The sequence below is a fragment of the Campylobacter concisus genome (assembly GCF_015230015.1).
Classification (GTDB): domain Bacteria; phylum Campylobacterota; class Campylobacteria; order Campylobacterales; family Campylobacteraceae; genus Campylobacter_A; species Campylobacter_A concisus_AF.
In genome coordinates this window covers 1-41,408 of the sequence record NZ_JAAKZC010000019.1, presented here as the reverse complement: position 1 = coordinate 41,408, position 41,408 = coordinate 1, and the positions used below count along the sequence as shown (strand labels likewise).

The following is a 41,408-nucleotide window of genomic DNA, read 5'->3' as shown; positions in this document are numbered from 1 at the left end:
GATTAAGTTTTGCGCTAGTAATATTACTCAAAATAAATATGCAGAAAATGCATAATTAGAAGGAGAAAGTGATGAAAGAAGGCAAAGTCATCTGTCCTTATTGCGGGACAGGCTGTCAAGTAACCTTGCACGTGGAAAACAACGTCGTTCGTGCCGCTACTGGCGTCGAAGACAATCCAGTCAATCAAGGAAATTTATGTTTAAAGGGCTTTTATGGCTGGGACTACGTTGCAAGTCCAGACAGACTTACAAAGCCACTTATCAGAAAGAAAAACGGGGTCTTTTCAAAGGATGGTGAATTTGAAGAGGCCAGCTGGGACGAGGCGCTTGATCTTGTCGTAGAAAAGATGAAAGAGGCAAAAGAGAAATACGGCCCTGACTCACTTGCTGGTAACTTCTCAGCACGCTGTACATTAGAGGACAACTACGTCGCTCAAAAGCTAATGCGCGCTGTAATTGGTACAAACAACGTCGATCACTGCGCTAGAATTTGACACGCTCCGACAGTAGCAGGACTTGCTAAAACAATCGGAAACGGAGCTGCCACAAATAGCTTTACAGAGATTGGCACTTATAGTAACTGTATATTAATGATAGGCTCAAACCCAGAAAATGGCCACCCAATCGCAGCTATGCACATCCAAAGAGCGCTAAACCGCGGTGCAAAACTGATCGTTATCGACCCTATCAAGACTGAGTTTGCAAGTAGAGCCGACATCCACTTACAACTAGAGCCTGAGCACAACATCCCAGTTATCAACGCACTTCTTTACACTATCATAGAAGAAGGCCTTGTAAATGAGGAATTTGTAAGAGATCACACAATAGGCATCGAGTATGTCAAAGAAGCTGTAAAAGACTATGCCCCAGAGGTTGTAGCAAAATACACAAGGCTAAATCCAGATGATATCAGAGCAGCTGCTAGAATGTACGCCACCACAAAACCAGCCGTCATCACTCACGGCATGGGTGTAACTCACTTCAACCACGGCGTTGGTGGAGTTTGCGACGTATCAAATTTATTTTTAATCACTGGTAATATCTGCGAGCTTGGCACAGGCGACTTGCCGCTTAGAGGTCAAGAGAACGTTCAAGGCTGCTGCGATATGGGCGTTTTGCCAAATATCTTCCCAAATCTTGGCTCAGTCACTGACCCAGAGCAAAGAGCTTGGTTTGAGAAAATGTGGCACCTAGAGCCTGGATTTTTAAACTCAAAGATAGGCGTCCATAAAACTGAAGTGCCTGATGCGATACTTGATGGCAGAGTGCATTTCTTCTGGACCATCGGCGAAAACCCAGTCATCTCTGAGCCAAATACAAACCACTTCTTAAAAGGCATTGCAAATGTCGATTTCTACGTGGTTCAAGACCTATTTTTAACTGAGACATCGCTAAAAGCCGACGTCGTTCTCCCTGGCGTTGCAAGTAGTGAAAAAGAGGGTCTTTATACAAACGCAGAGCGCCGTGTCCAACACAACGAAGCAGTCATCACACCTCCAGGAGATGCTAGACAAGACTGGTGGATCGTTTGCGAGATCGCACGTCGTTTGGGTGCGACAGAGGGCTTTAACTTTAACTCACCAGAAGAGATTTGGGAAGAAGTTAGAAAATGCGACCCTAGACGCTACGGCGGCATGAGCTACTATAGACTTAAAAAATATCACGGACTTCACTGGCCATGCCCAACTGAAGATGATATGGGCGGTCAAAGCCTCTATCTTGATAAGAAATTCTTTACACCTGATGGCAAAGGTCGCTTTGTGCCATGCTTATTTGTGGATAAGGCTGATGAGATCGAGAGCGCAAAACTTGAGTTTGCTAAGAAGATGAATATGTCGCCTGAGTATCCTATCATGGCTGGTTCAGTCGATGAGAAGACTGACGCCGAGTATCCGATACAGCTTTTAACTACTAGAAAAGTTTATCAATACACAGTTGGCACCATGACAAGACGCTCACGTGCTATCGAAGAGGGCGGAGATAGCATCGGGCCTATCGCTGAGATGAGCCCAGCGCTTGCAGAAAGATACGGGCTAAAACAAGGCGACTTTATCAAAGCTTGGAGTAGATACGGTTACATCGTCGTAAAAACTGAAGTGACTGACATCGTGCCTGATGGCATCATCCAGATGACTTTCCACTACTGGGAGAGCTCTTGCAACGAGCTAACAAGCAGCGGTTGGGACTACATCAGCAAGACTCCGACATTTAAAGCAGCTATCCAGATCAAAAAGATCGACGAAGAGGAATTTTTACGAGTTCGCGAGCTAAAACGTGAGAAATTCCAAACTTCAAAGATCATCTACGATGACTTCCACCACCACGGCAATGCAGCGATAAATGAGTAAATTTAGCGGGGTAACTCCCGCTAAATATCTAAAATTTGCATCTTAAATTTTTAGCTTTTTATTTAAGATATTTTAAAAACTGCCTACAAACTAAGGTTTTGCACGCAAATTTGACCCACTTTAAAATATCTACAAATTTTTCATTATAAGCTTAAAACCGCACTCACAGCCAGCTTTGTTTTAAATTTTATCTTTAGTATTTAGAAAACATCATTGCGTGATCTAGTAAATTTTTGTATATTCTTTTGATTTGGGGCTTTTTACTCTGGCTATTTACAAAATTTTTGCAAAAATTCTACCTATAAGCTTGAAATTTCAAAATTTCATCAATTGCAAATTTATGCATAAATTTCGCACTTAGCTAAGGCGTCAAATTTTACTTAAACGCCAAAAAGCTCATAAAATTTCCCCATTTAAATGTGCTCTCAACACGCTTAAATCCAGCATTTAGGGCTAAGTTTCTATTTTCTTCTTCAGTGTATGGCACCAGCACATTTTCAAGCGCCTCCCTTTTTTGGGCGATCTCGTAGCGTGAGTAGCCTTGCGCCTGTTTGTAGTCCTCGTAAATTTCTATGACGCTTTTGGTGAGCTTTTTATCATCAAAGATGATCTTTTCGCTAAATAAAAAAACTCCATTTTCATTTAGTCCGTTATAAATTTTTTGCACCAAATTTGCTCTTTTTGGCGGTCTGATAAACTGTAAAGTATAGTTTGCCAAAACCGCGTCAAAGCCCTCTAGCTCGCACTCTGTGATGTCACCCAAAATAAACTCAATATCAGCCCCATAAGCCTTTGCCTTATTTTTTGCATTTGCTAGCATCGCCTCAGAGTTATCCACGCCACTTAGCACAAGATCATTTCTAAGGTTATTTAGCAAAAGCAAGCTATTTGCCGTAGAGCAGCCAAGGTCGCACACGCTTGCCTCTTTTGGCAAAATTTTAGCAAGCAACTTTGCATTTAAATTTGAGCTCACATCGTAAAATGGCACCGAGCGCGATATCATATCGTCAAAAACGCTCGCCACAAAGTCATCAAATTCAAACTGCTTGCTTATAGGCTCTTTAAAAATTTCATCTCTCATATACCAGCTCCATATCCGTCAAAGTATCTCATCGTCTCTCCAAAAAAGAGATCGCACACGCCCACGCACTGTCTAGCCTCGTTTATATCGCGCTTTATCTGCTCTTTTAGCTCACTAAGAGAATTAAATTTTTTATTATCTCTTAGGCGTTTTATGAAGCAAACAGCAACGTGCGTCGTCACTTTTGGCGCGACCTCGTCCATGATGTGCGTCTCGACGCTAAAATTTCCATCCGTGCTAAGCCTATTGCCTATAAAAGTGACCGAGCCATAGGTGTATGAGCCCATCCTCGTTCTTGTCGCATAGACGCCCTCGCGCGGCAAAAGATAGCTTTTTATATCTAAATTTAGCGTAGCAACCAGCTCTTTTGCGCCGATGCCCTGCCCTTTTATCACGTTGCCCTCGATCGAGTACTCCCTGCCTATTAGCCTGTTTGCCTCATCGATGTTGCCTTGACGTATCAGCTCTCTGATGGATGAGCTATGCACGCCCATGCCGTCATAACAAACCTCATCAACGACGACCACCTCGCCATCAAAAATTCTTTTCAGATCGTGCTTGTCCCACGCTCTATTTCTGCCAAATCTAAAATCAAATCCAACTACAATCTTTTTTAAATTTTTAAAATCCCGCTTTAAAAGTGCGATAAATTCCTCACCGCTAAGCCCTTTTATACTCTCAAAATCATACAAAAAGCAAGGATAGTTTGAGTACTCGGCTCGCTTTAGCTTTGGCGTGATGTTGGCTTTATTTTTGTCGATGACGACAAGTCCGCCAAACTCGCCAAGCTGCTTTAAAAGCTGCTTGTGCCCCCTATGCACGCCGTCAAAGTGCCCGATCGCAACGGCAGTGATGTTATCTTTTGTTAAAAGCGTAGAAAAACTCGGCATTTCCTTCCTTTCCCTTGACTTCGCACTCTTTGCAAGCTATCAGTTCAAATTTCAAGCTACTTGCTAGCACTTCAAAGCGCTTCATAGCTAAATTTACAGCCTTAGCATCGGTGACAACGCCTTTTTTATTGCGTTTTACGCCAACGCCCACTTCAAACTGCGGCTTAAAAAGCGTGATGATGAGCGAATTTACGCTTGGTAGCTCGCAAATAGCTGGCAAAATTTCAGCCAATGAGATAAAGCTCACGTCACAGGTTATGAGTTCAAATTTGCTTTGATTTTGCTTTGCAAACTCCCTGACGTCAGTTTTCTCATAAATTTTCACTCGCTCATCGCTTCTTAGACTAGCATCTAGCTGATCAGTGCCCACATCAACGCCAGTCACACTCTTTACGCCACGCTCAAGCAAAATTTGCATAAAACCGCCCGTTGAGCTGCCGATATCAAGTGCGTTTTTGCCAGCTAGGTCAAATTTCATCGCCTCCAAAAAGCTCTTTAGTTTAAGCGCGCCTCGCCCAACGTAAATTTCATCAAGCAGCGAAATTTTAGCCTCGCTAACTTCGCTTGAAACCTTGGTACAAATTTCGCCATTTGCTAGCACCTTGCCGCCCTTTATCAGCTCGCTCGCCTTGTTTCTACTTATATTTAAAACGCTTGCGACGTAGTTATCAAACCTCAAGTTTTAGCCTCTCATATTCGCTCTCATCGATCACCAGCACGCCTAACTCATTTGCTTTATCAAGCTTGCTGCCAGCCTCCTCGCCAGCTAAGACGAAGTCCGTTTTTTTAGAAACTGAGCCAGAAACCTTTGCGCCAAAACTCTCAAGCTCCGCCTTTATCTCATCTCTTGGGCGACTTAGCGTGCCAGTTATAACGACCGTCTTGCCACTTAGTGCGTTTGAGATGCTTTGCACCTGCGTCACGCTTGGCTGCACGATCTGGCTTAGGGCTAAAATTTCGTCCCTATTTACCTCGGCAAAGTCGATTAAACTATTTGCCATCTCCGCGCCAAAGCCCTCAAGCGAGGTTAGCTCTTCAAAGCTAGCATCAAGCCAGCCCAGTCCAAAGCTACTAGCAAGCTTCTTTGCCGCCACTTCGCCGATGTGCTCGCAGCCAAGGCCCGTGATAAAGCGCGATAGCTCCGCACCTTTGCTAGCTTCGATCGCATTTAAAAGGTTATTTACCTTTTTCTCTTTAAAGCCCTCAAGCGCCATGAGATCATCAAATTTAAGGCTGTAGATGTCCTTAATGCAAGCAATCAGCCCCTTGTCAAATAGCAAATTTACGATCGCATCGCCAAGGCCGTCGATATTTAGGCACTTTTTCGATGCGTAGTGGATTATCGAGCCCACCACTCTTGCCTTGCAGCTTAAATTTTGGCACTTTACAAAGACCCCTTCATCAAGCAGGTGCGAGCCACAAACTGGGCAAAATTTAGGCCTCTCTATCGCTTGCTCGCTACCATCTCGTCTATCTTTAAAAACCTTTGTGATCTTTGGTATCACATCTCCTGAGCGGATGATGCCGATGTAGTCGTTTTTCATAACGCCAAGGCGCTCGATCTCATCAAAGTTATGAAGGGTGGCTGATTTTACATTGGCTCCGTCTATATTTACCTCATCAAGCACGCCAACAGGCGTCACCACGCCGCTTCTACCGACCTGAAGTGCCACGTCTTTTAGTCTTGTGACCTTCTCAATGGCTGGGAATTTAAACGCCACCATAAATTTTGGAAATTTGACCGTGTAGCCTAGCTGCTCACAGCGCGCAAGGTCATTTACACGTATCACCATGCCATCCATCATCACGCTCTTTGCCTCACGGCTAGCTAGTAGCTCGTTATATGCGGTCTCAAGCTCATCTTTTTTTAAAATTTTGAAAAAATCATCTCTTTCAAAGCCAAGATCTCGCACAAATTTCATCACCTCGCTGTGATCTTTCAGCCCAAGGCTCTGCTCACCCACGCCCCAAGGTATGAAAAGTAGCTTTCTTTTGGCCGTAACTGCGCTATCAAGCTGTCTAAGACTTCCTGCAGCTGCGTTTCTAGGGTTTGAAAGCGGCGCCTCGCCCTCTTTTGCGCGCTCTGCGTTTAATAGCTCAAAGTCATCTTTTCTTATGACGACCTCGCCCCTGATTTCAATGAGCCCTTTGTAGCTAATGCTCTTTGGCACCGAGCTAATGGTCCTTGCATTTTGCGTCACGTCCTCGCCTGTAACGCCGTCGCCTCTGGTTATCGCCCTAACTAAAACACCATTTTCATAGAGTAAATTTAGGCTTGCTCCGTCAAATTTTGGCTCAGCAACAAAGGTAAAATTCTCCTTCTCGCCACGCTTTAGCCACGCATCAAGCTCGCCAAGACTAAAGATATCCTCCATGCTCCACATGCGCTTTATGTGGCTTGCCTTGCTAAAGCCCTCTTTTACGCCTCCGCCCACTCGTTTTGTCGGCGAAAATAGCGAAATTTCACTGGGATTTGCCTGTTCATAATCAAGCACCGCGTGATATAGCGCGTCATACTCCTCGTCGCTTGCAAGTGGCTCGTCCTCGTCGTAGTAGGCCTTAGCCCACGCATTTAGCGTATCTACCGCTTTTTCATACTCTTGTTTTGTCATTTTTGCTCCAAATTTACACCGCATTTTATCTTAAACATACTTTATAAATGATCCAAATTTAGCTCTCTCGCGTCACATAAATGGACATTTTTATAGACCTTTACTATCTCGTCCCTCGCCCTCATCAGCGCAAAGCCAAGTAAATTTTGCCCTCGCCACTTCATGGGATTTTGCGCATTTTCATCGCTTGCACTCATGCCTATGCCCCAAATTTTATCTACTGGGCTTGCCTCGACTAAAATTTTGCTCCCAGTTTGTAGTAAAAATTCACGCAAATGGGCATTTTGGCTAAATTTTAGATAGCTAGCATTTAGCACGACGCCAAATTTGACCTCGTCCCAGACCTTAGCGTCAAAGCCTCGCACCTGCCTGCCAAGCGCCTTCATCTGCGCTGGATCTTTGGCGGATAAAATTTGCCCCAAAACATCTTTGTCGCCAAAACACTGAGCCTTTTTAGCCATCATATATTGCTCAGCGCAAATGTATTTAGTTTCATCTTCCCAAAAGTTAGAGCTATACCACTGACTAAGGCAGCTTGCACTTAAATTTGCGCTCTTTTGATGACCCCAAAATAAGAGAAATTTATCCGACTTGCCAGCGTTATAGCGCTTTTTAAGCCATTTTAGATCATATCTAGGCTCATGCTCCCAAAGGTTGATAACAAAGTCGTCATTTACAAAAAGCGTGTTTTCATCAGAGCCTAGCCTCTCGTCCCAGTATCCACGCCATGTCGCAGGCTCAGCAAAGAGCTTCTGATACTCGCTACGCTCATCTTGGCTTAGCGTTTTTAGCCACTCTTTAAATTTAAACTTATAATCTTCGCCAGCGCCCATCCTCCAGCTTATAAAAAAGGGGCTAATCTTGGGAAATTTGATCCAAGGTGGCGGAAGTAAATTTTTCATCTAGCCTCTTTTTAGCCAAGCGCCCTACCAAAGCGTGGCTTGGCTCATCGCCTCGTGCATATCAAAAAGCTGCTTGTGCTCTGCCATGTCGTGCGTTCTAATGATCTGTGCGCCGTTTTCGAAGGCTTTTAGATGCAGATAAAGCGAGCCTGGCAAGCGATCTTTGACCTCGCTTGGGTGGTAGTGGTTTATCACTGATTTGCGGCTAGCACCAACTAGCAGCGGGCAGTCAAATTTCAAAAAATGCTCCAAATGCTTAATAAGCAGCAAATTTTGCTCAGCCGTCTTGCCAAAGCCAATGCCCACATCAAGCACTATCTTTTTAGCGCCAAGCTCCCTTGCAAGGGCTATCTTTTGCTCGAAAAAGTCTGCAATTTCGCCGATAAGGTCGTTATACTTTGGCGCGATCTGCATGGTGGCTGGATCGCCTTGCATATGCATCATGCAAAACTGGACATCGTATCTTGCAGCAAGCGTGGCTAAATTTGCGTTTGCCGTGATGTCATTTATCATCTTAAAGCCGTGATTTAGAGCAAATTCTAAGCAATACTCATCAAAGCTATCAAGGCTAAATTTCGCCTTTTCGTGTAAATTTAGCCTATAAATTTCCTCCACGATATCTTTTATGCGCCTAAACTCCTCCTCACGTCCGCAATACTCGCTCCCTGGCCTTGAGCTAACGCCGCCAAGATCGATATAGTGGGCACCTGCTTCTATCATGGTTTCGATTTTAGCTATGCCATTTTGAGTATTTATGCGGCTTTGCTCGTTAAAGCTATCTGTGTTGATATTTGCAACGCCCATTATAAGGGGCTTTGCGGGTTTTATAAATTTAGTCTCTAAAAAAACTGCAAGCTTTTTAAGTCCAAAGTCTTGCAGCTTCTCTTTTTTAGCTAACTGCCTAAGCTGCGCGTCTGTCGCCATTAGCAAGGCTTTATTTAGGCTCTCGCGCCCTAAAATAGTATCTTTGTGCGTCACCAGCTCAGCGCCAACGCTTAGAGCGTCTTGTTTTAGGATATTTGCCGCTGGGGTTTTTATCTCATCGATAAAAATAAAATTTATCTCGCTCTTTTCTCGCATGAGCTTCGTGCCAGCCGGACTTGGCAAGACGGCCTTGCAAATTTGATCAAAGTCGCTTTTGTTATTTATCTTATAAAATTTCAACGTCGTCCTTTCTCAAAGATAGTAAGCAAAAGTGGCGTTAGAACGGCGTGAGACTTGGCGTTTAGATCAGCAAGCTTTATGAGCGAGAAAAAATATTCCATCTCCTCTCCGCTAAATTTATAACCACTATCAACCGCCTTTGTCACGATAGCGCCCACAAGCTCTTTTAGCTCGTTTTTGCCAAATTTTTGTGCCTGCTCCTCTGCTATCTTTTGATCGATAAAGCTTGTTAGCTCTTTTAGGCTAAGCGATTTTAAATTTAGATCTACGCTCATTTTTGGCTTTTTGGTGAGCTTATTTTCTATGAGCATGCGCGATCTGATCGTTGGTAGAAGTAAATTTTTACTCTGCGTTACTATTATAAATTTGATGTTTCTTGGAGGCTCTTCGATGATCTTTAAAAGTGCGTTTTGAGCCTCAGTTCGAAAAGACTTCGCACTGATAACCAAAATTTTCTCATCTTTTTCGGCGATGTAGGCCTCAGCGATGACCTCTTTTGCATTTTCTAGCAAAAAATCATCGCTTATAAAAAATCTTAGATTATTTACGCCAAACTCGGCTTCAAGCTTGGCTTTTAAATTTTCAAAATCGCTTGTTATGACGATTTTATTTAGCATTTAGAGTATCACCTTTGCAAATAGCACAGCGTCTATGCTCTTATCAAAAAGTTTGTATAAATTTAGAAGTTTGATGTCTAAGTTTTCATCGCTAGAGCTTAGCGTGAAGCTATTTTGCGCCTGCTCATCAAAGAGCCACATATAGCTGTTTTCGTCAGTTTTAGCTAAATTTGCACGCTTGTCTATGCTTTTGCCGATGTAAAAAAAGATGTAGCCATTTGGAAAGGCAAGGCTTAGCATATCTTTTAAAAGCTGTTTTTGCTCGTTTGTCTCGACGCTGTCAAAGGCTGGATAGAGCGATCTTAGGCTAAAAAATGGCAAAAATGGACGCTCGCTTTTTGTGCGGTTGATATTTCTTAAAAGATAGTTTTCAAACCACTCTCGCTCATCGTCGCAGATGACTATAAAAGCCTTGCTATCAAGCAAAAATTTAAGCCTAGATGCAAGCAAAGGCGTCCATTCGACGCGCTTCTCCTCCATCCAGCTCATATATCTTTCGCTTCTTATAGTCTCAAGCGTCCATTGGATAAAATCTTGCATTATTTATCTAACTTATACGCATCGTGAAGTACGCGAACTGCCAGCTCGCCATATTTTTGATCGACAATCATTGAAATTTTTATCTCGCTTGTTGAGATCATCTGGATATTTATCCCCTCTTTTGCAAGCGTCTCAAATGCTAGACATGCTACGCCGCTGTGACTCTTCATGCCTACGCCGATAACCGAGACTTTCACGATCGCATCGTCATACTCGACATGTTTTGCAGCTGAGAGCTTTTGCATAGTCTCTTTTGCTAGCTCAAGCTCGTTTTGTGGCACAGTAAAGCCTAAATTTGTCGTGCCGTCGTGTCCTACGTTTTGGATGATCATATCTACATTTATATTTTGATGAGCTAGAGCTGTGAAAATTTCAGCTGCGATGCCAGGCTTATCGACTACGCCTCTTAAAGTTACTCTTGCTTGATTTTTATCTAGTGCTATACCGCTTACTAAAACCGCTTCCATATTATCTTCCTTTGCTATTAATGTACCTTCGTTGTGGTTAAAACTGCTTCTTGTGATTAGTTTGACATTTAGTTTTTTTGCTAGCTCGACTGAGCGATTTTGAAGCACTTTCGCCCCAGCAGAGGCGAGCTCAAGCATCTCGTCATAGCTTATCTTTTCTAGCTTTTTTGCCTTTTTTTCTATCCTTGGATCAGTCGTATAAACGCCATCAACGTCGGTAAAAATTTCACACAGATCAGCTTCAAGCGCACCAGCTAATGCAACCGCGCTAAGGTCGCTTCCACCTCTGCCAAGAGTGGTGATATCGCCTTTGTCGTCTATGCCTTGAAAGCCTGCTACGACGACGATCCTGCCAGCTTTTAGCTCAGCTTTTAGCCTAGTGGTGTCTATCTTTTCTATCCTAGCTTTTGTATGCACATCATCAGTCATTATCCCAGCCATTGCGCCAGTTAGTCCTACGCACGCATAGCCTTTTGCATTAAGTGCAATCGTCAAAAGCGCGGTGGTTACTTGCTCCCCAGAGCTTAAAAGCATATCAGTAGCAACGCCGTCTGGGTGCTTTGAGAAATACTCACTATATTCAACCAATTGATTTGTAACTCCACTCATCGCAGAAACTACCACAACCACGTCAGCGCCGCTGTTTTTAGTCTCTATGACCCTATTTGCCACAGCTTCGATGCGCTCAAGCGTGCCTACGCTAGTTCCGCCAAATTTTTGAACGATTAACATCAAAAATATCCTTTCTCTTTAAAATAACTCAAAACTTTGTCATAAATAGGCTTTTTGAAGTGGTTTATCCCATCTAAAGCCTTGTTGATATCTACAAATTTATACTCGCTAAATTCTGGATGCTCGGTCTTTAAATTTATGCTAGCACCGTTTTTTAGCCTAACCAAAAAGTACTTTTGCGTCTGCCCATCAAATGGATAAAATCTCTTTGACGCATTTGCTGGAAAGTCGTAGCTAAGCCAATCAGGATACTCTTCTAAGAAGTCAAATTTATCAGTTCCGATCTCCTCTTTAAGCTCCCTTTTTAGTGCCTGCTTTGGGCTTTCGCCTTCGTCTATGCCACCTTGAGGAAACTGCCAGATATCGTCCATATCTACCCTTTTGGCGACTAAAATTTCGCATTTAAAAGGGTAAGAGCTAGACAAAATGACAGCTGCTACATTTGGTCTATATTTTTTTTGCATGTCTTTTCCAAAAAATTTATTTGAGATGATAACGAAAAAGAGTTAAGAGATAGATAAATGAAGTTAGTTTTTACGCCGTTTGTAATAAATCGCACCTCCACTAAAAAGCAGTAAAACCACACCGCATGATGCTAGACAAAATATAAATTTACCAAGCTCGCCAAAGATATATCCAGCGTGCAAATCAAGCATAAATTTATAAATTTCAAATGACTTTGGCATGGCATTTTTTGAAATTTGCTCGCTTTTTGTATCGACTAAAAGCCTAACGCCTTCTCCCTCGCTAGCACCTTTTGGCAGGTAAAAGAGCATAAATTTGACGCCGCCGCTATTTACTATAAAATTTAAAGCCTCAAACTCGTCTCCAAATTTAGAGATGAAAATTTCATAAGCTTTTTTAAGGTTTGCCACCTTTTGCTCGTCGCTTAAGCTAAAGCCATTTTTGTTTGTAAAATTTGGCTTTTTAAAGACCTTTTCTTCGCCACAAATTTGATTTATAACCTTAGCAAAGCTCTCATAAGAAAAGTAAAGCCCACTAATGCAAATCACGCTTAAAACAGCGCCAAGATAGATACCCAAAAAGCCGTGTAATGAATACAAAAACGCAAATTTTCTTGCCTTTAAATTTAGCTTAAAAGCATCCCTCACCCTGCTTCTAAACCTCCAAAAATATATCACCACCCCGCTTATCAAAATAAAAAGCAACGCAAGCGTAGAAAGCGCTACTAGCTCACTTGCAAATTTGGTCAAATTTTCATTTTTAAAAAGCGAAAGGGCTAAGTTTTTATGCAAATTTAAAACCAGCCCTATAAATTTCTCTGCCTTGTTTTTGCCAGAAATTTCTCCAGTATAAGGATCTATGAAAAACGACTCAAACTCGCCATTTTCACTGGTTCCGCTTATGACGTAAGCCTTGTTTGACACTCCCTTTATCTTTAGGTAGCTAAGATTAAAATTTGGCTCGCTCTTGCTAAAAATTTTTAAAATTTCATCTATCTCTAAAGGCTTTTTGCCAGCCACGACCTCATCTTTGCTAAAGATATCGATTATCTCATCGTGATACGAGATGATCGCTCCACTAATGCTAAGCACAAGAAGCGGCAAGGCAAAGATAAAAGCCAAGATAAGATGAAATTTTTTCAAAATTTTTATCATTTTAAAACTTTAAGTTAAAACCAAGTTCGATCTTTTGTCCGTCAGCTATCAAGATGTCATATCTGCCAGATCTTGTCGTAAAATACTCATTAAAGAGGTTATAAACGCTCAAATTTAGACTGAAATTCTTTGTTACGTTGTAGTTTATGCCAAGATCAGCGATCACATAAGGTCTCATATCATCAGCATAGCTAAATGAGTTTTTAGTCCTACCATAATAATTTATCTGAGACCAGAAATTTAGCCATCTGTTTAACTCGTAGTTCGCTCCAAATTTAAATGTATGAAGCGGATAGTTGTTTAAACTTTTGCCTATCTCCGCTCCATCTTTTTGCTTTGATCTTGTATAGACGTAGCTTTGATTTAGCCTAAGAGCGTTTGTGACTTGCCACTCATTTGTTAGCTCGACTCCGTAAATTTCAGCTTTGCCGATATTTACACTCTCCCAAATACCATTTGGATAAATTTTACCTTTATGTCTGCAAACACTGCCTCTTGAGCAGATAGGGCTATAGCTTAACATATCTTTAAAACTTGTGTAAAAGCCAGTTAGCGATGCTTCAAAGCCTTCATTGTCATTATAAACGCCGCCAAATTCATAGCTCACGCTTGTCTCTGGCTTAAGGCTGCTTCTACCAAGCTGTGCTCCACGTCCTCCAGCAAATGGCAATGCAAGATCTTGCGTGCGTTGCTTGATGTCAGGCGTCGCGTATCCTGTGCTAACTCCGCCTTTTAGGGCAAAAAAGTCATTAAAGTTATAGATGCCATAAATTCTTGGTGAAACGTGCGAGCCATAGTTCTCATCGTAGTTATAGCGAATACCAGTACTTAAGATAAAGTCTTTTGTAAGATGATAATCATCTTCGCCGTAAAGCGAAATGTCATATCTTTTTACATTTGCCGCGTCTGCGGTGGTTGCCTTTTCATCAAGCTTTTCTTTTTTGGCGTTTAGCCCTAATGTAAAGGCATTATTATCAGTAAAATATGAGCCTTTTGTATCAAAATTTAGTGTTTTTAACGTCAAATTTTGTTGTGCGATCTCTTTTAGCTTGCCATAAGATAAATAGCTTTGAAGCAAGATATTATCAAGCCTTGCTTCATGGCTTAAATTTATCATATCGCCCTTTATTCTCTCGCTAGCAACCGAGTTAGTACCAGTTGATAGTGTTTTGCCTTTAGTTCTTTTATATTTCACATCACTTCTTGCAAGCTCAAGTATAAGATCATTATTTTCATTTGGCTTAAAAAATAGCTTTGCACCAAAATTTCTATCCTTTTGCTCTCTGATTGCATAAGAAATTTTATCTTCTGATTTATTTAAATTTTTACCATAAACAGAAACACTTAAAACATCATCAATTAGTCCAGAGTGCAAATAAAGGCTGTTGTAAAACTCGCCACTTATATTTTTATTTCTTGCAAATTTATAGCTTGAGCCAAGATTTGCACCAAATTCATTACTAAACTCATCTGTAATGATATTTATAACTCCGCCCAGTGCATCGCTTCCATAAAGCGAGCTCATTGGGCCGCGTATCACTTCGATGCGGCTTATTGCACTTGCTGGCGGGATGAAGCTGTATGAGCCTCCAACGCTTCTTAGCCCCTTGTAAGCGTTATCTCCTGGCACTGGTATGCCATTTACTAAGATTTTTGTATATCTTTGCGAAAGCCCCCTTATGGAGATACCTCGCCTATTTGCCGCACCAAGTGTCGCTCCAAAAAGACTTGGCACGTCTTTAACCATACTCTCAACGTCCTTGTGATTTCTCTTTTATAGCGCATCTTGAGTGATGACGCTAAGCGTTGCAGGTGCGTCTTTTATGTTTTGCTCAAAGCCAGTTGCGCTCACTACTTTGACCTCTGGCAAGAGCTTATCTTCATTTGCAAAAAGCGGTAAATTTATAAAAACTGCCGCACAAATAGAAATTTTTAATAGACTTCTCACAAAAAACTCCTTATGAAAATTTAAATCACATTTTACTAAAATAAAATAATCGTTATCAATATCAGACATAACGCTAAAGGGATTAAATTTAACGCTCAAGGGATAAAATGATAAATTTAGATAAAAGATATGGCATAAGTAAAATCTCACAAAACAACAAGCGGATAAATGTAGAATTTTTCAAACAAAATAATGGCATCAGCTACCTAAAAAGCGAGATTTTATGCAATGAAATCATAAAAAGAGAGAGCGAGGGAGATAAAAAATATCTATTTTTGATGTTTAACGAAGCAAGAGATAATCTTTGCTTTAAACTCGATAAAAAAGAGTATCTTTTAAGCAGGGATGAGTTTTGCATAGGGCTAGTAAATGATAGCTTAAAAGGCGTTTTTGAATATCAAAATAAATTTTATAAAACTAAAACCTTGCTTTTTGAAGAGCACTACGCAAATAAGCTTGAAATTTTTAGTAAGCTTAGGCTTGAAGAGAAATTTGATCTTATAAAATACAAAAAAGACAAGGCTCAAATTTGCGTTTTAAACGAGCTTGAGACGACAAATTTATATGATGGCATGATGAGAGAAATTTTTATAGAATCAAAAATTTTGGAGCTTATCTACAAGAGCAAAGCTTTAAAAGATGAGAAAATTTATTTTAGCAGTGACGAAGAAAAAGTGCTTTTAAAGGCTAAGAAAATCTTACTTACTCGCATGCAAAATCCCCCAAGTATCAAAGAGTTAGCCCATCTTTGCGGCACTAATGACTTTTGGCTTAAGAAAAATTTTAAACTCTTTTTCAAAGATACGATCTATCAGCTTTTAGCAAAAGAGCGGCTAAAGCTTGCATTTGCCCTTTTAAAACAAAATGACATCAGCATAAAAGAGGCTGCTAGTATCGTTGGCTACACAAATGCAGCGCATTTTGCAAAAATTTTTAAAGGCACTTTTGGCTTTTTACCAAGCGAGCTAATAAGGCAAAAAAGCTACTTTTAAACTGCGCTAAATGCCAAATTTCTTATAATCGCCAAAATTTAAAAAAGAGAGAAATTTGCAAGTTTATATCCACGTGCCATTTTGCGAGAGCAAGTGTCCATACTGCGCCTTTGGCTCAAGCGATGATGAATTTAAGAAGGTTAGCGCATATTTTAAAGCGCTTTGCCTTGATCTAAATTCCCAACTAAAAAGCCAAAATGTAAAAGAAATTTCTACTATCTTTTTTGGTGGCGGCACACCAAGCGCGGTAAATGCCAAATTTTATGATGAAATTTTTAGCATTTTAGCTCAACTTTGCACGCCTAAAACTGAGATCACCTTTGAGGCAAATCCAAATTCTGCAAATTTAGCTTGGCTAAAACATATAAAAAATTTAGGCGCAAACCGTATAAGCTTTGGCGCTCAAAGCTTTTTTGAAGATAAGCTTAAATTTCTAGGGCGCATCCACAGTAGGGAGCAAATTTTTAAAGCGGTTGAAAATGCCCATGTAGCTGGCTTTAAGAACATAAATTTAGACCTCATCTATGACACTAAATTTGATACCAAAAAGCGCCTTTTAGCTGAGATTGAAAATTTAAAAAGCCTTGCTATCACGCATCTAAGCGCCTACTCGCTCACGCTTGAAGAAAACACCCCATTTGCTGGCAAAAAAAGCTATAAAAAGGATAGCGACACTTTGGCTAAATTTATGATAGAGCAGACCCAGCGAGCTGGCTTTAAGCAATATGAAATTTCAAATTTTGGAGAAATTTGCAAGCACAATCTTGGCTACTGGCAAGGCAAAAACTACCTTGGTGTGGGCGCTTTTAGCGTGGGCTTTGTGGATAATACCAGATACTACGCCAAAAGTAGCATAGACGCCTATATCACGCAGCCAACACATAGAGAAAGAGAAATTTTAAGTCCAAGCGAGCTAGTAAGAGAGCATATATTTTTAGGGCTTAGAAGCATCGTTGGCGTGGAGGCTGGGCGCTTAAATGAGGATCAGAAAAAAAGAGCAAATTTACTTGTAGAAAATGAAAAACTGCTCTTTAAAAATGGCAAATTTTACAACCCAAATTTCTTGCTCAGCGACGAGATCGCACTCTTTATCGAGGGCTAAATTTATAAAAATTTGAGCAAAGTCAAGATAAAATACAAAGCTTAAATAAAATTTAACAGAGGCAAAAATGTTTGGAATGAGTTTTTCTGAGATCTTGGTCATCGCCGTGATCGCCGTGCTAGTTTTGGGCCCTGACAAGCTGCCAAGCGCTATGGTGCAGATCGCCAAATTTCTAAAGATGTTTAAAAAAGGTATAAACGACGCAAAATCAACATTTGATCAAGAGATGAAGATAGCCGAGCTCAAAGAGGACGCTCAAAAATATAAAGAGAGCATAACCCAAAGCGCTCAGAGCGTGCGTAAAAAACTCACTTTTGAAGAGCTTGACGAGATCAAGAAAAGCGCAAGCGACGTCACTGAGAGCATTCAAAACGTCGTAAGCGATACCAAAAAAACGGTAGAAAATATACAAAATCCAACAAATTTAGTTAAAGATGCTATCTTAAACGATAAAAAAGAGGCGTGATGTTTGAAGAGCTAAGACCCCATTTGATCGAACTTAGAAAGAGGCTTTTTATAAGCATAGTAAGCGTTTTTGTCTGTTTTGGCATCTGTTTTACATTTTGGAATCCACTGCTTGCATGGATGAGCGAGCCGCTAAAGCAAGTCTTGCCAGCTGGCTCAAACATCATCTTTACACAGATCCAAGAGCCATTTTTCACTGCGATGAAGGTCGCCTTTTTTGCTGGATTGGTGCTTGCTTTGCCTATCATTTTTTGGCAATTTTGGCTATTTGTCGCACCTGGACTTTACGATAATGAAAAAAAATATGTGATCCCATTTGTCCTCTCTGCTTCATTTATGTTTGCGTGCGGGGCGGCGTTTTGCTACTACGTGGTCATCCCGCTTGGCTTTACATTTTTGGTAAATTTTGGCGGTCAGCTCTTTACGGCGCTACCAAGCATAGGCGAATATGTGGGCTTTTTTACAAAGCTACTAATCGGCTTTGGAATTTCATTTGAGCTGCCAGTCATTACATTTTTCTTAGCAAAGATCGGCCTTGTCGATGACAAGATGCTAAAAGACTACTTCAGATACGCAGTAGTCGTCATCTTTATCTTCGCAGCCATCGTCACACCACCAGATGTTATAAGCCAAATTTTAATGGCACTGCCACTCATCGGACTTTATGGAATTTCTATCATCGTAGCCAAAAGAGCTGGTAAAAGCGACGACGATGAACAAGATAGCGATACAGACAGCGACGCAGGCGATGAGTGATATAAACGATATCTCAAGCTACGACTACTTTTTGCCTAACGAGCTCATCGCAAAAGAGCCAGTTTTGCCAAAAGAAGAGGCAAGACTGCTTGTTTATTTTAAAAAAACAAAAGAGATAAAACACTATAAATTTAAAGATCTAGCCAGCCTCATCCCAGAGGACGCGGCGGTCATTTTTAACAATACAAAGGTAGTTAAGGCCCGCATTTTAGGGCACAAACAAAGCGGCGGAGCCTGCGAAGTGATGCTAAATCAACCGCTTAATGATAATAAATTTAGCGTCTATATAAGGGGCAAAGTAAGTGTCGGTAGCGTTTTAAATTTTGCTGATAGCATAAAAGTAAATGTGCTTGAGCTAAATGATGATGGCTCAAGGGTGGTAAATTTCACCAAAGATGGCGTTATTTTAGATACGGCGCAGCTTTTTGGTGAGCTTGAAAAGATCGGTCATGTCCCACTCCCTCCATATATCAAAAGGGCTGATACAAAGGACGATGAGAGCTGGTATCAAAGCATTTTTGCCAAAAATAGCGGCGCAGTGGCAGCTCCAACAGCCAGTCTGCACTTTAGCGAGCAGATGCTAGAGAGAATAAAGGCAAAACACGAGGTCGCCTACATCACGCTTCACGTGGGCGCTGGAACATTTAAGGGCGTAGAGTGCCAAAACATAAACGACCACAAAATGCACTCAGAATTCTACGAGCTAAGCGAAAAAGCTCAAGAGATCATAAGCTCAAATAAGCCAATCCTTGGCGTTGGTACGACAGTTACTAGGTGCGTTGAAGAATTTGCTAGAAGCAAGCAGCCAAGCGGCTTTTGCAAGCTATTTTTAAATCTAAATAATAAACCTATCAGACAAAACTACCTTTTAACAAATTTTCACCTACCAAAATCAACGCTGATAATGCTAGTTACTAGCTTTATAGGGCTTGAGGAGACGATGAGGGTTTATGAAACGGCGGTTAGTGAAAAGTATAGATTTTACTCTTATGGCGATGGGATGCTTGTGATATGAAAAATGTCGATTTTGTCGCGCAAATGGAGCTTTTTTTAGAGGCACTTTTTAAGGACGCAACCACTAGAGATAACGCCATCGTCTTTAACTACAACCCAAACTACCCACGCTATCTAAGCTTTGAAGCACACAAGCTAATAGGCGCGATCAAAAATTTAAGCAAATTTTACCTAAATAGCGTTAGCAACTCAAAATTGCTCATATCCTTTACTCTAGTAAGCTATAGCCTAAGTTTGGTGCATTTTGACATACATATAAGATGCACTTCATGCCCGCAAAAGCCAAATGAGAGGCTAGTAAAAGAAGCTGGCGAGCTACTAAAAGAGCTAAATGCCAAGATGAGCAAAGCAGAGGACGGCTTTAATATAAGCATAAGCGTGCCACTACCAAAAAGCGGGACATTTAAAAGGCAAAGCGTCGAGATAGCCAGCCTTATAGGCAAAAATGCGATAATAGCTTGCGATGATGAAAATTTATTTTTAACGCTAAGTCATGAGCTAAGCTTTACTGGGCTGAAGCTTAGCAAACAAAAGAGCTTTGAGAGTTTAAATTTACACATAAAAGATGCCATTTTTAAGCCAGACATCATCTTCGTGCAAAAGGAGTATCTAAGCGATAAAGCAAGGCTTGATGAGATGCTAACTTATCAAAAGCTTAAGAATTTCTACATCGTCATCATCAGCAAAGATGAAGCCAAAAGCATCAAAAGCGAGAAGATGACTACGCTTAGACAGCCATTTACTAGCGATAGTTTGCACGAGACTTTGGGGATAGTGGCTAGGAAATTATAAAATTTTTAGGTATCTCTTTAAGATAATGGCGGCTGAGACGCTATCAAGCCTGCCATCTCGCTTTGTGTTTGTGTAAATTTCGCTTGCCTCGCTGCTGCTAAAGGCCTCATCTTGATAGACGATATTAGCCTGCACGTCAAGAAGCGAGACAAAGTGCTCGATACGCCTTCTCATCTCATCCTCACTACTACCACCGATCGGAACACCTACCACTAGCGTGTTTGGAGCGTATTCATTTACTTTTTGGCTCACATCTCTTGCGGCTTGGTTTCTGTTTTTTCTGAGAACTGGCTCAAGGGGCGTCACGACCTCGCCAAAGCCAAAAGCAAGCCCTATGCGCTTTAGCCCAACATCGATAGCCATAAATTTCTCTCTCATAGCGCGCTTTTTACTCTTAAATTTGAAATTTCAACTAGCCCGTCAAGCTCGTATTCATAGATGATCTCGCCAAATTTAGACAATGCTTCATCAAGGCTAACGCCGTTTTTGCAAAATTTCAAGACCTCATCGCTTGTTTTTTCTTGCTCTTTTACCTCGCCAAAAAGTGAGGCAAATTTAACGTAATCATCGATAAGCTCGGCCTTTTTGCTAGCTAGCAAGGCATTTGTCCCACTACTCTCATTTATGCGCTGTGGCAGGACAAAGAGAGGGATTTTAAGCTCATTTGCAAGCCTTGCACTTTGCATCGAGCCGCTTCTTAGATCAGCCTGAGCGACAACCAGAGCTTGCGCAAGCCCAACAACTATGCGGTTTCGCTCTAAAAACCTATAAGCGATCGGTGGCTCGCCATCGTCATACTCGCTTAGAGCCAAGCCTTTTTCATAAATTTCTTTTATCGACGCCCTATTTTGAGCCGGATAGATGATATCAAGTCCATTCGCAAAAACTCCGATAGTTCGTGGCATGGCGGCTTTATGAGCTGCGATATCTACGCCGATAGCCCCACCACTTACCACGCAGATATTTGCACTTTTTAGCACCGCACAAAGTGCTGTGACACACTCTTTTGTATAAACGCTTGCCTTTCTTGAGCCAACGACTGCGACTTTTGGCATGCTAAGAAGCGATGTGTTACCTATGAAATTTAGCTCTTTTGGAGGGTTTTTTAGCCTATTTAGCGCCTCTGGGATGATTTTAAGCTTCATAAAATATCTTTTAGATAGACAACTTCTATATCTTTTAAGATGTTGTTTTTACTAGCTTTTATCACTGCGATCGTATTTTTCTTTGGATGTCCGATGGCGATCGCGTAGCCCCTTTTTTTGGCTAAATTTACAGCAGCCACGAGTTCACGCCTAACCGCACTAGCCGATGGATCATCATCTAAAAATATATCTCTTGAAATGTAAGGCTGATTATACTTTTTCGCAGCTCTTGCCACCGCAGTTTGAGCGATAGTTTTGCTATCAACGAAGATAAAACCCTGCTCTATCAATGCTCTATAAGCCTTGTCCATCGCGTCATAATCACTCGTGAAACGCGATCCTGTATGGTTATTTGTATATTTTGCACGCGGGAAGTCTTTGCGTATCTTTTTTATCTTCTCATGCATACTCTCAAAGCTCTCGTTGATCGTTAGAGTGCCTATCTCTGGGCTATCAAAGTGCTTTGCTTGCATCGGCAAGTGGATCATATAAAACTCAAACGACCTAGCGATCGAAGGTGTATCTGGATGAGTTTTTGTCGCTGGAAAAATGGACGGCGTTATCTTTAGACCGATTGATTTGACCATACTAGCGTGCTCAAATGTCGCCACATCATCGATTATTAGCACTAGCTTGGCACGCCCTTTTACGCTGCTATTTGGAGTAAATGGCACAACCGCAAAGTCATCTTTTTTCGCGCCCTCTTTTTGCGGTTTTTCGCTGTAAATTTGCTTCTTATCTTTTTTGCCAGGCTCAATCCCGCTTTTTTTAGCAGGTTCTGGTTTTAAAATTTCACTATGCTTTAAATTTTCTTTTATGCTTAAATTTGCTTCAGCGCTTTTATTTTGCTCTACTTTTATCTCTGTTTTTACCTCATTTTTGCCTGCGTAAAATGGCTCGATTATTTGCTCGACCTTTTGCTCAGGCTTTTCTTCACTCTTTGCTTCAGAGCTTGCATCTACGCTACTTTGCATATTTTTATATAAATTTGCAAGCAAATTTTTCGTATCGTTTTGCTCTTTTTTTGGCTCTTCTTTTTTAACTTCTACTTTTACTTCAGGTTTTATCTCAGGAGTTATCTTTTTTTGCTCTTTTGGCTCAGTTTTTGGCTTTAGAGCAAGTTCGCTTTTGTGTTTAGGATCGGTAAAAATTTTACTTAAATTTTCATCTTCATCAAATTTTAGAGGGTATTTTCTCTTTTCATACTCTTGTTTTTTATCTTTACTAGCAACTTTTTGCTCAGCTTTTTTTGAAATTTGCTTCTCGCTCTTTGGTTCATTTACTTTACTTATCTGTTCAACATCTTTGTTTTTGATGCTAAGAGCTGCGATAAGTGCTACTATCAAAATAGCAGCGATGACACCGATGCCAAGGAAAATTTTATTATGAGAGCGACCTGCACTCTTTTTTGCAGGACGCTTCTTTGTAGTCTTTTTTTCGCTCAAGGCTTAGTTTTTGCTTTGATCTATAAGTTTGCCGTTAGTTATCCAAGGCATCATTGCTCGAAGTTTTTTACCAGTTTTATTTAGCAAGCTTCTCTCAGCTATACCGCGCTCAGCGTTCATTCTAACATATCCTGCTTTTCTCTCAAGGATGAAGTCTTTTGCAAATTTGCCATTTTGAATTTCTTTTAAAACTTCTTTCATAGCTTTTCTGCTCTCTTCGCCAACTACCCTTACGCCACTTACATAGTCGCCGTATTCAGCTGTGTTTGAGATAGAGTAGCGCATATCAGCCATGCCACCTTGATACATTAGATCAACGATTAGTTTTAGTTCGTGCAAGCACTCAAAATACGCCATCTCAGGCTCATATCCAGCCTCTACAAGTGTATCAAATCCAGCATTTACAAGTGCGCAAAGACCACCACAAAGCACTGCTTGCTCGCCAAATAAATCTGTTTCAGTTTCATCTTTAAATGTTGTCTCAATGATGCCAGTTCTACCGCCACCTATACCGCAAGCATAGCTTAGGGCGATCTCTTTAGCCTTTCCGCTTGCATTTTGCTCAACAGCTATAAGATCAGGTATGCCACCACCTCTTAAAAATTCGCTTCTAACTGTGTGTCCTGGGGCTTTTGGAGCGATCATAATGACATCAATGTTTGCTGGAGCTTTTATCTGTCCAAAATGAACATTAAATCCATGTCCAAATGCGATAGCAGCGTGATCTTTTAAATTTGGCTCGATCTCATTTTTATAAATTTCAGCTTGAAGCTCGTCTGGAGTGAGGATCATGATCACGTCAGCGCCTTTTGTAGCTTCGCTAACAGTTTTTACCTCAAAGCCCTTTGCCTCAGCCTTTGCCCAGCTTTTACCGCCTTTTGCAAGACCTATAACAACACTTACTCCATTATCTCTTAAATTTTCAGCGTGTGCGTGACCTTGTGAACCAAAGCCAATGATCGCTACTTTTTTACTCTGAATAAGGCTTAAATCGCAGTCTTTATCATAATAAACACTTATAGCCATTGTTTCTCCTATTGTTAAATTTTGTCGAGATTATACATTTTAGCAACAAAAACGTTGCTGAAAAAGTCCAAAAAACTATCTTTAAGTTTTATGTTGCAGCTTTTTGCTATAATGTGGCAAAATTTTCAACAAAGAGTTATCTTAATGAACGAATCAATTTTTAAAAAAATCAAAGCACTTCCCCCACTAGACGATACTGTTGTACAAATTCAACGCCTACATGCTGACGAAAATAGCTCAATAAATGACCTTACAAAAGTTGTCGAAAAGGACCCGATGCTAACGGCCAATATTTTGCGTTCGGCAAACTCTCCGCTTTATGGTTTTTCTCAAGAGATCACGACCATAGCAAGAGCTATTTCGCTTTTTGGCATGGCTACTATCCGCGGTTTTGCGCTATCAAGTGCCATTAAAAAGACTTTTTCTATAAATTTAGAGCCATACGACATTACCGCGCAGGATTTTTTAAATATCTCGATCATGCAAAACGCCCTAATGTATCACTGGTACTCAAAGATAAAGCCTAAAAGCTTAGAGATCCTCTCTCCAGCTTCATTTATGCTAGAAGTTGGCAAGATCGTCCTTGCTCACGAGCTCACAGAAAATGGTCAAACAAATGAATTTAAGACAAAACTAAAACAAATTTCATCTACATACGACCTTGCACTTTTAGAGTCTGAAATTTTAGACATCACAAACGAAGAGGTCACGGCTAAAATTTTTGAGCAGTGGAATTTAGAGATCGAGCTTGGAAATTCCATCCTATATTCAAATTTACCTGAAGAGGCGCCTGACCACGTAAAAGAGTACGCAAGAGCATTAAAAGTAGTAAAAACAGCGGTTAATATCTTTAACCAGCTTGACGATGTGAGCGTAAATAACGCAACACTTCTTATAAACGAATATGGCTTTGAGAGAGATACATTTTTAATGGCTGTTAGCAAAGTCAAAGATAATTTGTGAAAGAATTTTTAACATCACTTCTAGTTGGCATCAAAGAAAAAGAGATATCAAACGAAGACAAAGAGATCTTACGTAATCTCATAAACCTTGGTGCCGTAAGCTCCCACAAAGATAAATTTTACCTAAACAACGGCTATGTCTGCGGCAAGCTAGACATCAGCCAAAACGCAACTGGCTTTATCATGCCATTTGACAAGCGATTCAAGCAAGATATCATCGTCGAAAATAAAAATTTAAACAACTCTCACCTCGGCGATATCGTACTTGCAAAGCTTTTGCCGCTTAAGAAAAAACGCCAAAGCGCTAAAATAGTGATGAGCCTAAAGCTTGCAAATGAGACAAGCGTCGTCTATACCAAACGCTTTGGGGTGGCCATTTTAGGGGTAAATTTAAAAACTGGGCTAAGCACAACCCTAAAGGCAACTCAAAAAAGCTTAAAGATGCTCCCGCTTGGGACGCTACTAAAGATAAACAACCTAAACAACGAAATAGTCGAGGTTTTAGGAAATTTAGAAGATCCGTTAAGCGACGAGAAAATTTCGCTTGCTATTTATAATAAAAACGATAAATTTAGCGAGGCCTGCGAGCTTGAGGCAAAGGCATTTGGCGATGAAGTCGATGCTAGCATGTATCCAAACAGGGTTGATCTGCGAAATTTAGAGTTTTGTACGATCGATCCAGTCGATGCCAAAGACTTTGACGATGCCATATATTTTGATGAGAAAAAGCGTGAAATTTACGTCGCTATCGCTGATGTAAGCGAGTATGTGACTGCATATAGTGCTATCGATAGCGAGGCTAAAAAAAGAGGCTTTTCTATCTACTTTCCGCACATCTCAGTGCCGATGTTGCCGCGAGCGCTAAGTGAAAATATCTGCTCACTAAAGCCAGACGTGCCGCGCCTTGCATTTTGTTTTAAAATTTCACTCGATGCAAACAACGAGGTAAAAAAAGAGGAGCTTTTTGAAGCGATAATCCTTTCAAAAAGGCGCTTTAACTACGACGAGATCGATGAAATTTTAGAGGGCAAAAGAGAGTGTGAAATTTCATGGATCAAGCCACTTTTTAAACTTACCACAAAGCTTCGCAAGAAAAGGCTTTTGCACGCATTTGACTTCAGGACAAAAGAGCTTAGAATGAGCCTTGACGATGAGGGTCAAATTTCGCAAACTAGGTTTGAAAGCGACTCCGACTCGCATAGACTAGTAGAGGACTGCATGCTTTTAGCAAACAAGGCCGCCGCAAAGCTCATCACAAAGGGCGTTTTTAGAAACCACGCATCGCCTGATTTTAAAAAGATAGATACGCTTCTTGAGGACTTGCAACTTTTAGGGCTTGACTTTACCTATGAGAGCGACCTTGCAAATTTGATAAGAAAGATCCAAGCAAAGGCCGATGAGATGGGCAACCGCGAAGAGATAGACAAGCTCATCATCAAGTCTCAAAAAAAAGCTGAGTACTCAAGTGAAAATTTAGGCCACTTTGGGCTTGGATTTGACAGATATACACACTTTACAAGCCCTATTAGACGCTATTCTGACCTTATTTTACACAGACTTTTAAAGGCTAAAATTTCAAAAGATGAGAAGCTTTACAACTTCTTACTTTTAAACATCCAAAGCACCTGCGCAACCTTAAGCGATCTTGAAAGAGAGGCCGACAAGGTAGCCTACGACTTTATGGATAGGAAATTTGCACGCTGGGCAGCCGCAAATATCGGCAAAGAGGTGCGTTGCTACGTTAGCGAAAACCAAAATGTCTTGGTCGCTAAGCTTGATGATCATTTTGTTGGCGCTAGGATTTTCATCACTGGATACAGCGCAAATTTACTTCAAAAGCTTGTCGTAAAGATCACAGAGGCCGACATCGCGAGTGCTAAAATTTTTGCAAAAGTGGTAAGAAAGATCGATGTATAGAAAAGATTTGGAGCTAAATTTAGCAAATGCAAATTTAAGCAACTACTTCTTGCTTTTTGGGGCGGACGAGTTTCAGATCGAGCTTTTTGGCAAGGAAATTTTAAGCTTTTATACAAGCGAAGATGCAAATTTATTAAGCCTTTATTTTGACGAGTACAACTACGCGCAAGCAAGCTCTCACCTAAGCGAGCAGTCGCTTTTTGGCGGCAAAAATATCCTCTATGTAAAAAGCGACAAAAAGATCCCAGCAAAAGAGCTAAAAGAGCTCATCTCGCTTTGCTCAAAGAGTCATGATAACTACTTTTTGTTTGAGCTTTATGAGGCCGATATGAAGCTAGTTTTTGATACGCAAAAGGCATTTGGGGCAAATTTCGCTAGATTTTTTAAGCCTTCAAACCCAGATGAAGCGATAAATTTACTAGCCAAAAGCTCAGCCAAAATAGGCCTAAACATAACCAAAAATGCACTTTATGAGCTTTACTTTACGCATAATGAAAATTTATACCTTGCAGCAAGCGAGCTTACAAAACTAAAGAGCCTAAACACTCACATCGAACAAGACGATGTAAAAAGGCTAGTTTTTGGACTTGGCGGGATAAATTTTGATGACTTTTTCAATAAATTTATGGCTCTAAAAGATATAAAAAACGACTTTTTTACCTACTTAGAAGATCCAAATTTTAATGAAATTTTACTTCTAAACTCACTTTATAAAGCATTTTTTAGGCTATTTAAAATTTACTCTTACATCAAGATAAATGGCCGCTTAAATTTAGACGAAGCGATCGGCTATCAGCCACCTGTAAATGTGGCAAATTTACTAAAAGCAAATAGCTTAAAGCTAAGTTTAAATGCCTATTTAGAGATATTTAAAACACTAAATTTAGCCGAGCTAGAGCTAAAAACAAATACAAAAATGGATAAAGAAATTTTCGTTTTATCAACCATTTTAAATCTGCAGCACCTCATATCAACAGCAAATATTAAGTAAATTTAAGCTAAAATCCACCCTTGCTTAATGCAAAATCCTTGCTCACAAAGTGAGCTAAATATCCATAAGGAGAAAAAATGAAACATTACGAGCTTTTATTTATTCTTAAGCCGACATTGACGGAAGAGGAAGTTAAAGCTAAGGTTGATTTCGTAAAAGAAGTCATAACAAAAAACGGTGGCGAGATCGCTACTGTCGTTGAGATGGGCACTAGAAAACTAGCTTATGCCATCAAAAAATATGAGCGTGGAACATATTTTGTTATCTACTACAAAGCTCCACCGGCACTTCTTGCAGAGCTTACAAGAAACGTAAGAATCACAGAAGATATCATAAGATTTTTAAGCGTTAAATATGAAAACAAACGCGAAATCGCAGCTTGGGAAAGACTTTGCAAAGGTATCAAGCAAACTATAAAAAAAGAACCTCGCGAGCCAAGAGCACCACGCGAGCCAAGAGCTGAAAAAGTAGACGAGCAAACATTTACAGAAGAATAATCAAGGATAAAAAATGTTCAATAAAGTAGTATTAGTTGGAAATTTAACCAGAGATATAGAGCTTAGATATACTACTAGCGGCGTTGCCATAGGAAATTCTAGTATAGCTGTGACACGCAAAATCACCTCAAATGGGGAAAGAAGAGATGAGACTTGCTTTATTGATATATCATTTTTTGGCAAGAGTGCAGAGATAGCAAACCAATATCTCAACAAGGGATCAAAGCTGCTTATCGAAGGAAGACTCAAATTTGATCAGTGGACCGACAATAACGGACAAAATCGCTCAAAACACTCTATCGCCGTTGAGAGCATGGAGATGCTTGGCTCAAATAACCAAACGCAACAAGGCGGATACTCTATGAATAGCCAAAATAGCGGTGGCTACGGACAGCAAGGCGGATATCAAAGTAACCAATATAACCGCCAACAAGAAACTAGACCACAAGCTGCACCGCAAAGAAAGCAAGAGAGTTATTCAGAAGTTCCTGATATAGACGTTGATGCTGATAGCTTCAACAACGAAGAAATACCGTTTTAATTTTAAAGGATAAAAAATGGCAGAAAAAAGAAAATATTCACGCAAATATTGCAAATTTACAGAAGCAAAGATTGATTTTATAGACTACAAAGATACTTCACTTTTGAAGTATTGTTTGTCAGAGAGATTTAAAATCATGCCAAGACGCCTAACTGGCACATCAAAAAGATACCAAGAGATGGTAGAAAAAGCGATCAAGAGAGCTCGCCACGCAGCTATCATACCTTATATAGTTGATCGCAAAGACGTAGTTTCAAACCCTTTTGAAGGTCTATAATCCATAAACTTTAGCCCTTTCTTGGGCTAAAATCTTTTAAATTTATCTCTTAATCTTTACTATTTCTTATCTTTTATAAAATTCCTCATCAAATTCTTAAATTTATAAGCATTTTAAAGCCACCAAAGTAGCCAGATTTATCTAGATATTGTCTAATTTTTAAATTTACCTCGTAAATTTTTCACGCTTTTTGAAAACTTTTTTATAAATTTAATAGTCAATTTTTAAATTCTATAAGCATTTTAAAGCCGCCAAAGTAGCCAGATTTCTCTAGACATTGTCTATTTTTTAAATTTACATATTAAATTTCATCAAGTTTTTTTGAAATTCTTTTATAAATTTCACTCGTTATGTTCTTAAATTTATGCACCATTTTTAAACAACAAAATATTCAACGAATGCTTTTTAAATTTATTACGCAGTTTTATATTATTTGCAAGTTAAACTTAGAGCTTGTCCATGAAAATTCTGCCAATGACACAAAACACCAAAAAACACAAAATAAAATTTAAAACAAGAGTTAAAAGTGGATAATAAATTTAGGGGCAAAGCGCCCCTAGTTTTAGTAAAGACCAAAAGTTCCGTCTGTTCTTTTGTAGATGACGCGCATTTTGGCATCGACATCGTTAAATACGTAAAATTGTTTATCGCTTGATTTTAGTTTATCAAGTGCCTCTTCGATCTCTAGCGGTTTGTAAATTTCAAGCTCCATAGGCACGATCTCCTCGACGCCTTCGATCTTTTCTTCGCCTATTCTCGAGCGAAAATCTTTATCATCAGCCTTACCTTTTACAGTAAATTTCTTATCATGCTCTCTTCTTAAAACTTTTGAAGCCTTTTCAACCGCAAGATCGATCGCTGCGTATAAGTCTTTATCTTTTTGGCGGACGACTATCGTATCTTTGTGGGCCATATTTAGAGAAAATTCTGCATTAAAGCCCTTTTTGCCTTGCTTTTCATCTGCTCCTACTACACATCTTGCTGAGATGATGTCAAGGTTGTACTTGCCAAGGGTGTCAAAAGCGTCTTGGATATAGTTTTTGATGGGCTCTGTTAGCTCAAATTGTTTTCCTACAATGCTTATGTTCATCGCAATCTCCTTTATAGAAAGTAAGATGATTATAACACGACGAAACTAAAAGCAAATTAAAGTAAAATCTTTATAAAATTTTAAAGTTTTTGAAGAGTTCGTTTGTGAAAATTTATAGGATTTGAGGCTTTTCCAGGTTTTGAGCTGACAAAAACATCGAGCATTATCGTGCCTTGATTTACTCCGGTAGCAGCAACTGCGTCACCAGAGCAAATGCCCATATCGCCAAAATATTTTACAAATACTTTAAAGGTAAAAAGGTCGCCAAATTCACCACTTATCGGATTGTGCTCGTCGCCAAGGCAAACTGCTCCAGTTTTATAAAAGTCATTGCTTATGATAGCTAGCATGGCGTACTCAGTCGCAGCGCGGGCTACTAGCTCACTTTGCTCTCTTAGATAAATTTCGCTATTTTGCTTAACTGAAGTACTGGCGATCGAAAGAGCTAGCATACAAATAGAGCTTGCGATAACCACAAAAAATATCGCCGCAATGAGTGTAAATCCTCGCCTCATCAATAGACCGCCTTTGACTTACAGATGGTTATCTCTGAGTTTTTTGCTCTCATGCAAAGTTTTAGCACGATGACGCCATTTTTTTCAGTAAAAACAAACCTCGTAACGTTTTTGGCAAGGGTTGCTTTTTCACCATTTGATTTATATTTTTCTCCCATCCATGGACGATAGTCGTAGTATAAATTTAGATCAAAGACGCCATTTGCTGTATCTTTTGGATCAGCGCTTTGCTCTGGTACTATGGCGTTTGCTGTGTAGGCTAGATGATACTGCTCTGAAATTTGCTTGCCACCAAAACCTGAAATTTCTAGCGTATTGCCGTTTAAACCACTTTGACCGCCTTTTACACCAACCTTTGCTATATCTAGATCAACAGGCACAGTTCCATTGCTATAGCCAAAAGAGCTTTGCACATTGTAATAAACATCAGAAAATATCGCTACAACGCCGCCATCCTTTTTTGTAAAATCCACACAAGTGGCATTTGTATCTTCCCTACAAGTTAGATCTTTTATAGTCTCGACCACTCCAGTAGTGAAATTACTTCCAGGACTTATCAGACCAGTTGCTGGCGAACTATTAGCAAGATCTACGTAGCCGCTATATCGTCCAACAACTGGCTTTCCGTCCTGCTCTATGACATTGTCATTAGCATCAAGAGATATAACGTCATTAAAAATCTCATACGCATAGGGGATAAATTCTAAAATTTCATACTTAGCATCTAAATTTACTCTATTATCATTTAGCGCCAAAAAAGCTCCATCAGTTTTTCTAGCGATCACGCTTGGTTTTATGCGGTGCTCTAGCCTCTTTGAAATTTGCTCCAGCGCGATCTCCGTTTGCGTCTCGAGCTCATTTACTGTCTTTGTTTGAAAGTAGTTTGAGTAGATGTTCATTATCGCATTAAAGCTCATCATAGCGATGATACCAAGTACGACGATGACTACTACTAGCTCAAGAAGTGTAAAGGCTCTTTTCATTTCCACGCTTTCGTATTTAGCGAGCCGCCCTCACCTAGGTTAAAAGCATAAGCTCTTAGCACTGATTTCGTCTCTTGTTTTGTGTCATTTTTATATGAAATAGCAGTTACAATTATCTCTTTTACGTCGCTGCTTTTTATTTTTAATGGTAATTTTGGCTTAAACCAGCCATTGCTCTCATTCACAATTACATTATAGTCTGAGCCAACTATATAGTCTCTATTTTGATTTGTTGTGTTTAAATTTTTATCCAATATTCTGCCATAGTAATCCACAGACCTCACTGCCGTATCAGGTGCTAGATCTGGTGAATTTTCATAGGCAAAAACTCTATGTCCGTCGCCTGTTATTTTATTTATCTTATAAAATTCGTTTCTATGATCACCTGGCTTTAAGATGATAGGAAAGAAGTAAGCCGTCTCAGCGCTACTGCCGCCGATATTTGTCGAGACCTTGATGACCTTGTCGCTAAAAGGAGCTTTTAAGATAAGGCCCATATACGTCTTAGCATTCATCAAACTCTCTTGTGTAACCGCCTTTTGATTTAGCTCAGATGTGGTCTTTAGTACAAGTGGTATCGACGTGCTGATGATCGCCACAACGACTATCGAGAGGATAAGCTCTATAAGAGAAAAGCCTCTTTTTACCAAGAAATTCTCCTATTTGTCTTATCGCTTAGATCATTAAAGTTGTTTTCGCCACCTATGACATTTCCCACGTCACCTTTGCCAGAGCCACTTTTTAAGGTCTTGCCAGCCCAGTCGCCATTTGGCACGAGAAATCTCACTGTGAAATCATTTGTCACCGCATCTTTATCAAATTCATTATATATGAGCCAGTTTTTTGTATGCATTTTGGCTATATCTGTAACTGCTCGGTTATTTTTTACATAAATGTAGCTGATGCCGTCACTAAGTGCTGTCTCTTTGGCTGTATCTCGTGTAGTGTGATTTGAAAAGCTGTAACTATCGACATTGCCATAACTAGCATCGTGCAGAGGATTTACATACCATGAGTGCGTACCCGCAAACTCCTCCCAGCGAGCGCTTGATCCTGGTTTTTGCAACATAAATTTACTCTCATCGCAACCATTGCAATACACTCCGTAGTAAATTTTTGCCTTAAAGCCAGTGTTTGGTCCCTCATAGTAAGGTGCATATGTCCTAGCGTAGTAAAATTTCGCCGATGTTTTCCTAGATGGTTTTAAGTATTGGCTACCTTTTGTTTTATTTATGCTATTTTCATCTTCGGCTAATTTTGTAAAAGTAAATATATCACTTGTTACCTCAAAAGGATTTTTAGCTACATTTTTTTCGCGCTTGAAGTTAAATTTGAGATCTATCTCAGCTGTGCCATCACTTCTAAAAGCCTCTTTTTTTACCATATAGCCGCCGTCATGAGGTGATGCTTTTAGCTTTTGAACAATCGCATTTTGATCAGTAGTACCAAAAAATAATATCTCGCTATTTAGCTTTTTAACACCATCTTCACCACTGCTTAATTTTGACCCATTGTTGTCTATATAGTTAGGTATTATATCCCCTACCTTTATATTAAAGACAGCATTACTTGCATAGCAGCCACTTTTATAAAGATGCGCTGTGTTGTCGCCAGAAGCTCTTGGATTTTCATTAGACAACATTGCTTTTACTTTAAATTTTAATGTCGGTGACCACAAAGTTTCCTCATTTGAGATATATGAAAAGTCACTTGATATGATCTCAAAATCACTCACATCAAGATATTCTGGGATAAAATTTAGTTGATTGTGTTGTTCTTCGAACACTATATTACAACCTATCCTACCCATGCCATCTGGATCGTGACTTGGATTATTTGGATCTATTGATAAATCATTATTGTATAAATCCAGTGGATTATTTCGGTTTTTCCTAGAGTCTCTACTATACGATTTTACGCAGTCATCTCCATGATTTGTATCTTGATCCACGCTTGTATAAACTGAGTCCATAGCGTAAAAATTTGTATCTCCGATGTCTGAGAAAGAAAGTCCTACCTTGTTAGTGCTAATATTTGTAATAACTCCGATAGCCTTATTTGGGTTATTGAAGCTTATCTCAAATTTATTTTCTCTGCTATCTTTGTCTGATAGATCTGCTGGTAGAGTGCAGCCAGCAAATACCTTAGGTAGTAGTTGCGCTCCATCACCAGCCTTCATATCACTACTTGCAGTACTTATAAATCCTTTTGTAAGGTCCCCTTTAGCATCATAAGCACCGATTATAAAATCAGTATGACTTTTACCACCTATCATAGGGCCATTAGGCGAATCATAAATATCAAATTTAGCTGGTCTAACAGCAAAAGTATCAAAGTCTTCGCATTTTTCATCAGTTAAATTTGTAAGCTTATTAAGATAACTAAGCTTTACATGAAGAGCTGGATATGGTATCGGCACTGTTACGCTTTTTGTAAGAGTGTGTGTCGCGGTAGTAAAATTATAAGTTTTTTCAGGTATGACCGAATTATTTGAGCTACAATCAGTCACTAGCTTTAACGTCACGTCGGTATTTGAGTCAGGTGCTTTTAAAGCCCCGCTAGTCTTATCATAGTTTGATATCGTGATATCAAAAGGCTTGTTTGCTATCTTTGTAAAAAGTCTATTTTTAAAATTTGGACCTGCGTCATCTGCTTTACTTCGCGGATAGAAGTTATTTTCATCTTCATTAGTTACCGTTAAACTATAGTTTGTGGGTACACATTCATTTATCTTGCCTTTATATTTTATGGTCTTACCAGCGATAGTACTTTCATATTCAGCTTCATAGCCTATCTTACGATATTCAGAATTTGCACCTACAGTCCCTACAAATCTAATATCCGTTGGATATCGATATGATCTTTCTATTGTACCACCTTGAGAGCTATTAGCGTCTTGGCCGACGTAATACCTTAGATTATAATCACTTAATTTCTTAAAATAATGCGCTCCATTATCGTCCATAGGGCATGCTACGGTTGATCCACTAGGTTTAAAAATTTCCGTACAACCAGATTTATCCACATAGCTCATAAATTTAGGATCAATGTTGACTTTTACTTGAACTTTTCGTGCATCTTCGTTGCCTTTATTTTTTATAGTAGTTAATACTTTTATCAAGGTTCCAGGTTTTACTGAAGTAGTACCTTGGCCTTCCTTAGTTACATTTTTATCATCAATATATATAGTTCTACCTTCTGCATTTTTACCTTCCTTGGTAATAAAAATCTTTTCTTCATAACAAACATCAGGGTCATAAAGTATCGTTGAAAAACCAGCCATTCCGAGATTTATCCTATCACCTTGGATATTGTCACCTATCTTTTCAGCCTTTACGTTAAACTTAATATCAACCTCACTTTGCCTATGTGACATGAAATTTGATATATCAAATATATCTAGATCCATCATTGCATTATATTTTTTATTTACATTGGCAAGTTTGCCAAATCTCGTTATAGATGAGTCAAACTGATTGTGTTGTAAATTTAATCCTGACGGAGATGCGGCAGTAAAAAGACTCTCGAATGGACCATCTTTCTTTTTTATCATTATATCCTCACCTATAATCTCTTTGCGTCCACCAAAACCCATAAATGCCAAACTAGAATCTATAGTTCCAGCAGATGGAGTAAAAAAGTCTTCAAATTTTAAATTTATCTCTGTTTTTTGTGCACTTTGTAATACCTTATTTCTTTCGACATTAGGCGAGATATTTGCCATACCACTATAGATATTAACATCCCTTGGTTTTATGTGTTTGTCCTCTCCAACCTTCTCACCAAAGTCATAAACTATAACTAAGCTCCAACCACCAAACTGAGATGGCACATAGCTATATATCCAGCCTCCATCACCATATAAAACCGCACCATAAGATAAGGTTAAAGTCCTTGTTTCATTACTTATCGTTACATTATAGTTGTAGTTCCTAGATAGTTTAAAGATAGTTGATGCGATGTTACCAACTGCAAATGTCCTGCCAGCCTCAGTTGTACCAAGGCTATCTTGTACTAGTTTAGTTACATCAGCACTTGCTTGATAGACAAAGTATGATGCACCACTTCTTGCACCCAAATTTGATCTTTGGGCTGTTTTGTTTGGGTCAGCTGTATTATAGTGAACTGCATCTTTGTAATTGCCACTTGGATCACCGCACCAATTTGCATAGGTAGTATCATTTGGGTGATCTTTGTGATAGCAGTATGGGTAGTAAGTATCTCTTGGCACTGAGTTTTTATTATAAGAAGTAAATGAACTCTCCCACTTAATATCATTATAATCAGCTTTTACAGTATATATTCCTTTTGGTGTTTTAAATTTAACGCTTGAGTAGCCAAAAATATCTTCAAATAAATTCTTTAGCAGCTGGTATTCTGCAGTTCGTTCACCATATATAGCACCGCCCCAGTAAAGCCTTGCGTATTTTATCTTTTTACCATCTATATTATTTCGTTCAAATTCACTTTTATTTTCAAATTTAAAAGTCGCGCGAGATGAGTTTTTAAATCTCCTACCAGCTAGGCTCGACTCTTCATTGACATATGTCTTTTCAACAATCTGAGAGGTTTCAACCAAAGGATCGCCTCCAGCAGCACTTGCCTTTGGATCAAAGTTATAGCCAAGTACCCTTGGCATGATAACACTGGCTCCGATAACGTCCATATCGCCAAAAATTCTTGTAAATTTATCTTGCTTACTAAGTGTATTGTCTGGATTGTTATTATCAAGATATCCGTCTAGTGTTACTGATTGGCTATTATTTGAAGTTGGATCTGATGGATATACCACCCATGTATTTTGAGCACCAGTAACACAATGCTTCATGCCATCAAAGTCGATCTTGCAAACTTTTCCGTTACAGCTTGCAGTTTGCTCTGCGGAGCACTCACCGACACTAGCTGGCAATACAAGAGCATCAGGATCAACATCGCCAAAAACATAGATAAAAGAAAATAGGAATAAAAAAAGAATTTTCAAATTACAATCTCCTTAATGTAATTAGAGCTAAGAGCTCTAAACGTCCTTGTTTGTTATTTTTGTATGAAATTTTCTATCATTTCAGCTTGTCCGTATTGTGGATACTTTGTAACGTCAAGCACTACTTGAGATAAAGTCATATTGTCCATATTGCAAACGATAGGAGCCACGAAATTCACGGTTGATTTCTCAAGTGGGAGGGCAACTACGATGATGTTGTAAATTCTAAGTTGCGAGCTCTCTTTGATATCCATAAGCTCTTCATAGTAGCTTGGGATGTCAAATTCATAACTTCTTAACGCGAAAGGATTTATCATTGTAAAAGATGTTTCATCATCTTTACTTGCTAGCTTAACAAAAAATTTATCGAGCTCAATAAGTTCCATCGTCTTGATATGCTCGAAGCCTAAAATAGGGCTTTTAACACTAAAAATCATACTAACTCCTGTTTTGTAAAATTGCCTTATTTTAGCATAGTTTTAAAAAATTTATACAAAAATAATGCCAAAAAATGTAAAATAAGCGAATTTAAAATTTTTAAGGAAAAGCATGAAAAGATTTTCTAAATTTCTAGCAGTAGTAGCTCTTTTAGGGCTTTTTAGTGGTTGTGCTGAAAAATACACCGAACTTTACAATCTAACTCCAGACGAGTGGTACGCTCAAGTCATCGCTGACATAAAAGATGGCGATCTGGAGTCAGCTGATAAACACTACGTTTCAATGGCTAGCGAGCACGTTGCAAGCCCACTTTTGGAGCAAATTTTACTCATCCTTGCCCAAGCTCATGCAAATGACGAAGAGTATCTCATGGCAAATCACTATCTTGATGAATACATCAAAAGATACGGCGATAACGGCCCAAAAACAGAATTTGCTCAGTATCTAAAGATAAAAGCAAATTTTGACTCATTTACCCAGCCAAACCGCAACCAAAAGCTCATGGAAGATAGCGTAACTGAGATCGAGAAATTTCTTTATATGTATCCAAATACCGAGTATAAGCCACTTATCGAGACTATGCTCATCAAATTTAAACTAGCGCTTTACTTCTTAGACATACAAATAGCAGATCTTTACAAGAGAACTGGACGTGACGTTTCGGCTAAAATTTACGAGCAAAAGCTAGAAGAGTCGCCGTTTAAAAACTCAGACCTTATCAAACCTGACGTGGCATGGTATAGAAAACTGTTTGAATAGGAGAAATTTTGCAAATAAACGAAAACAAAAGCTTGCCAACCGAAATTCCTATCATCGTTGAAGACGAGCTATTTTTATATCCATTTATGATAACGCCGCTTTTTTTGAGCGACGAAGAAAATTTAAAAGCTCTTGAGCTAGCTATACAAGAGGAGACGCCGATCCTTGTCGTGCCTACAAAGCCCCAGCAAGACGGCGCTAGAGACTTTGACGGTATATATGACGCAGGCGTGATCGGCACGATAATGCGCCGTGTGCCACTGCCAGATGGCCGTGTGAAGGTGCTATTTCAGGGCATCGACAAGGGCAGAATTTTAAAACAATCAGGCATAAATCCACTCCGTGGTATCGTCGATATGCTCCACGTCAAGCGCCCATCACAGGTCAAAACTGACGCTCTCATCGTGGTTTTAAGAGAAAAGGTAAGAGAGCTTTCGCAGTTTAGCCACTTTTTCCCGCCTGATCTTTTAAAAACGATCGAAGAGAGCGCTGAAGCGATCAGGGTTTGCGACCTAGTCTCAAGCGCACTTCGTCTAAAAAAGCAGATCGCTTATAGCTTTTTTATAGAAGAAAATTTAGAGCAGCGCCTACTAAAGCTCATCGACTACGTTATCGAAGAGATCGAGGCAAACAAGCTTCAAAAAGAGATAAAAAACAAAGTCCATTCAAAGATCGACAAGACAAACAAAGAGTACTTTTTAAAAGAGCAGCTAAAGCAAATTCAAGCTGAGCTTGGGGCGGACACTAGCCGAGAAGAGGAGCTTGAAGAGTACCGCAAAAAGCTTGAAGCTAAGAAGAAATTTATGGCTGAGGACGCCTATAAAGAGATCAAAAAACAAATAGATAAGCTTTCTCGCATGCACCCAGACTCGGCCGATGCAAACACTTTGCAGAGCTACCTTGACTGGGTACTTGAGATCCCATTTGAAAATATAGCTAAGAAAAAATCCTCTATCGCCGAAGTGAGCAAGCACCTAAATGCCGACCACTACAGCTTAGAGAAGCCAAAAGAGCGCATAGAGGAGTATTTTGCATTGCGTGAGCTTTTGGAGCTTAGGGGCGTTGGCGAAAAGGTAAATAATGGCGCCATTTTATGCTTTGCAGGCCCTCCAGGTGTGGGTAAAACCAGCCTTGCAAACTCAATCGCAAAGGCGCTAAAGCGCGAGCTAGTTAGGATCGCACTTGGCGGACTTGAGGATGTAAACGAACTAAGAGGCCACCGCCGCACCTATATAGGCGCTATGCCAGGCCGCATCGTGCAAGGACTCATAGAAGCCAAGCAGATGAACCCAGTGGTTGTATTAGACGAGATCGACAAGGTTGGCAGAAGCTACAGAGGCGATCCGACCGCTGTTTTACTTGAAATTTTAGACCCAGAGCAAAACAACAAATTTAGAGACTACTACCTAAATTTCAACATCGATCTTAGCAAGATCATCTTCATCGCCACAGCAAATGACGTGAGCATGATACCAGCTGCACTTCGCGACAGGATGGAGTTTATTGAGCTTAGCTCATATACCCCACAAGAGAAATTTGAGATCGCTAAAAAATATCTCTTGCCCCAAGAGCTTAAAAAGCACGGCCTAAAACCAAGCGATGTAAGTATCAGCAAAGAGGCACTTGAGCTAATAATTAGCGACTACACAAGAGAGAGTGGCGTGCGAAATTTACGCCGCAGGATCGCTGACATACTAAGAAAAGTCGCTAAAAATATCCTCACCAAAAAGAACGAAGGCAAGATCAGCGTCACGGCTAAAAATTTAAAAGAGTTTTTAGAGAAAAAGGTCTATGAGATCGAGCCAGCAGATAAAAAAGATCAGATCGGCTTGGTAAATGGCCTCGCGTGGACCAGTGTCGGAGGCGACGTGCTAAGGATCGAGGCTATCAGGATCCAAGGCAAAGGCAGCATGCAGATCACCGGTCAGCTAGGCGACGTGATGAAAGAGAGCGCTCACATCGCATTTAGCGTTGTAAAAGTGCTGATCGATAATAAAAAGCTAAAAGTGCCGATGAATATCGTGCCAAAATTTGACGATGACAAACACAAGCTAGAAGCCAGCGACGTTTATAGACGCTACGATCTGCACTTGCACGTGCCAGAGGGTGCGGTGCCAAAAGACGGTCCAAGCGCTGGCATCACGATGACAACGGCGATCGCATCGATACTTACTGATACAAAAGTAAGACACGATGTGGCGATGACTGGCGAGATCACGCTAAGTGGCAGGGTGCTACCTATCGGCGGGCTAAAAGAGAAGCTGATCGCCGCTCACAAAGCTGGCATCAAAACAGCTCTGATACCTCGCAAAAACTACGATCGCGACCTTGTCGATATCCCAGCTGAAGTAAAAGGCGACATGAAGATCATCGCCGTAGATACGATCGATGATGTACTAAAAAACGCTCTTGTAGCTAAAAAATAATCCATACTCTAGCCCTAATCTCACTTTAGGGCTAGATAAATTTATAATCCTAAAAGTACAAAAAGCACATATAAGTAGTTGATAATTTAAACAATATAACGCGAAAATTTCTAGTAAATTTTAAAATTTCATGAACGAGTAATTTCGGCTCTGATTTTAGTGGCAAGCTTTGCGAGACCTAAAATCAGTAGTCAATTTATCGGCGCGCATTTAAAATGGCAGTATCTTGCATTTAAAATGATAGTGGAGAAAAAAATCGGGCTTTGCATACTATCATTTTAAATGCAAGATTTAACCCTTAAAAAGCATAAAAATTCGTCAAATAAACTTTAAATACTATTGAATATTTAAAAATCGAAAGATCTCATAAGAGAGTATCCTATCAAAGGTAAGATACGTTCAAGCTCTCAAAAAATAAATTTAAAGACATTTAATAAGCCTTTGAAGACCCTTTAACCTATCTCATAATTTTCATAAAAAATCTCATTTTTTGCCTTAATGTAAAAAATGAGAAACTTAACAATATTAATTCGATCTAAGGCTACTAGAAATTTTGTAAGTTTTATCTATTGATTTATAGAAATAAAATACTCTTCGTTCTGGAGCTCTTCTATATTTTTGTAATCCATAAAAAGTTTTGGTAAATTTCTTATTATCCCTTTGTATCCTATACTGCTATATATTGCAGCATTTATCAATGTATTTAATTTTAAGTATATAAACATTACTTGTGTTATCTCGTCTTGATTTTTAAGAATGCTAGTTATGGACACATTTCCATGTAAGAAATGATTCCTAAGCATAATACACTTTTTATCTAACTCGTTTAATTTAATTGTATTTTCATCAAACAATGATAATAACTTATCATTGTTTGGTAGATTAAATATATTGTCAATTCTGCCTAATATATTTTTCTCTTTTTCTTTTAAACTAGAATTATCTCCTATGAGTCGTTTTACTTCTTTCTTGAGCTGCTTAATAAAATCTTTTTCATAAGTAGTTCTTTTTATTCCAGTTCTCTTATTGTCCGATTCATTTTTTTGCGTTAAAATTTCTAAAACTGTTGCAAGTAATCTCATTGAGTAGTAGCTTATAGACAAGGTATTTACTATCATTAACGTATCTATCGCTTCTCTGAAATTTATATTGTCTAGCATTTTATCTATCAAATTTTCAAAATCTTTTTTGTTAAGTGTTTTATTTTTTCCATCGATATCAACTTTTTTATTTGAGAAGCAATATTGATGCGGATTTCCTTCTATTGTGTAAAAGCCACTTTTGTAAGTAGGAGTAAAGCAACTTGTGTATTTAAAATTTTTGTATTCTGAGCATTCCAAATTATCACTTTCAAAATAATAACCTCTATCCATC

37 protein-coding genes and 1 pseudogene are annotated in these 41,408 nt (G+C 39.5%); 15 read left to right on the top strand and 23 right to left on the bottom strand.

Annotated features, from left to right (window positions below):
- Positions 1–71: 71 nt before the first annotated feature.
- On the top strand, positions 72–2,348 hold the full coding sequence (gene fdhF / locus G6W42_RS09195; protein ID WP_194173763.1) for a formate dehydrogenase subunit alpha: 2,277 nt from the start codon (positions 72–74) through the stop codon (positions 2,346–2,348).
- A 376-nt stretch (positions 2,349–2,724) separates the two neighbouring features.
- On the opposite strand, the gene cmoA is transcribed toward fdhF, so the two are convergent.
- The 12 genes and pseudogenes from cmoA to G6W42_RS09135 form a co-directional block, all read right to left on the bottom strand.
- Positions 2,725–3,429, bottom strand: coding sequence for a carboxy-S-adenosyl-L-methionine synthase CmoA (cmoA, locus tag G6W42_RS09190; RefSeq protein WP_194173762.1), 705 nt, complete (start codon positions 3,427–3,429; stop codon positions 2,725–2,727).
- Positions 3,426–4,319 (bottom strand): bifunctional riboflavin kinase/FAD synthetase, encoded by an 894-nt coding sequence (locus G6W42_RS09185; RefSeq protein ID WP_194173761.1) that lies wholly within the window; start codon positions 4,317–4,319, stop codon positions 3,426–3,428. The genes cmoA and G6W42_RS09185 overlap by 4 nt, the downstream gene beginning before the upstream one ends.
- Positions 4,285–4,998, bottom strand: a complete 714-nt coding sequence (tlyA, locus tag G6W42_RS09180) for a 23S rRNA (cytidine-2'-O)-methyltransferase TlyA (RefSeq protein WP_194173760.1) — start codon at positions 4,996–4,998, stop codon at positions 4,285–4,287. The genes G6W42_RS09185 and tlyA overlap by 35 nt, the downstream gene beginning before the upstream one ends.
- On the bottom strand, positions 4,988–6,931 hold the full coding sequence (ligA, locus tag G6W42_RS09175) for an NAD-dependent DNA ligase LigA (RefSeq protein ID WP_194173759.1): 1,944 nt from the start codon (positions 6,929–6,931) through the stop codon (positions 4,988–4,990). Before ligA ends, tlyA begins: the two co-directional genes overlap by 11 nt.
- Positions 6,932–6,972: 41 nt before the next feature.
- Positions 6,973–7,833, bottom strand: coding sequence for an NADAR family protein (locus G6W42_RS09170; RefSeq protein WP_194173758.1), 861 nt, complete (start codon positions 7,831–7,833; stop codon positions 6,973–6,975).
- A 24-nt stretch (positions 7,834–7,857) separates the two neighbouring features.
- Positions 7,858–8,997, bottom strand: a complete 1,140-nt coding sequence (gene folP / locus G6W42_RS09165; RefSeq protein ID WP_194173757.1) for a dihydropteroate synthase — start codon at positions 8,995–8,997, stop codon at positions 7,858–7,860.
- Positions 8,994–9,614, bottom strand: a complete 621-nt coding sequence (locus G6W42_RS09160; protein WP_194173756.1) for a DNA polymerase III subunit delta' — start codon at positions 9,612–9,614, stop codon at positions 8,994–8,996. Before G6W42_RS09160 ends, folP begins: the two co-directional genes overlap by 4 nt.
- Entirely contained in the window at positions 9,615–10,154 is a 540-nt protein-coding gene (locus G6W42_RS09155; protein WP_021087775.1) for a HobA family DNA replication regulator, read from the bottom strand.
- A complete protein-coding gene (locus G6W42_RS09150) occupies positions 10,154–11,353 on the bottom strand; it encodes an aspartate kinase (protein WP_107831430.1) in 1,200 nt (399 codons plus the stop codon). Before G6W42_RS09150 ends, G6W42_RS09155 begins: the two co-directional genes overlap by 1 nt.
- Positions 11,353–11,817, bottom strand: a complete 465-nt coding sequence (locus tag G6W42_RS09145; protein ID WP_194173755.1) for an RNA pyrophosphohydrolase — start codon at positions 11,815–11,817, stop codon at positions 11,353–11,355. Before G6W42_RS09145 ends, G6W42_RS09150 begins: the two co-directional genes overlap by 1 nt.
- A gap of 63 nt (positions 11,818–11,880) precedes the next feature.
- A complete protein-coding gene (locus G6W42_RS09140) occupies positions 11,881–12,972 on the bottom strand; it encodes a PepSY-associated TM helix domain-containing protein (RefSeq protein WP_194173754.1) in 1,092 nt (363 codons plus the stop codon).
- A 1-nt stretch (position 12,973) separates the two neighbouring features.
- A pseudogene (locus G6W42_RS09135) lies at positions 12,974–14,920 on the bottom strand (TonB-dependent receptor domain-containing protein).
- Positions 14,921–15,027: 107 nt separating this feature from the next.
- On the opposite strand from G6W42_RS09135, the gene G6W42_RS09130 reads away from it, so the two are divergent.
- The 6 genes from G6W42_RS09130 to G6W42_RS09105 all read left to right on the top strand — a co-directional run bounded on the left by G6W42_RS09130 (position 15,028) and on the right by G6W42_RS09105 (position 20,041).
- Positions 15,028–15,912 carry a helix-turn-helix domain-containing protein gene (locus tag G6W42_RS09130; RefSeq protein WP_194173753.1) on the top strand — a complete coding sequence of 295 codons (885 nt, stop codon included), beginning with the start codon at positions 15,028–15,030 and terminating at the stop codon, positions 15,910–15,912.
- A gap of 55 nt (positions 15,913–15,967) precedes the next feature.
- The gene (gene hemW, locus G6W42_RS09125) at positions 15,968–17,014 is read left to right on the top strand and encodes a radical SAM family heme chaperone HemW (protein WP_194173752.1); all 1,047 of its coding nucleotides are present in this window, start codon (positions 15,968–15,970) and stop codon (positions 17,012–17,014) included.
- Between the two features lie 67 nt (positions 17,015–17,081).
- Entirely contained in the window at positions 17,082–17,480 is a 399-nt protein-coding gene (tatB, locus tag G6W42_RS09120; RefSeq protein WP_012140063.1) for a Sec-independent protein translocase protein TatB, read from the top strand.
- Positions 17,480–18,235 carry a twin-arginine translocase subunit TatC gene (gene tatC, locus G6W42_RS09115; protein WP_103609038.1) on the top strand — a complete coding sequence of 252 codons (756 nt, stop codon included), beginning with the start codon at positions 17,480–17,482 and terminating at the stop codon, positions 18,233–18,235. Before tatB ends, tatC begins: the two co-directional genes overlap by 1 nt.
- On the top strand, positions 18,228–19,250 hold the full coding sequence (queA, locus tag G6W42_RS09110) for a tRNA preQ1(34) S-adenosylmethionine ribosyltransferase-isomerase QueA (protein ID WP_194173764.1): 1,023 nt from the start codon (positions 18,228–18,230) through the stop codon (positions 19,248–19,250). The genes tatC and queA overlap by 8 nt, the downstream gene beginning before the upstream one ends.
- Entirely contained in the window at positions 19,247–20,041 is a 795-nt protein-coding gene (locus tag G6W42_RS09105) for a hypothetical protein (RefSeq protein ID WP_194173751.1), read from the top strand. Before queA ends, G6W42_RS09105 begins: the two co-directional genes overlap by 4 nt.
- Here the strand turns inward: G6W42_RS09105 and ruvX are convergent.
- From ruvX to ilvC, 4 genes are read right to left on the bottom strand one after another with little or no spacing between them, the layout of a single operon-like run.
- Positions 20,036–20,419, bottom strand: a complete 384-nt coding sequence (ruvX, locus tag G6W42_RS09100; protein ID WP_149715804.1) for a Holliday junction resolvase RuvX — start codon at positions 20,417–20,419, stop codon at positions 20,036–20,038. The two genes, G6W42_RS09105 and ruvX, sit on opposite strands and share 6 nt — an antisense overlap.
- Positions 20,416–21,186, bottom strand: a complete 771-nt coding sequence (locus G6W42_RS09095) for a DNA-processing protein DprA (protein ID WP_194173750.1) — start codon at positions 21,184–21,186, stop codon at positions 20,416–20,418. The genes ruvX and G6W42_RS09095 overlap by 4 nt, the downstream gene beginning before the upstream one ends.
- Positions 21,183–22,631 (bottom strand): divergent polysaccharide deacetylase family protein, encoded by a 1,449-nt coding sequence (locus tag G6W42_RS09090; protein ID WP_194173749.1) that lies wholly within the window; start codon positions 22,629–22,631, stop codon positions 21,183–21,185. The genes G6W42_RS09095 and G6W42_RS09090 overlap by 4 nt, the downstream gene beginning before the upstream one ends.
- Before the next feature lie 3 nt (positions 22,632–22,634).
- Positions 22,635–23,657 carry a ketol-acid reductoisomerase gene (ilvC, locus tag G6W42_RS09085; protein WP_194173748.1) on the bottom strand — a complete coding sequence of 341 codons (1,023 nt, stop codon included), beginning with the start codon at positions 23,655–23,657 and terminating at the stop codon, positions 22,635–22,637.
- Between the two features lie 144 nt (positions 23,658–23,801).
- On the opposite strand from ilvC, the gene G6W42_RS09080 reads away from it, so the two are divergent.
- The 6 genes from G6W42_RS09080 (at position 23,802) to rpsR (ending at position 28,842) form a co-directional block, all read left to right on the top strand.
- Positions 23,802–24,620, top strand: a complete 819-nt coding sequence (locus G6W42_RS09080; protein ID WP_194173747.1) for an HDOD domain-containing protein — start codon at positions 23,802–23,804, stop codon at positions 24,618–24,620.
- Complete coding sequence (locus G6W42_RS09075; RefSeq protein WP_194173746.1) at positions 24,617–26,536, top strand: RNB domain-containing ribonuclease; 1,920 nt, start codon at positions 24,617–24,619, stop codon at positions 26,534–26,536. Before G6W42_RS09080 ends, G6W42_RS09075 begins: the two co-directional genes overlap by 4 nt.
- Positions 26,529–27,527 (top strand): DNA polymerase III subunit delta, encoded by a 999-nt coding sequence (holA, locus tag G6W42_RS09070; protein WP_194173745.1) that lies wholly within the window; start codon positions 26,529–26,531, stop codon positions 27,525–27,527. The genes G6W42_RS09075 and holA overlap by 8 nt, the downstream gene beginning before the upstream one ends.
- Before the next feature lie 77 nt (positions 27,528–27,604).
- A complete protein-coding gene (gene rpsF / locus G6W42_RS09065; RefSeq protein ID WP_087582544.1) occupies positions 27,605–28,024 on the top strand; it encodes a 30S ribosomal protein S6 in 420 nt (139 codons plus the stop codon).
- Between the two features lie 13 nt (positions 28,025–28,037).
- Positions 28,038–28,565, top strand: coding sequence for a single-stranded DNA-binding protein (locus tag G6W42_RS09060; protein WP_103645301.1), 528 nt, complete (start codon positions 28,038–28,040; stop codon positions 28,563–28,565).
- Between the two features lie 16 nt (positions 28,566–28,581).
- Entirely contained in the window at positions 28,582–28,842 is a 261-nt protein-coding gene (gene rpsR / locus G6W42_RS09055; RefSeq protein ID WP_004317775.1) for a 30S ribosomal protein S18, read from the top strand.
- Positions 28,843–29,404: 562 nt separating this feature from the next.
- Here rpsR and hpf read toward each other — a convergent pair.
- The 6 genes from hpf to fliW form a co-directional block, all read right to left on the bottom strand.
- Positions 29,405–29,932: a ribosome hibernation-promoting factor, HPF/YfiA family gene (gene hpf / locus G6W42_RS09050; RefSeq protein ID WP_194173744.1), complete on the bottom strand. Its 528-nt coding sequence runs from the start codon at positions 29,930–29,932 to the stop codon at positions 29,405–29,407.
- An 80-nt stretch (positions 29,933–30,012) separates the two neighbouring features.
- The gene (locus G6W42_RS09045) at positions 30,013–30,450 is read right to left on the bottom strand and encodes a hypothetical protein (protein ID WP_194173743.1); all 438 of its coding nucleotides are present in this window, start codon (positions 30,448–30,450) and stop codon (positions 30,013–30,015) included.
- A complete protein-coding gene (locus G6W42_RS09040) occupies positions 30,447–31,430 on the bottom strand; it encodes a prepilin-type N-terminal cleavage/methylation domain-containing protein (protein WP_194173742.1) in 984 nt (327 codons plus the stop codon). Before G6W42_RS09040 ends, G6W42_RS09045 begins: the two co-directional genes overlap by 4 nt.
- Positions 31,427–32,080, bottom strand: a complete 654-nt coding sequence (locus G6W42_RS09035; protein WP_194173741.1) for a prepilin-type N-terminal cleavage/methylation domain-containing protein — start codon at positions 32,078–32,080, stop codon at positions 31,427–31,429. The genes G6W42_RS09040 and G6W42_RS09035 overlap by 4 nt, the downstream gene beginning before the upstream one ends.
- Positions 32,074–36,411 (bottom strand): hypothetical protein, encoded by a 4,338-nt coding sequence (locus G6W42_RS09030; protein WP_194173740.1) that lies wholly within the window; start codon positions 36,409–36,411, stop codon positions 32,074–32,076. Before G6W42_RS09030 ends, G6W42_RS09035 begins: the two co-directional genes overlap by 7 nt.
- Positions 36,412–36,464: 53 nt before the next feature.
- A complete protein-coding gene (gene fliW / locus G6W42_RS09025; RefSeq protein ID WP_012140104.1) occupies positions 36,465–36,848 on the bottom strand; it encodes a flagellar assembly protein FliW in 384 nt (127 codons plus the stop codon).
- A 112-nt stretch (positions 36,849–36,960) separates the two neighbouring features.
- On the opposite strand from fliW, the gene G6W42_RS09020 reads away from it, so the two are divergent.
- Positions 36,961–37,608 carry an outer membrane protein assembly factor BamD gene (locus G6W42_RS09020; protein WP_194173739.1) on the top strand — a complete coding sequence of 216 codons (648 nt, stop codon included), beginning with the start codon at positions 36,961–36,963 and terminating at the stop codon, positions 37,606–37,608.
- Between the two features lie 8 nt (positions 37,609–37,616).
- Complete coding sequence (lon, locus tag G6W42_RS09015; RefSeq protein ID WP_194173738.1) at positions 37,617–40,034, top strand: endopeptidase La; 2,418 nt, start codon at positions 37,617–37,619, stop codon at positions 40,032–40,034.
- Positions 40,035–40,600: 566 nt separating this feature from the next.
- On the opposite strand, the gene G6W42_RS09010 is transcribed toward lon, so the two are convergent.
- Positions 40,601–41,408: hypothetical protein (locus tag G6W42_RS09010; protein WP_194173737.1), on the bottom strand; the 808-nt coding region annotated here is incomplete at its 5' end.

Coding starts and splice junctions, on each gene's coding strand:
- G6W42_RS09155 (WP_021087775.1), bottom strand. CDS start 10,154: ATGCAAGATTTTATCCAATGGACGCTTGAGACTATAAGAAGCGAAAGA.
- G6W42_RS09185 (WP_194173761.1), bottom strand. CDS start 4,319: ATGCCGAGTTTTTCTACGCTTTTAACAAAAGATAACATCACTGCCGTT.
- G6W42_RS09145 (WP_194173755.1), bottom strand. CDS start 11,817: ATGCAAAAAAAATATAGACCAAATGTAGCAGCTGTCATTTTGTCTAGC.
- holA (WP_194173745.1), top strand. CDS start 26,529: ATGTATAGAAAAGATTTGGAGCTAAATTTAGCAAATGCAAATTTAAGC.
- fliW (WP_012140104.1), bottom strand. CDS start 36,848: ATGATTTTTAGTGTTAAAAGCCCTATTTTAGGCTTCGAGCATATCAAG.
- queA (WP_194173764.1), top strand. CDS start 18,228: ATGAGTGATATAAACGATATCTCAAGCTACGACTACTTTTTGCCTAAC.
- G6W42_RS09105 (WP_194173751.1), top strand. CDS start 19,247: ATGAAAAATGTCGATTTTGTCGCGCAAATGGAGCTTTTTTTAGAGGCA.
- G6W42_RS09080 (WP_194173747.1), top strand. CDS start 23,802: ATGAACGAATCAATTTTTAAAAAAATCAAAGCACTTCCCCCACTAGAC.
- ilvC (WP_194173748.1), bottom strand. CDS start 23,657: ATGGCTATAAGTGTTTATTATGATAAAGACTGCGATTTAAGCCTTATT.
- G6W42_RS09140 (WP_194173754.1), bottom strand. CDS start 12,972: ATGATAAAAATTTTGAAAAAATTTCATCTTATCTTGGCTTTTATCTTT.
- G6W42_RS09095 (WP_194173750.1), bottom strand. CDS start 21,186: ATGAAGCTTAAAATCATCCCAGAGGCGCTAAATAGGCTAAAAAACCCT.
- rpsR (WP_004317775.1), top strand. CDS start 28,582: ATGGCAGAAAAAAGAAAATATTCACGCAAATATTGCAAATTTACAGAA.
- G6W42_RS09020 (WP_194173739.1), top strand. CDS start 36,961: ATGAAAAGATTTTCTAAATTTCTAGCAGTAGTAGCTCTTTTAGGGCTT.
- tatB (WP_012140063.1), top strand. CDS start 17,082: ATGTTTGGAATGAGTTTTTCTGAGATCTTGGTCATCGCCGTGATCGCC.
- ruvX (WP_149715804.1), bottom strand. CDS start 20,419: ATGAGAGAGAAATTTATGGCTATCGATGTTGGGCTAAAGCGCATAGGG.
- G6W42_RS09160 (WP_194173756.1), bottom strand. CDS start 9,614: ATGCTAAATAAAATCGTCATAACAAGCGATTTTGAAAATTTAAAAGCC.
- G6W42_RS09060 (WP_103645301.1), top strand. CDS start 28,038: ATGTTCAATAAAGTAGTATTAGTTGGAAATTTAACCAGAGATATAGAG.
- tatC (WP_103609038.1), top strand. CDS start 17,480: ATGTTTGAAGAGCTAAGACCCCATTTGATCGAACTTAGAAAGAGGCTT.
- G6W42_RS09170 (WP_194173758.1), bottom strand. CDS start 7,833: ATGAAAAATTTACTTCCGCCACCTTGGATCAAATTTCCCAAGATTAGC.
- ligA (WP_194173759.1), bottom strand. CDS start 6,931: ATGACAAAACAAGAGTATGAAAAAGCGGTAGATACGCTAAATGCGTGG.
- G6W42_RS09130 (WP_194173753.1), top strand. CDS start 15,028: ATGATAAATTTAGATAAAAGATATGGCATAAGTAAAATCTCACAAAAC.
- G6W42_RS09150 (WP_107831430.1), bottom strand. CDS start 11,353: ATGTTAATCGTTCAAAAATTTGGCGGAACTAGCGTAGGCACGCTTGAG.
- hpf (WP_194173744.1), bottom strand. CDS start 29,932: ATGAACATAAGCATTGTAGGAAAACAATTTGAGCTAACAGAGCCCATC.
- G6W42_RS09040 (WP_194173742.1), bottom strand. CDS start 31,430: ATGAAAAGAGCCTTTACACTTCTTGAGCTAGTAGTAGTCATCGTCGTA.
- rpsF (WP_087582544.1), top strand. CDS start 27,605: ATGAAACATTACGAGCTTTTATTTATTCTTAAGCCGACATTGACGGAA.
- cmoA (WP_194173762.1), bottom strand. CDS start 3,429: ATGAGAGATGAAATTTTTAAAGAGCCTATAAGCAAGCAGTTTGAATTT.